The organism is Limnohabitans sp. T6-20, assembly GCF_003063505.1.
In the GTDB taxonomy this organism is placed as follows: Bacteria; Pseudomonadota; Gammaproteobacteria; order Burkholderiales; family Burkholderiaceae_C; genus Limnohabitans_A.
In genome coordinates, this window is sequence record NZ_NERW01000002.1 from 167,865 (window position 1) to 224,092 (window position 56,228).

52 protein-coding genes (2 of these 52 cut by a window edge) are annotated in these 56,228 nt (G+C 59.9%); 24 read left to right on the plus strand and 28 right to left on the minus strand.

Going from position 1 to position 56,228, the window contains the following annotated elements:
• Both B9Z33_RS07035 and B9Z33_RS07040 read left to right on the plus strand, forming a co-directional pair.
• On the plus strand, positions 1–2,274 hold the 3' portion of the coding sequence (locus tag B9Z33_RS07035; protein WP_108286330.1) for a UvrD-helicase domain-containing protein. Its footprint begins 129 nt before the window's first position; 2,274 of the gene's 2,403 nt are visible here — the last part of the coding sequence; the start codon falls outside the window, past its left edge; it ends in the stop codon at positions 2,272–2,274.
• 214 nt (positions 2,275–2,488) lie between these two features.
• Positions 2,489–2,965 (plus strand): peptidylprolyl isomerase, encoded by a 477-nt coding sequence (locus B9Z33_RS07040; RefSeq protein WP_108286331.1) that lies wholly within the window; start codon positions 2,489–2,491, stop codon positions 2,963–2,965.
• A gap of 142 nt (positions 2,966–3,107) precedes the next feature.
• On the opposite strand, the gene B9Z33_RS07045 is transcribed toward B9Z33_RS07040, so the two are convergent.
• The 6 genes from B9Z33_RS07045 to B9Z33_RS07070 all read right to left on the minus strand — a co-directional run bounded on the left by B9Z33_RS07045 (position 3,108) and on the right by B9Z33_RS07070 (position 10,011).
• A complete protein-coding gene (locus tag B9Z33_RS07045; RefSeq protein WP_108286332.1) occupies positions 3,108–3,830 on the minus strand; it encodes an ABC transporter ATP-binding protein in 723 nt (240 codons plus the stop codon).
• A gap of 22 nt (positions 3,831–3,852) precedes the next feature.
• Positions 3,853–5,778 (minus strand): ATP-binding cassette domain-containing protein, encoded by a 1,926-nt coding sequence (locus B9Z33_RS07050; protein WP_108287036.1) that lies wholly within the window; start codon positions 5,776–5,778, stop codon positions 3,853–3,855.
• Positions 5,779–5,780: 2 nt separating this feature from the next.
• Positions 5,781–6,659: a branched-chain amino acid ABC transporter permease gene (locus B9Z33_RS07055; protein ID WP_108286333.1), complete on the minus strand. Its 879-nt coding sequence runs from the start codon at positions 6,657–6,659 to the stop codon at positions 5,781–5,783.
• A gap of 93 nt (positions 6,660–6,752) precedes the next feature.
• The gene (locus B9Z33_RS07060) at positions 6,753–8,000 is read right to left on the minus strand and encodes an ABC transporter substrate-binding protein (protein WP_108286334.1); all 1,248 of its coding nucleotides are present in this window, start codon (positions 7,998–8,000) and stop codon (positions 6,753–6,755) included.
• A 240-nt stretch (positions 8,001–8,240) separates the two neighbouring features.
• A complete protein-coding gene (locus B9Z33_RS07065) occupies positions 8,241–9,044 on the minus strand; it encodes a BPSS1780 family membrane protein (protein ID WP_108286335.1) in 804 nt (267 codons plus the stop codon).
• 4 nt (positions 9,045–9,048) lie between these two features.
• Positions 9,049–10,011 (minus strand): homoserine kinase, encoded by a 963-nt coding sequence (locus B9Z33_RS07070; RefSeq protein WP_108286336.1) that lies wholly within the window; start codon positions 10,009–10,011, stop codon positions 9,049–9,051.
• A gap of 380 nt (positions 10,012–10,391) precedes the next feature.
• Here B9Z33_RS07070 and polA point away from each other — a divergent pair, with 380 nt between their 5' ends.
• Positions 10,392–13,232, plus strand: a complete 2,841-nt coding sequence (gene polA / locus B9Z33_RS07075) for a DNA polymerase I (protein ID WP_108286337.1) — start codon at positions 10,392–10,394, stop codon at positions 13,230–13,232.
• 3 nt (positions 13,233–13,235) lie between these two features.
• Here polA and B9Z33_RS07080 read toward each other — a convergent pair whose 3' ends face one another.
• The gene (locus tag B9Z33_RS07080) at positions 13,236–13,883 is read right to left on the minus strand and encodes a glutathione S-transferase (RefSeq protein ID WP_108286338.1); all 648 of its coding nucleotides are present in this window, start codon (positions 13,881–13,883) and stop codon (positions 13,236–13,238) included.
• A gap of 110 nt (positions 13,884–13,993) precedes the next feature.
• On the opposite strand from B9Z33_RS07080, the gene B9Z33_RS07085 reads away from it, so the two are divergent.
• Both B9Z33_RS07085 and B9Z33_RS07090 read left to right on the plus strand, forming a co-directional pair.
• Complete coding sequence (locus B9Z33_RS07085; RefSeq protein WP_108287037.1) at positions 13,994–14,896, plus strand: dienelactone hydrolase family protein; 903 nt, start codon at positions 13,994–13,996, stop codon at positions 14,894–14,896.
• A gap of 67 nt (positions 14,897–14,963) precedes the next feature.
• Complete coding sequence (locus B9Z33_RS07090; protein WP_108286339.1) at positions 14,964–15,830, plus strand: ZIP family metal transporter; 867 nt, start codon at positions 14,964–14,966, stop codon at positions 15,828–15,830.
• A 29-nt stretch (positions 15,831–15,859) separates the two neighbouring features.
• Here the strand turns inward: B9Z33_RS07090 and B9Z33_RS07095 are convergent, their stop codons facing one another.
• From B9Z33_RS07095 to B9Z33_RS07105, 3 genes are read right to left on the minus strand one after another with little or no spacing between them, the layout of a single operon-like run.
• A complete protein-coding gene (locus tag B9Z33_RS07095) occupies positions 15,860–16,717 on the minus strand; it encodes a sulfurtransferase (protein WP_108286340.1) in 858 nt (285 codons plus the stop codon).
• Positions 16,718–16,733: 16 nt separating this feature from the next.
• Positions 16,734–17,621 carry a DMT family transporter gene (locus tag B9Z33_RS07100; protein WP_108286341.1) on the minus strand — a complete coding sequence of 296 codons (888 nt, stop codon included), beginning with the start codon at positions 17,619–17,621 and terminating at the stop codon, positions 16,734–16,736.
• Positions 17,622–17,634: 13 nt separating this feature from the next.
• Positions 17,635–18,762, minus strand: a complete 1,128-nt coding sequence (locus tag B9Z33_RS07105; protein WP_108286342.1) for an aromatic ring-hydroxylating dioxygenase subunit alpha — start codon at positions 18,760–18,762, stop codon at positions 17,635–17,637.
• A gap of 261 nt (positions 18,763–19,023) precedes the next feature.
• Between B9Z33_RS07105 and xseB the strand changes: the two genes are divergently transcribed.
• The 4 genes from xseB (at position 19,024) to B9Z33_RS07125 (ending at position 23,240) form a co-directional block, all read left to right on the plus strand.
• Positions 19,024–19,278, plus strand: coding sequence for an exodeoxyribonuclease VII small subunit (xseB, locus tag B9Z33_RS07110; protein WP_108286343.1), 255 nt, complete (start codon positions 19,024–19,026; stop codon positions 19,276–19,278).
• Positions 19,275–20,180: a polyprenyl synthetase family protein gene (locus tag B9Z33_RS07115; protein WP_108286344.1), complete on the plus strand. Its 906-nt coding sequence runs from the start codon at positions 19,275–19,277 to the stop codon at positions 20,178–20,180. Before xseB ends, B9Z33_RS07115 begins: the two co-directional genes overlap by 4 nt.
• A gap of 3 nt (positions 20,181–20,183) precedes the next feature.
• Complete coding sequence (dxs, locus tag B9Z33_RS07120; protein WP_108286345.1) at positions 20,184–22,040, plus strand: 1-deoxy-D-xylulose-5-phosphate synthase; 1,857 nt, start codon at positions 20,184–20,186, stop codon at positions 22,038–22,040.
• Between the two features lie 120 nt (positions 22,041–22,160).
• Entirely contained in the window at positions 22,161–23,240 is a 1,080-nt protein-coding gene (locus B9Z33_RS07125; protein ID WP_108286346.1) for a TRAP transporter substrate-binding protein, read from the plus strand.
• 161 nt (positions 23,241–23,401) lie between these two features.
• Here B9Z33_RS07125 and B9Z33_RS07130 read toward each other — a convergent pair whose 3' ends face one another.
• From B9Z33_RS07130 to B9Z33_RS07140, 3 genes are all read right to left on the minus strand, one after another.
• The gene (locus tag B9Z33_RS07130) at positions 23,402–25,126 is read right to left on the minus strand and encodes a TRAP transporter large permease subunit (protein WP_108286347.1); all 1,725 of its coding nucleotides are present in this window, start codon (positions 25,124–25,126) and stop codon (positions 23,402–23,404) included.
• 17 nt (positions 25,127–25,143) lie between these two features.
• Positions 25,144–25,737, minus strand: coding sequence for a TRAP transporter small permease subunit (locus B9Z33_RS07135; protein WP_108286348.1), 594 nt, complete (start codon positions 25,735–25,737; stop codon positions 25,144–25,146).
• 152 nt (positions 25,738–25,889) lie between these two features.
• The gene (locus B9Z33_RS07140; protein ID WP_369916589.1) at positions 25,890–26,987 is read right to left on the minus strand and encodes a substrate-binding domain-containing protein; all 1,098 of its coding nucleotides are present in this window, start codon (positions 26,985–26,987) and stop codon (positions 25,890–25,892) included.
• Between the two features lie 128 nt (positions 26,988–27,115).
• Between B9Z33_RS07140 and B9Z33_RS07145 the strand changes: the two genes are divergently transcribed.
• The 3 genes from B9Z33_RS07145 to B9Z33_RS07155 are packed head-to-tail and all read left to right on the plus strand — an operon-like array spanning position 27,116 to position 29,408.
• Positions 27,116–27,853 (plus strand): ABC transporter permease, encoded by a 738-nt coding sequence (locus tag B9Z33_RS07145; RefSeq protein ID WP_108286349.1) that lies wholly within the window; start codon positions 27,116–27,118, stop codon positions 27,851–27,853.
• Positions 27,850–28,596, plus strand: a complete 747-nt coding sequence (locus B9Z33_RS07150; RefSeq protein WP_108286350.1) for an ATP-binding cassette domain-containing protein — start codon at positions 27,850–27,852, stop codon at positions 28,594–28,596. The genes B9Z33_RS07145 and B9Z33_RS07150 overlap by 4 nt, the downstream gene beginning before the upstream one ends.
• 14 nt (positions 28,597–28,610) lie before the next feature.
• Positions 28,611–29,408: a substrate-binding domain-containing protein gene (locus B9Z33_RS07155; protein ID WP_233252798.1), complete on the plus strand. Its 798-nt coding sequence runs from the start codon at positions 28,611–28,613 to the stop codon at positions 29,406–29,408.
• 3 nt (positions 29,409–29,411) lie between these two features.
• On the opposite strand, the gene B9Z33_RS07160 is transcribed toward B9Z33_RS07155, so the two are convergent.
• On the minus strand, positions 29,412–30,530 hold the full coding sequence (locus B9Z33_RS07160; RefSeq protein ID WP_108286352.1) for a helix-turn-helix domain-containing protein: 1,119 nt from the start codon (positions 30,528–30,530) through the stop codon (positions 29,412–29,414).
• 154 nt (positions 30,531–30,684) lie between these two features.
• Between B9Z33_RS07160 and B9Z33_RS07165 the strand changes: the two genes are divergently transcribed.
• From B9Z33_RS07165 to vapC, 7 genes are all read left to right on the plus strand, one after another.
• Complete coding sequence (locus B9Z33_RS07165) at positions 30,685–31,161, plus strand: 4Fe-4S dicluster domain-containing protein (RefSeq protein WP_053174099.1); 477 nt, start codon at positions 30,685–30,687, stop codon at positions 31,159–31,161.
• 29 nt (positions 31,162–31,190) lie between these two features.
• Positions 31,191–33,038: an aldehyde ferredoxin oxidoreductase family protein gene (locus B9Z33_RS07170; protein ID WP_108286353.1), complete on the plus strand. Its 1,848-nt coding sequence runs from the start codon at positions 31,191–31,193 to the stop codon at positions 33,036–33,038.
• Between the two features lie 113 nt (positions 33,039–33,151).
• Entirely contained in the window at positions 33,152–34,492 is a 1,341-nt protein-coding gene (locus tag B9Z33_RS07175) for an NAD(P)/FAD-dependent oxidoreductase (protein WP_108286354.1), read from the plus strand.
• A gap of 15 nt (positions 34,493–34,507) precedes the next feature.
• A complete protein-coding gene (locus tag B9Z33_RS07180) occupies positions 34,508–34,762 on the plus strand; it encodes a MoaD/ThiS family protein (RefSeq protein WP_108286355.1) in 255 nt (84 codons plus the stop codon).
• Positions 34,759–35,088 (plus strand): hypothetical protein, encoded by a 330-nt coding sequence (locus B9Z33_RS07185; protein WP_369916592.1) that lies wholly within the window; start codon positions 34,759–34,761, stop codon positions 35,086–35,088. Before B9Z33_RS07180 ends, B9Z33_RS07185 begins: the two co-directional genes overlap by 4 nt.
• A gap of 161 nt (positions 35,089–35,249) precedes the next feature.
• Positions 35,250–35,483, plus strand: coding sequence for a type II toxin-antitoxin system VapB family antitoxin (gene vapB / locus B9Z33_RS07190; RefSeq protein WP_108287039.1), 234 nt, complete (start codon positions 35,250–35,252; stop codon positions 35,481–35,483).
• A complete protein-coding gene (gene vapC, locus B9Z33_RS07195; RefSeq protein ID WP_108286357.1) occupies positions 35,483–35,893 on the plus strand; it encodes a tRNA(fMet)-specific endonuclease VapC in 411 nt (136 codons plus the stop codon). The genes vapB and vapC overlap by 1 nt, the downstream gene beginning before the upstream one ends.
• Before the next feature lie 356 nt (positions 35,894–36,249).
• Here the strand turns inward: vapC and B9Z33_RS07200 are convergent, their stop codons facing one another.
• The gene (locus B9Z33_RS07200; RefSeq protein ID WP_108286358.1) at positions 36,250–37,209 is read right to left on the minus strand and encodes a hypothetical protein; all 960 of its coding nucleotides are present in this window, start codon (positions 37,207–37,209) and stop codon (positions 36,250–36,252) included.
• Positions 37,210–37,238: 29 nt separating this feature from the next.
• Positions 37,239–37,649 carry a hypothetical protein gene (locus tag B9Z33_RS07205; RefSeq protein ID WP_146183837.1) on the minus strand — a complete coding sequence of 137 codons (411 nt, stop codon included), beginning with the start codon at positions 37,647–37,649 and terminating at the stop codon, positions 37,239–37,241.
• A 57-nt stretch (positions 37,650–37,706) separates the two neighbouring features.
• Between B9Z33_RS07205 and B9Z33_RS07210 the strand changes: the two genes are divergently transcribed.
• The 3 genes from B9Z33_RS07210 (at position 37,707) to B9Z33_RS07220 (ending at position 40,066) form a co-directional block, all read left to right on the plus strand.
• Entirely contained in the window at positions 37,707–38,108 is a 402-nt protein-coding gene (locus B9Z33_RS07210) for a transposase (RefSeq protein ID WP_108286235.1), read from the plus strand.
• Positions 38,105–38,440 (plus strand): IS66 family insertion sequence element accessory protein TnpB, encoded by a 336-nt coding sequence (gene tnpB, locus B9Z33_RS07215; RefSeq protein ID WP_146183834.1) that lies wholly within the window; start codon positions 38,105–38,107, stop codon positions 38,438–38,440. Before B9Z33_RS07210 ends, tnpB begins: the two co-directional genes overlap by 4 nt.
• Positions 38,441–38,521: 81 nt before the next feature.
• Positions 38,522–40,066 (plus strand): IS66 family transposase, encoded by a 1,545-nt coding sequence (locus tag B9Z33_RS07220; RefSeq protein WP_108287021.1) that lies wholly within the window; start codon positions 38,522–38,524, stop codon positions 40,064–40,066.
• 336 nt (positions 40,067–40,402) lie between these two features.
• On the opposite strand, the gene crcB is transcribed toward B9Z33_RS07220, so the two are convergent.
• From crcB to B9Z33_RS07245, 5 genes are all read right to left on the minus strand, one after another.
• A complete protein-coding gene (gene crcB, locus B9Z33_RS07225) occupies positions 40,403–40,792 on the minus strand; it encodes a fluoride efflux transporter CrcB (RefSeq protein ID WP_108286360.1) in 390 nt (129 codons plus the stop codon).
• Between the two features lie 49 nt (positions 40,793–40,841).
• Positions 40,842–41,852: a recombination-associated protein RdgC gene (locus B9Z33_RS07230; protein WP_255418204.1), complete on the minus strand. Its 1,011-nt coding sequence runs from the start codon at positions 41,850–41,852 to the stop codon at positions 40,842–40,844.
• A gap of 79 nt (positions 41,853–41,931) precedes the next feature.
• A complete protein-coding gene (locus B9Z33_RS07235; RefSeq protein ID WP_108286361.1) occupies positions 41,932–43,233 on the minus strand; it encodes a TRAP transporter large permease in 1,302 nt (433 codons plus the stop codon).
• Positions 43,234–43,239: 6 nt separating this feature from the next.
• Positions 43,240–43,749: a TRAP transporter small permease gene (locus tag B9Z33_RS07240; RefSeq protein WP_108287041.1), complete on the minus strand. Its 510-nt coding sequence runs from the start codon at positions 43,747–43,749 to the stop codon at positions 43,240–43,242.
• A 4-nt stretch (positions 43,750–43,753) separates the two neighbouring features.
• Entirely contained in the window at positions 43,754–44,731 is a 978-nt protein-coding gene (locus B9Z33_RS07245; protein ID WP_108286362.1) for a TRAP transporter substrate-binding protein, read from the minus strand.
• 216 nt (positions 44,732–44,947) lie between these two features.
• On the opposite strand from B9Z33_RS07245, the gene B9Z33_RS07250 reads away from it, so the two are divergent.
• Positions 44,948–45,481 (plus strand): winged helix DNA-binding protein, encoded by a 534-nt coding sequence (locus tag B9Z33_RS07250; RefSeq protein ID WP_108286363.1) that lies wholly within the window; start codon positions 44,948–44,950, stop codon positions 45,479–45,481.
• 33 nt (positions 45,482–45,514) lie between these two features.
• Positions 45,515–49,195, plus strand: coding sequence for a hydantoinase B/oxoprolinase family protein (locus B9Z33_RS07255; RefSeq protein ID WP_108286364.1), 3,681 nt, complete (start codon positions 45,515–45,517; stop codon positions 49,193–49,195).
• Between the two features lie 108 nt (positions 49,196–49,303).
• On the opposite strand, the gene B9Z33_RS07260 is transcribed toward B9Z33_RS07255, so the two are convergent.
• From B9Z33_RS07260 to B9Z33_RS07290, 7 genes are all read right to left on the minus strand, one after another.
• Positions 49,304–49,603 carry a helix-hairpin-helix domain-containing protein gene (locus B9Z33_RS07260; protein WP_108286365.1) on the minus strand — a complete coding sequence of 100 codons (300 nt, stop codon included), beginning with the start codon at positions 49,601–49,603 and terminating at the stop codon, positions 49,304–49,306.
• Positions 49,604–49,721: 118 nt separating this feature from the next.
• Positions 49,722–50,879, minus strand: coding sequence for a lipopolysaccharide assembly protein LapB (lapB, locus tag B9Z33_RS07265; protein WP_108286366.1), 1,158 nt, complete (start codon positions 50,877–50,879; stop codon positions 49,722–49,724).
• Positions 50,869–51,156, minus strand: a complete 288-nt coding sequence (locus B9Z33_RS07270) for a lipopolysaccharide assembly LapA domain-containing protein (RefSeq protein WP_108286367.1) — start codon at positions 51,154–51,156, stop codon at positions 50,869–50,871. Before B9Z33_RS07270 ends, lapB begins: the two co-directional genes overlap by 11 nt.
• 60 nt (positions 51,157–51,216) lie before the next feature.
• Positions 51,217–51,582, minus strand: coding sequence for an integration host factor subunit beta (locus B9Z33_RS07275; RefSeq protein ID WP_233252762.1), 366 nt, complete (start codon positions 51,580–51,582; stop codon positions 51,217–51,219).
• 114 nt (positions 51,583–51,696) lie between these two features.
• The gene (rpsA, locus tag B9Z33_RS07280; protein WP_108286368.1) at positions 51,697–53,376 is read right to left on the minus strand and encodes a 30S ribosomal protein S1; all 1,680 of its coding nucleotides are present in this window, start codon (positions 53,374–53,376) and stop codon (positions 51,697–51,699) included.
• 214 nt (positions 53,377–53,590) lie between these two features.
• A complete protein-coding gene (locus B9Z33_RS07285; protein WP_108286369.1) occupies positions 53,591–55,582 on the minus strand; it encodes a bifunctional 3-phosphoshikimate 1-carboxyvinyltransferase/cytidylate kinase in 1,992 nt (663 codons plus the stop codon).
• Positions 55,583–55,585: 3 nt separating this feature from the next.
• Positions 55,586–56,228, minus strand: the 3' portion of a protein-coding gene (locus B9Z33_RS07290; protein WP_108286370.1) for a prephenate dehydrogenase/arogenate dehydrogenase family protein. It continues 254 nt past the right edge of the window; only the last 643 of its 897 coding nucleotides appear in the window; the start codon falls outside the window, past its right edge; the stop codon is at positions 55,586–55,588.

A 56,228-nucleotide genomic window follows, 5' to 3' on the forward strand; every position in this document is an offset into this window, starting at 1 on the left:
CGGGTGTTGACCACGCGCATTGCTTGGTTGCTGCAAACCTCGCAGGTCTCGCCCGGCGGCATTTTGGCGGTGACCTTCACCAACAAAGCGGCCAAAGAGATGAAGCTGCGCTTGCAGTCCATGCTGCCGGTGAATGTGAACGCGATGTGGATCGGCACCTTTCACGGTCTGTGCAACCGGTTTTTGCGGGCGCATTACCAGCTGGCGGGTTTGCCGCAGACCTTTCAGATTTTGGACACGCAAGACCAGTTGTCGGCTGTCAAGCGGCTGTGCAAGCAGTTCAATGTGGACGAAGACCGCTTCCCGCCCAAGCAGTTGCAGTATTTCATTTCGGGCTGCAAAGAAGACGGGCAGCGCCCCGGCGATGTGACGGTGCGCGATGACGAGACCCGCCGCAAGGTGGAGCTGTACCAGCTGTACGAAGAGCAGTGTCAGCGTGAAGGCGTGGTGGACTTTGGCGAGCTGATGCTGCGCTCGTATGAGCTGCTGCGTGACCACTTGCATGTGCGCGAACATTACCGCCGCCGTTTTCGGCACATCCTGGTGGACGAGTTTCAGGACACCAACAAGCTGCAATACGCTTGGCTCAAGCAGCTGGCGGGTTTGCCGGGTGAGGGCGGTGAATGCGCCATCTTGGCCGTGGGCGACGATGACCAGAGCATCTATGCCTTTCGCGGTGCGCGGGTGGGCAACATGGCCGACTTTGTGCGCGAGTTCCAGGTGAAGCACCAGATCAAGCTGGAGCAAAACTACCGCAGTTTCAGCAACATCCTGGATTCGGCCAACCACCTGATCAGCCACAACAAGACCCGCTTGGGTAAAACCTTGCGCACAGACCAAGGCGCGGGCGAGCCGGTGCGGGTGGTGGAGTCGCCTTCTGACTTTGCCGAAGCGCAATGGCTGGTGGAAGAGTTGCGCCAGTTGGTCAAGCAAGACGGTTTTGAGCGCAAGGAAGTGGCGCTGCTGTACCGCAGCAACGCCCAAAGCCGGGTGCTGGAAACCGCGCTGTTCAACGCCGGGTTCCCTTACCGTGTGTATGGCGGTTTGCGCTTTTTTGAGCGCGCCGAGATCAAGCACGCGCTGGCCTATTTGCGCCTGATGGAGAACCCCAACGACGACACCAGCTTTTTGCGGGTGGTCAACTTTCCGCCACGCGGCATCGGGGCGCGCAGCGTGGAGCAATTACAAGACGCGGCCCGTGCCGCAGGCTGCTCGCTGCACGACGCGGTGAGCGCCACCACCGGCAAGGCCGGGGCCAATCTGGCGGCCTTTGTGGCCATGGTCGATGTGCTGCGCGAGCAGACCGAGGGCATGACGCTGCGCGAAATCATCGATCTGGTGCTTGACAAGACCGGTTTGGTCAACCACTACCGCGCCGAAAAAGAAGGCGCTGACCGGGTGGAGAACCTGGAAGAATTGGTCAACGCGGCCGAGAGCTTTGTCACCCAAGAAGGCTTTGGCCGCAGTGCTGTGGCCATGCCTCAGGGCTTGTCGCAAAGCCCGGCCAGCCAGGGGGTGAGCGCTGCGCCTGCATCAGACCTGGGTACGATCGACGAGTTCAGCGAAGACGGCGTGATCATGAGCCCGCTGGCGGCTTTCTTGACCCACGCTTCTCTGGAGGCGGGCGACAACCAGGCGCAGGCCGGGGAAGACGCGGTGCAGCTCATGACGGTGCACGCCAGCAAGGGCCTGGAGTTTGACGCGGTGTTCATCACCGGTCTGGAGGAAGGCCTGTTCCCGCACGAAAACGCGATGAACGACTTTGACGGTCTCGAAGAAGAGCGCCGCCTGATGTACGTGGCCATTACCCGCGCCCGCAAGCGTTTGTATTTGAGCCATTCGCAAACCCGCATGCTGCACGGCCAGACCCGCTACAACTTGAAAAGCCGCTTTCTGGACGAGCTGCCCGAAGAATGCCTGAAGTGGGTGACGCCCAAAAATGCCGGATTCTCGAATCTGGGCTCTGGCAGCAGCGGCTTTGGCCAGGGTGGCAGTGCCTGGACGCAGACCCCGGCACAAAACCGCCACGCCCGCCCGGCCTGGGGTCAGAGCAGCCTGAGCACCGAAACCTACAAAAGCCCGCCCGTGCCTGTGCAAAAAGCCGCGCCCGAGCATGGCATCACCGCTGGCAAAAATGTGTTCCACACCAAGTTTGGTGAGGGCAAAGTCCTGGCTGTGGAAGGCGTGGGCGCCGATGCCCGTGCCCAGGTCAACTTTCCGCGCCATGGCGTGAAATGGCTGGCGCTGAGCGTTGCCAAACTCACGGTGGTGTGAGGCTGATCCGCCACAAATTTTCTTTTGTGGGAGGCCGCCCCTGCGGCCGAAAGTGCAGGCCTTGTTTTTGTGGGAGGCTGCCCCTGCAGCCGAATGTGTGCAGTGGCTAAGCTGCCATTCGCGAGCAGTGGCTCGCTCCCACAAAGGCAAGCGACGCGTCAGGGGTCTGCGAGTTGAACGACAATCACCCCCATCGAAAACTAGGAAACGCCCCATGAAAATCACCAAAGACACCGTCGTTACCATGCACCACAAAGTGGTGAACGCCCAGGGCCAGTTGCTCGACAAGACGCAAGAGCCCACGGCTTACCTGCATGGTGGCTATGACAACACCTTCCCCAAAATCGAAGAAGCGCTGGAGGGCCAGGAAGTGGGCTTCACCACCACGCTCAAGCTGGCCCCGGCCGATGCCTTTGGCGAGCGCGACGAGGCGCTGGTGCAAACCATCTCCAAAAAGGATTTCCCACCTGGTGTGAAAGTCGGCGGTCAACTGCGCGGTCGCGCGGACGATGGTCAGGAGCAGGTGTTCACCGTGGTCAAGATCAAGGGCGATCAGGTCATTCTGGATGCCAACCATCCCTGGGCTGGGCAGCACCTGACCCTGACTTTGACGGTGCAGGAAGTGCGCGCTGCCTCGGCCGAAGAAATCACCCACCGCCATGCGCATGGCGCGCACGGTCACCACCATTGAGCCAGTCACGTCGACCTGAAAGTCCGACCTACGGGGGAAGAATATGCAGGTCGGCGGCTTCTGCCCCGACATCGAAACCCTAAACAAAAGGGGCAGTCCTTGCGGACTGCCCCTTTGTCGTTGGTGTGGTCTGAACGCTGGCTCAGTGACCGCCGCCCAGGTAGGCGGCTTTCACGGCCGGGTCGGTCTTCAGGCGCTCGGCGTCGCCGTGTACCGAGATGCGGCCGTTTTCCAGCACATAGCCGTAGTCGGCCACGTTCAGGGCAGCGGCAGCGAACTGCTCGACCAGCAGCATGGTCACGCCTTGCTCTTTCAGGCGGCTGATGATCTTGAAGACCTCTTCCACCAGAATCGGTGCCAAGCCCATGGAGGGCTCGTCCAGCAAGACCACTTCGGGGTTCAACATCACGGCGCGGGCCATGGCCAGCATTTGTTGCTCACCGCCCGACAAGGTGCCGGCCAGCTGGTTGCGGCGCTCTTTGAGGCGGGGGAACAGGTCCATCGCGCGGTCCAGGTCACCGGCCACATCGCCTTTGGGGCGGCTGCCGGTCAGGCGCGGAAAGGCGCCCAGCGTCAGGTTGTCGGTCACCGTCATGGTGGCGAACACGCGGCGGCCTTCGGGCGAGTGCGCCAAGCCCAGCTTGGCGATGTGGTACGACTCCATGCCGTCGATGCGCTTGCCGTTCAGCGTGATCTCGCCCGAGGTGGGCTGGATCATGCCGGAGATGGCGCGCATGGTGGTGGTCTTGCCAGCGCCGTTGGAGCCGATCAGGGTCACCACTTTGCCTTTCGGCACCTCGATGCTGATGCCATGCAGGACGTGCACTTTGCCGTAGCCTGCTTCCAGATTTTTGATACTCAACATGTCTTGATACTCCAGTCGGCCATCAGGTGGCCGTTCCGCCGAGGTAGGCTTCGATGACCTTCTCGTTGGCTTGAACTTCTGCGGGTTGGCCTTCGGCGATCTTCTGGCCGAAGTCCAGCACCGAGACGGTGTCACAGATGCTCATCACCACATCCATGTGGTGCTCGATCAGGATCACGGTGATGCCGTGGTCGCGGATCTTGCGGATGATTTGCACCAGCTCCTTGATGTCGGGGGCGGTCAGGCCCGCAGCAGGCTCGTCCAGCAACAACAGTTGAGGGTCGAGCGCCAGGGCGCGGGCAATCTCCAAGAGGCGCTGTTTGCCGTAAGGCAGGTTGCGCGCTTCTTCGTTGGCCAGCTGAGCCAAGCCCACAAAGTGCAAGAGGCTCATGCCGCGCTCGGTGGCGGCTTGCTCTTCTTTGCTGTAACGCGGGGTGTGCAGCGCCACATCGAGGAAGTTGCTCTTGAAGGTGTGGTGCAAGCCGACCTGCACGTTTTGCAGGGCGGTCATCTCGCCAAACAATTGCACGTTCTGGAAGGTGCGGGCAATGCCCGACAAAGCGATGTCAGACGATGTGCGTCCCACCACAGAGCGGCCAGCAAAAGCGATGTCACCGGCTGTGGGCACGTAAATGCCGGTCAGCACGTTCATCATGGTGCTCTTGCCCGAGCCGTTGGGTCCGATCAGGCCGTGGATGGTGCCGCGCTTGATCTTCAGGTCCACCTGGTTGATGGCTTTCAGACCGCCGAACTGCATCAGCACCTGGTTGGCCACCAGCAGGTCGCCGTCGCCGTTTTCGGTGGCACGCACCAAGGCGCCTTGCTGGTTTTGGCCAGCTGTCAGGTCGATCACGTTGTCGGAGTTGGCGGTTTTGCCCATCAGGCTGCGGGCAAAGCCCACGATGCCGTCTTGCAGGTAGTACACGACAAACAGGATCATCAAGCCGAAGATCGACAGACGCCAGTCGGTGATGTTGTCCAGCCAGAACGAGAAGGCCGTCAAAGCGGCGGTGCCGACCACGGGCACAAACATGGTTTGCCAGGTGGTGCGGTGGCGTGCGATGCCGATCACGGCACCCACCAGCATCAACACGGCCAGGCCGCTGGCGACCATGCGGAAGGCTTCCAGGTCATCGAGCAGCTTGGGCAGCAGCACGATGATGGTGGCACCCAGCATGGCACCCAGGCGGGTCTTGCGGCCGCCCATGATGATGGCCAACAAGAACATCACGGTCAGTTCGTTGTTGTAAGTGTTGGGCGAGATGTACTGCTCAGAATAGGCATACAGGCAACCGGCCAGACCGGCAAAGCCGGCGCTGATCACGAAGGCATACACCTTGTAGCGGTAGACCGAGACGCCCATGCAATCCGACGCCACGGGGCTGCCGCGCAGCGCTTCAAAGGCGCGGCCCAGCTGCGAGCGCAGCACGCGGTGCACCACCAGCAGCGACAGCGCCAGCATCACGCAAACGACCCAGTAGAACGATTCTTCGGTGAACTTGTAGCCGGCCACGGTGGGCTTGGGGATCTTCAAGCCCATGGGGCCTTCGGTCAGGAAGGTCATCTCGTTGATCAGGATTTGGATGATCGTGCCAAAGGCCATGGTCACCATGGCCAGATATGGGCCGGACACGCGCAAAGCAGGCAAGGCCAGGATCGCACCAAAAATGCCGGTCACCACGATGCTGGCAGGCAAGATGACCCAGAACGGCGCACCGACCTTGAGGAACAGCACACCCGCGGTGTAGGCGCCAATGCCAAACAAACCAGCGTGGCCCAAAGAGACCTGGCCGGTATAGCCCACCACGATGTCCAGGCCGAACAGCAAGATCGCGTAGATCATGATGGTCTCGACCAGGTGGATGTAATAGGGGTTGTGTGTGAAAACAGGCACCAGGCACAGGGCGATGAAGCCCAGTACGGAAGCAATGAAGTATTTGCGATTCATCATCAGACCTTCTTGATCGCAGATTTACCAAACAAGCCAGAGGGCTTGACAGCCAGCACCAGCAAAAGAAGAACCAGACCGGGCACATCTTTGTAGCCGGTGGACAGGTAAAAGCCCGTGGTGGTTTCGGCAATGCCCAAAATGATGCCGCCCACGATGATGCCCATACCGCTGGTCAAGCCGCCGATGATGGCGACCGCAAAGGCCTTGAGGCCCAATACCGCGCCCATGGTGGCACCTGTCAGTGTCAGGGGCGCAATCAACATGCCCGCAAAAGCAGCGGTCAGAGACGACAGTGCGTATGAGAAAGTGATCACCAGACCGGTATTGATGCCCATCAGTTTGGCGGCATCGCGGTCGTTGAAGGTGGCCACCACGGCTTTGCCATAAATGGTTTTGCGGTTGAAAAATTCCACCGCCAACATCATCAGCACTGCACCGCCGATGACCAGCAACTCCATGGGCAACACGTTGGCACCCATGATTTTCAGGGGCGATTCAGGCAGGGGCGATGGGAACTTCAGGTCGTCGCGGCCCCAGATGTTCTCGGCCACGTTTTTGAAGATGATGCCCAGCGCGATGGTGGACATGATCCAACCAAATTCACTTTTGATTTTGATGGCGGGGCGCACACCGATGCGCTCGACCAATGCGCCTTGGAACAAGCCAAAGACACCGACCAGCGGAATGGCCAGCCAGTAATTCATGCCAAGACGATCGACCAAAGTCAACGCCACCAAAGCGCCCAGCATCAAGGCCTCACCCTGACCGAAGTTCAGGGTGTCGGATGTGGCAAACGTCAGCTGGTAGCCAAAGGCAATGACCGCGTAGATCATGCCCAGCGCGATACCGCTGTAGACAAGTTGGAGAAGGATTTCCATAGGAGAACTCAGGAGGTAAGAAGTGAAAAGCGGAAATACATATAGAGAACGCCGTATTCGCTTGCGCGAATACGGCGTGTGGAAGTTCACAAATTACTTCTTGGCGGGCTGCTTGGCAGCTGCAGCGTCTTTCTTGACGGCCTTGGTGCGGATGTCAGCACCTTTTTGGCGGTCTTCTTCGTAGGCGTACACCACTTTGCTGCCCTTGACTTCACCGAACACAGGGATGTTGGCGGTGATGGCTTCGTGGTCGTCGTGGGTGAAAGGCTTGTCATAGGTGGTGACCACGCCTTCGACCTTGGTTTGCAGGTTTTCCAGGGCTTCGCGGATTTTCACGCCGTCGGTGCTGCCCGCTTGCTTGATGGCGGCTGCCAACAGGTAAACCGAGTCATAACCTTGCGCAGCCGAAACGGGCGAGTCGATGCGGTTGTTCTTGGGCTTGAAGGTCTTCAGGTAGCCCTCGATGAATGCCTTGCGCTTGACGGTGTTGGCTTCCTGAATGAAGGTCTGGGGCATGCGAGCGCCTTCGCCGCCAGGGCCAGCGTTGTCAATGAAGTTGGCCATGGACAAAGTCCAGCTGCCGACCATGGGGACTTTCCAGCCCAGCTTGGTCATGCCGTTGGCGATCTGTGCCAGCTCTGGGCCAATCGCGTAAGTCAGGATGGCTTCAGCGCCGGCTTCTTTGGCCTTGAGCAGCTGAGGGGTCATGTCCACGTCCTTGACGTTGAATTTTTCAACAGCCACGGCTTTCACGCCTTTGGCGGTCAGGGCTTTTTCCAGGTCTTCACGGCCCAGTTGGCCGTAGTTGGTGGAGTCGGCCAGGATGGCGACTTTCTTGAAACCACGGCGACCGATGGCTTCTTCCACGATCATGGGGGCCTGGATGCTGTCGTGCGCAGCGTTGCGGAAGATGTAGTTGTCAGGGAACTCAGGTGCCTTGAACTGCTGGGTCACGATGGAGCCCGTGGCCACGTTGTTGAAGACGGGGATCTTGGCTTCTTGGTAGAAACGCTGCGAAGCCAGGGCCACGCCGGTGTTGATGAAGCCCAAAGTGGCGACCACTTTTTCCTTGTTGATCAGTTCCTGGGCGATTTGCACGCCACGCTCGTTCTTGGCTTCGTCGTCACGTTCGACGGCTTGCAGCTGACGGCCCAGCACGCCGCCGGCCTTGTTGATTTCGCTGATGGCCAGTTTGACGCCATCGCGCATGCTCACGCCCATGGAGGACGAGCCGCCGGTGTAAGGGCCGGTCACGCCGACTTTGATGGGGTCTGCGGCAAAAGCCAGACCGGTGGTCAGCATCAGGGATGCGAGGAGGGTCAAGTGGGTGCGACGTTGCATGTAGAAATCTCCAGATGGATTGAGAAATCTGTCGCGACCAAGGGTTTTCAGAAATTCCTTGACCAGCAACAGAACTTGCGCTGGTCATTATGTTGGACGCCGGGGACGCTATTGGTTAGCGTGAACCCTTGGGTGGTGGGTTTTGGCGTGAATTTAATTGCGGGGGATGCTAAAAATAATTCACAGCGTGGGGCGGCGGCCTGCTGCCCACCTCGAAAGCCGCGCAACCAGCAGGGCCGATCAGTCCATTGGCTGGGCTGTGTCCGGACCGTCGTCGGGTTTGGCTGTGGGGGAGAAGCAGCTTTGCACGGTAAAGAGCATGGATGTGAAAAACATCGCTGTCACCATCAAGGCCATGGGCATGAGGATGGCCATCATCAGTTGAGGGTCGCCCAACAAGCTGGCGATGAGCAAAGCCAGGATGCCAGAGCCGGTAAAAATACCGATCCAGACCAGCACATAGACTGAAAAAGCTCTCAAATTTCGCCAGCAAGCCACTAGGCTGAAAAACAGGCTTTTGCCTGCGGGCAAGCCATGCCAATAGACCAATGCCGGGGCATGCCAAAACATCATGGACACCGGGATGTAAAGCACCATCGACAGCCACAAAGCCACCTGGAATGATTCGGCGTTGACCGTTTCCGGGGTGATGGCGGCACCGCCAAAATAGACTTTGGCAAAAGTGCCGCCGTCAGCCAGCACCGAGACCAGCATCACGCCCAAAAACAGCACGGCATACCAACCACCCAGGTGGAGCATGGTTTTGCGCTGGGGGCCAGCTTTCAGCGCAGAAAACAAAATGCCGGGCATTGGAAACTTGCCTTCCACGGCAGTTTGCGTCGCTGCCATCATGCCCAGCGTCAGCGCGGGCAAGGCCATCAAGGCAAAAGCCCCGCCAATAAAAGGCACCAAAGACAGCACCGACACGGTTGCCATGAACAGGAAGAACAAACCCGACATGGCCAATGGTTGGCGCCAGAACGTGCGCACGCCTTGAATGGCCCAATGGAGGCCGGTGCGTGCGGGAACGATTTGCAGGTTCATGGTGTCAGGTGAGGGCAGAGGCCAGGACAGGGTGGTCAACCCGACCACGAAGCACGCGTTCGAAGTGTGTGGGGTCGTGGGGCTTGAGCATGGAAGCTTCGCGGGGGAGATGGTAGTCCCAAAGCCGCGAAATCCAGAAACGCAAAGCCCCTGCGCGCAAAAGGGCAGGCAACAATTCGCGTTCGGCGGCACTCAAGGGGCGCACTAGGTTGTAGGCGTTCACCATGGCTTGGGCCCGTTCGGCGTCGTGTACACCGCTGGGCAAGTCGATGCACCAGTCGTTCAGGCACACCGCCAAGTCAAACAGCCAGGTGTCGATACCGGCAAAGTAAAAGTCAAAAAAGCCGGTCAGCTGCTCGCCGTCGAACATCACGTTGTCGCGGAACAAATCGGCATGCACCGGGCCACGCGGCAGCGCGGCGTAAGCGGCGCTGTTGGCGATGTGATTTTGGTAGGCCAGTTCGCTGCGCAGCAGGGCCGCTTGCGCATCATGGAGGTAGGGCAGCACCACGGGCACGGTCTCGTTCCACCATGGCAGGCCGCGCAGGTTGGGCTGACTGCGGTTGTAGTCGGCCCCGGCCAGGTGCATGCGCGCCAGCATGTCGCCCACGGCGGCGCAGTGCGCGGCCTGGGGTTGCAGCTGGCTTTTGCCCGTCAGCTTGTTGACCACGGCCGCCGGTTTGCCGCTCACGGTGTGGAGGATGTCGCCATCGCGGTTGGCCGCGGGGTCGGGCACCGGAATGCCGCAACCTGCCAAGTGCTTCATCAGGTAGAGGTAAAAGGGCAGTTGCTCTTGTGTAAGGCGCTCGAACAAGGTGAGCACGTACTCGCCTTGGGTCGTGGTGGCGAAATAGTTGGTGTTCTCAATCCCGCCTTCAATGCCGCGCAATTCGGTCATGGCCCCCAGGTTCAGGGACTGCATCAGGCTGTCGGCCTGCTCGGGAGTGACTTCGGTGAATACCGCCATGGGGGAGAAAACCGTCAAAGCGCCAGATGGGCCTGGCTTGGGTGAGCAAAACACGGATTGTAGAGGGCGAAAAGACCCAAATGACCCGCAAAGGGCTGACTGCGCTGGGCCGATGTGGCAAAGCGAAGCGCCTCTGAGGCCCAGCGCAGTCGGCCCTTTCCGGGTCTGCCTTTGTCGGAGGTGATGGTGTGTGGTGGCTGCGCCGAGGCTCAGAGGCGCTTCGCTTTGCCACATCGCCTCAGCGCAGCCCCCCCACACCATCTGGAGGTTCGTCTGTCGTCATAGCGCTTCGCTTTGCCACATCGCCCTGGCGCAGGCCCGGCCACCCGATCATGGGGTCGTTTGACAGTCAAGCCCTTAACCCGGTACACAATCGGGGGATGAGCGATAACACCCCCGAAACATCCCAGCCGACCCTTTTGCTGGTCGACGGCTCCAGCTACCTGTACCGCGCCTTTCACGCCATGCCTGACCTGCGGGCCGTGCCCGGCGACCCGACGAGCGCCGCTACAGGCGCCATTCGCGGCATGATCAACATGATGGAGCGGCTGCGCAAGGATGTGCCCGCCATGTACGCCGTGTGCGTTTTTGACGCCAAAGGCCCCACCTTCCGCGACGAGTTGTACCCCGAGTACAAGGCCAACCGCAGCCCCATGCCCGATGATTTGCGCACGCAGATCGAGCCGATCCACGAGCTGGTGCGCTTGATGGGCTGGACCGTGCTGGACGTGCCCGGTGTGGAGGCCGACGACGTGATCGCCACCCTGGCCCATGTGGCCGCGCAGCAAGGCATCACCGTGACGGTGTCCAGTGGCGACAAAGACTTGAGCCAGCTGGTCAACGAGCACATCACGATCATCGACACCATGAACGGCAAGGTGCGCGATGTGGCGGGCGTGACCGCCGAGTTTGGCGTGCCGCCATCGCTCATGATCGACTACCAGACCCTGGTGGGCGACACGGTGGACAACGTGCCCGGTGTGGCCAAGGTGGGACCCAAGACCGCCGCCAAATGGCTGATGGAATACGGCTCGCTCGACAAGCTCATGGAAAACGCCCACGACATCAAGGGCGTGGCGGGCGAGAACCTGCGCCAGGCGGTGGATTGGCTGCCCAAGGGCCGGGCGCTGGTGACCATGAAAACAGATTGCGACCTGAACGCTTGGGTGCCCGATTTGCCCTCACTGGCCAGCTTGCACCTGCACGAGTCGAACAAGGCCAAACTGCTCGATTTTTACCAGACCTATGGTTTCAAAGGGCTGGTGCAGTCGCTGGGTGGGACTGTGCCTGCGCCCGCCCCTAAAGCCAAAGCGGCTAAGCCCAAAGACACGGGCATGGGCGATTTGTTTGGATCGGCATCTGACGAGGAGCCAGTAGCAGCACCTGTGCTTGATACCGCTGCCAGCTCGGTGCAAGGCGCGTTGAAATACGACACCGTGCTCGACTGGGCCGCGTTTGACACCTGGCTGGCCCGCATCGAGCAAGCCCCGCTCACCGCCATCGACACCGAAACCACCTCTCTGGACGCCATGCGCGCCGAGATTGTGGGCATCTCGCTGAGCGTCACGCCCGGCGAGGCGGCTTACATCCCGCTGGCCCACAACGGGCCCGGTGCGCCCGAGCAGCTGCCGCTGGCCGAGGTGCTGGCCAAGCTCAAGCCTTGGTTGGAAAACCCCGTTCGCCACAAGCTGGGCCAAAACATCAAATACGACCGTCATGTGTTCGCCAACCACGGCATCGAGGTGCAGGGCTATGCGCACGACACCATGCTGGAGAGCTATGTGCTTGAAGTGCACAAGCCGCATGGCCTCTCCAGCCTGGCCGAGCGGCATGTGGGCCGCCGGGGCGTGACTTACGAAGACCTGTGCGGCAAGGGTGCGCACCAGATCCCGTTTGCGCAGGTGGACGTGGACAAGGCAGCGCATTATTCGTGCGAAGACTCGGACCAGTGCCTGGACGTGCACTTGGCGCTGTGGCCGCAGATCGAGGCGCATGCCGGTTTGAAGTACGTATATGACCTGGAAATCAAGACCAGCGAATCGCTCTACCGCATCGAGCGCAACGGCGTGCTGATCGACGCGCCGACCTTGGCCGCACAAAGCCAGGCGCTGGGCGAGCGTATTGTGCAGCTCGAAACCGAAGCCTACGAGATCGCGGGCCAGCCCTTCAACCTGGCCAGCCCCAAGCAGCTGGGCGAGATCTTTTTTGACAAGCTGGGTCTGCCCGTCATCAAAAAAACCGCCACCGGCGCGCGCAGCACCGACGAAGAGGTGCTCGAAAAACTGGCCGAAGACTACCCGCTGCCCGCCCGCATCCTGGAGCACCGCAGCCTGTCCAAACTCAAAGGCACTTACACCGACAAGCTGGCGCAGCTGGCGCTGCCGCGCACCGGCCGCGTGCACACGAATTACGCGCAAGCGGTGGCCGTCACAGGCCGCTTGTCGAGCAACGAGCCGAACCTGCAAAACATCCCGGTGCGCACCGCCGAGGGCCGCAAGGTGCGCGAAGCCTTTGTTGCCCCGGCAGGCTGCGTGATTGCGAGTGCCGACTACAGCCAGATCGAGCTGCGCATCATGGCGCACCTGAGCGACGACCCGGCTTTGCTCAAAGCCTTTCATGAAGGGCTGGACGTGCACAAGGCCACGGCAGCCGAGGTGTTTGGCGCCACGCCCGACACGGTGAGCAGCGAGCAGCGCCGCTATGCCAAGACCATCAACTTCGGCTTGATTTACGGCATGAGCGCGTTTGGTTTGGCCAAGGCCTTGGGCATCGACAACACCGCCGCCAAAAACTACATCACCCGCTACTTTGAGCGCTTTGCGGGCGTCAAACACTACATGGACGCCACACGCGAGCAGGCCAAGGCTCTGGGCTATGTCCAGACCGTGTTTGGTCGCCGCCTGGTGCTGCCCGAGATCAACAGCCCCAACGGCCCGCGCCGCGCCGGGGCCGAGCGCGCCGCCATCAACGCGCCCATGCAGGGCACGGCGGCCGACCTGATCAAGCTGAGCATGGTGGCGGTGCAAAAGGCGCTGGATGAGCAAGGCAAGGCCACCAAAGTCATCATGCAGGTGCACGACGAACTGGTGTTCGAGGTGCCCGAATCAGAGGTGGAGTGGGTGCGCACCGAGGTGCCGCGCATCATGGCGGGCGTGGCCGACTTGAAGGTGCCGCTGTTGGCCGAAGTGGGGTTTGGACCGAATTGGGAACAGGCGCACTGAGCGTCAAGTGCCCTCTTGCCATGGCACATGCTTGTGCATGATGACCTCAAACATTTCGGAAGCCTCAAATTCGGTCAACCATGCCAGCAGCCGAGGCCATGGCTGCGCCGCAAACCAGTGCGGGTCGGTGTGGGCAAATTGCCGTACAAAAGGGGCGATGGCCGCATCGGCCAGGCCCCAATGCTCACTGGCCAGAAACGGTTGAGCCTGCAAAAGTGCATCCAGCGAAAGCAGCCAGACCGCAGCCCCATCGCGGTCGGCATGGCCTCTCTCCAGCCCTGAGCGGTTGGGGTATTTGTAGCGGTCCAGTTGTTGTTTGAAGGGCCCGTCGTTGTGCGCGATCAGGGCCAGCGCATCGACCAGAGCCGCATCCGTGCTCGGCAGCCAGCCCAACGGGTCGTGCTGGCGCAGGGCCCACAGCATGATGTCCATGCTTTGTTCCAGCACCAGTTCTGCACCGGACCCGGGCAGCCACAAGACCGGCACCGTGCCTTTGGGCGACAGGGCCAGCATGTGGGCGGGTTTGTTTTTGAGCACCACTTCGCGGTGTTCGTGCGCCAGGCCGCTGGCGTGCAGGGCCAGACGCGCCCGCATGGCGTAGGGGCAGCGTCGAAACGAATACAAAACCGGCAAGGCGGACAAGCTGGGCATGGCCGGAGTCTAAAGGCCTGGCGTTGACCCTGACCGCCATGGCCCTGAACCGTGCAGCCTGCAGGGGCTTGTGCCAAGATAGCTATCCCTTTCATTCGATGATTTTGGAGATGGCCTTGAACAACGATCTGATTTCCGATGCCCAGGCTTTGCTGGGCGGCCGCATCGCCGATGCGGGCACCACGCGCCGTGTGGCTTTGAAAGCTGCTTTGGGCTTGGGTTATGCCGCAGCGGCCGCGCCACTCATGGCCCAGACGGCCATCCAGACCCCGGCGGACGGGCTGGTTTCGGGGCCGGTCACCATCGATGTGAATGGTTTCAAAATGCCCGCTTACCGCAGCGCGCCCGCTGGCAAAACCGGTTTGCCGGTGGTGTTGGTGATTTCGGAAATTTTCGGGGTGCACGAATACGTGGCCGATGTCACGCGCCGTCTGGCCCAAGCCGGTTACATGGCCATCGCGCCCGAGCTGTTTGTGCGCCAGGGCGACGCCCGGGCGTACACCGACATTGGCAAATTGCAGGCCGAGGTGATTGCCAAGGTGCCGGATGCGCAGGTCATGACCGATTTGGACGCCACCGTGGCCTGGGCGGCTGCCAATGGCGGCAACACCCAGAAGCTGGCCATCACCGGTTTTTGCTGGGGTGGGCGCATCACCTGGTTGTATGCCGCGCATCAGCCCAAGCTCAAGGCAGCGGTGGCTTGGTATGGACGACTGGTGGGCAACGCCACGGCGCAGACGCCTGTACACCCCTTGGCTTTGGTGGGCAGTCTGAAGGCCCCGGTGCTGGGTTTGTACGGCGGCGCCGACACCGGCATCCCTCTTGACACGGTTGATAAGATGAAGGCCGAATTGGCGCAAGGCCCTGCAGCGGCGAAAACCAGTGAGTTTGTGGTTTATCCTGAGGCCCCGCACGCTTTTCATGCCGATTACCGCCCGAGCTTCCGCAAGGCGGCCGCGGAAGATGGTTGGCAGCGTTTGCTGGCTTGGCTGAAAAGCCATGGCGTGGCCTGATTTTTGAATGCAACAACCGCCCTTTGGGGCGGTTTGTTTTGGGGTGCTCAGCACCCCGGGAACAACGATGACTTTATTGGCGATTTTGGTGGGGACCCTGGTGGCGGGCATTGGCAGTGTCTGGTTGGCCGCGTGGCTGAGCTTTGGTGTCCTGAGCCGTTACACCCAGCACATGCTCAGTCTGGCTGCTGGCGCATTGCTGGCCACCTCGTTTTTGCACCTGTTGCCCGAGGCCTTTGAGAGTGAGCTGGAGCCGCACACCTTGTTCATGACCTTGTTGTTGGGCTTGGTGTTTTTCTTTTTGCTCGACAAAGCCGAGCTGTGGCATCACGGGCACGAACACCACAACGGACATGGCCATGCCCACGGGGGTGGACATTCACATGGGCATGATCATGGGCACCTCAAAGCCCACGCCCACGCCGATGCCCACATGCACAGCCACCAAAGTGCTGACGACGCCGAGCCCGGCGAAGCCCCTAGAGGCCAATGGGCCGTTTTGGCCGGTGACAGTGTGCATTGTTTTGGCGACGGCATTTTGATCGCGTCGGCCTTCATGGCGGACATGCGCCTGGGGATGATGGCAGCCTTGGCCGTCATGGCGCACGAGGTGCCGCACCACATGGGCGATCTGGCGGTCTTGCGTCAGGGCAGCAACAGTCGCAAGGCGGCCATCGTCAAGGTGTCCATGGCGGGTGCCATCACGGCTTTTGGCGGTGCCGTTGGCTATGTGCTGGTGGACGCTTTGCACGACTGGTTGCCTTACTTTTTGGTGGTGGCCAGCAGCAGCTTCATGTACGTGGCGCTGGCCGACTTGATTCCCCAATTGCAAAAACGACTGTCAGCGCGTGAGACCGCGTCTCAGATCGTTTGGTTGGCCGTGGGCATGGGCATGGTGGTGCTGGTCAGCACCTTGGCAGGGCATCAGCACTGAGCTGGAAATTGCAGCGTGTGTCGGGTGGTTTAACCTTGAGCGCAGGGCATGCCGGGCGTGCTGCTCCACTCGCTCCAGCTGCCGGCATACAGTGCCGTGGGGCCGAACCCGGCTAACTCCATCGCCAGCACATTGGGCGTGGCGGTCACGCCGCTGCCGCAGTGGTGCACCACGCTACTGACGGCGCGGCCCGCCAGTACTTTGTCCCATTCGGCTTTGAGCATGGCGGCTGATTTGAAGAACCCGTCTTCGGTGAAATTTTCGGTGAATGGCCGGTTCAGTGCCCCCGGAATATGGCCTGCCACCGGGTCCAGCGGCTCCACCTCGCCTCGGTAACGTGCTCCGGCGCGGGCATCGACCACGGTTTGCGTGGGTTTACCCAATTCGGTGGACACCTGATCGGTCAACACCAGTTGGCGCAGCGGCGCTTTCAGTTCAAACTGAGCTGGCATCCCCGATGGGGCGGGCCCCGAAGCCAAGGCCCCGCCTGACGCTTCCCAGGCTTGCAGACCCCCATCGAGCACGGCCACGGCATCGTGGCCCAGCCATTTGAGCATCCACCACAGACGACCGCAGTAATGGCCTTTGTTCCGGTCATAGACCACGATTTGCATGCCGTTGTGGATGCCCAAGCGGCCCAACCATTGCGCCACGATCTCGCGCTTTGGCAGAGGGTGGCGTCCGCCGTTCACAGCCTGATCTGGGTCGTGGGTGCTCAGGTCTTTGTCCAGGCTGGCTGGCAAAGCGCCCGCAATGTGCGTCGCTTCAAATAAACCATCGGCCAGCTCCGGCTTCATCAAATCAAAACTGCAATCCAGTACGGCGCAGGGTGTGCCTTGTTGCTGCAGTTGTTGCAATTCGCGGGCGGTGATCAACAAGCTGTACATGGGGTGTCTCCGTAGGTCAGTGTTCTTCGGCCGGGGCCTGTGGCAGGGCGCGGTTGCGCAGCACGGTAGAGGCAATGCCGCTGGCGATGATGAGCGCCATGCCAGCCCAGCCAATCAGCGGAATCTGGTCGCCAAACAAAAACAGGCCATAAAGCGCAGCAAACACGATGCCCGAATATTGCAGGTTGGCCACCACCAAGGTGGCACCCCGGCTGTAGGCCTTGGTCATGCACAGTTGGCCCAGGGCGGCCAGCACACCGATGGGCAGCAGCCACAAGGCTTCTGGCCAGGTCCAGGCACTCGCGCCCGTGAAAAGGACGGCCATTCCCCCCACGACGGTGGTGCCAATCGAGAAGTAAAAAACGGTGCGGGACTCGGGCTCACCCACGCGACCCAAAGCCGCCACCTGCATGTAGGCCAGTGCGGCCCCCAAGCCGGACAACAAGCCGATGACGCCTGCAAACAGCTGGTTTTGCTCGATGGTGGGGCGCAAGATCATGACCACGCCGCTGAAGCCTGCAATCACGGTGAGGACGATCGGGCCTTGTTTGCCCGCGTCTTGCAAGCGGCCCATGACCAAGGTGCCACCGATCAAAAAGGCCGCCACCCACACCCCGCTCATGTAGTTCAGCGTCATGGCTGTGGCCAGTGGCAAATGGGCGATGGCATAAAACCATGCCGACAGCGAGGCCACGCCAATGATGGAGCGCCAGACATGCATCATGGGGATCGATGTGCGCAGTGACACGTTTTGCATCTTGCACAAGCCGGCCATGAAGGCCATGCCAATCAAGCCCCGATAAAAAACCAGCTCGAAAGTGTCAAAGTGTGTTGCTGCAAATTTGATGCAGACGCTCATGGTCGCAAAAAAAAGCGAGGCAAGAATCATCCAGGAGGCTTGCATCGGTTCTTTCTGCTCAGAGGGTCTTCATTTGACGTCGGTACCACTCATGGAAGTGCTGCATGCCGTCTTCCATGGGGCTTTGGTAGGGGCCGACTTCGTTGTCGCCCCGGGCCAGCAGGGCTTTGCGGCCCGCGTCCATGCGCTCGGCAATCTCGTCGTCCTCGATGCAGGTTTCCATGTAGGCGGCCTGCTGGGCTTCGACGAATTCGCGCTCAAACGCCACGATTTCTTCAGGGTAGTAAAACTCCACCATGTTCAGTGTCTTGTTGGCGCTGACCGGGTGCAGGGTCGACACCGTGAGCACATGCGGGTACCACTCGACCATGATGTGCGGGTAGTAGGTCAGCCAGATCGCGCCGCGCTCGGGCAGTTGGCCGTTGCGGTACTTCAGCAGCACCTCGTGCCACTTTTTGTAGGTGTCCGAGCCGGGTTTGCCAAAGCCGCCCGACACGCCCACGGTTTGCACCGAATAGTGTTCCTTGAACTCCCAACTCAGGTCGTCGCAGGTGACGAACTGACCCAAGCCCGGGTGGAAGGGGCCGACGTGGTAGTCCTCCAGATAGACCTCGATGAAGGTCTTCCAGTTGTAGTTGCACTCGTGCAGCTCGACGCGGTCGAGCGCATAGCCTTCAAAGTTCAGTTGCGATCTGGGCCCCATGCCGGCCAGATCGGCGGTGATGTCGCGGCCGTTGTCTTCAAAGAGGAGTCCGTTCCATTCCTGCAACTTGTAGTTGTTCAGGTTCAGGCAAGGGTCGTGCGAGAAATGCGGTGCGCCCAGCAGCTCGCCGCTGGGCGAATAGGTCCAGCGGTGCAGCGGGCAGACGATGTTGCCGCCTGCGCTGCCCTTTTGCTGGGTCTGCAGGTTGCCTCGGCCGTTCAGCATGACCGCCTGACGGTGGCGGCAGACGTTGGAGACGAGCTCGACCCCGCCCTGGGCGTTGCGCACCAGGGCGCGGCCTTGCGCCTCGTGGGGCAGGGCGTAGTAGTCGCCCGGGTTAGGCACGGCCAGCTGGTGGCCCACGTAGCGGGGGCCTTGCCGGAAGAGCGTGTTCAATTCGCGCTGGAACAGCGCTTCATCGAAATAAGTGGAAACTGGTAGTTGGCTTGCGGCCTGCTGCAGTTGAAGACTTAAATCAGACATGGGTGACCTGACCTAGAGACTCCCCCTATGAAGGGGCAGGGACAAAGCGCTGAATTCAGTGAAAACGGCGCAAAAAAATGACAGGAAATTTCCTGCCGATGAGCTTTGATTCTAACCCGGAGGCCCTTGGACAGCGGCCTGCTTGGTCACACAGCCGGAAAATGCGCTGAAATGACGCTTTGTGAAGGCGGGCTAAAGGCGCTTTCGTCAACTGGACCGAGGCTTAGCGCCTAAAATTGGCGCTTTTCCCCGGAACACTTTATGTCCAAGGCTGCCAAATCCGACCTCACTGACGCCCTTGTGCCCCCGCTGCCTGCCACGTATGAGGCCGCTTTGTCGGAGTTGGAGCTTTTGGTGGGGCAATTGGAGTCGGGTCAGATGCCCTTGGACCAGCTGCTCAGTGGCTACCAGCGCGGCGCGGCATTGTTGGCTTTTTGCCGCGACAAGCTCAAAGCGGTAGAAGACCAGATTCAGGTCTTGGACGGCGGTCAACTCAAACCCTGGAGCGGTGCATGAGCCTGGCTGAGTTGAAAGCCTGGATGCAGCCCCATCTGGACCGTGTTGAGGCTGTTTTGTCAGCGGGTATTCAGGCCGATTCACCGGCCCGTTTGGGCGAGGCCATGCGCTACGCCGTGCTCGATGGTGGCAAACGCCTGCGCCCTTTGCTGGTGCTGGCCGCGGCCGAGGCGGTGGGCGATGCCCCACAAAGCCCTGCGGCCTTGAATGCGGCCTGTGCGATCGAGCTGATCCATGCCTATTCGCTGGTGCACGATGACATGCCCTGCATGGACAACGATGTGCTGCGGCGCGGCAAACCTACGGTGCATGTGCAATTTGGCGAGGCACAAGCCTTGCTGGCGGGCGATGCCTTGCAAACCCTGGCTTTTGAAATGTTGACCCCCCAGGACGGCAGCGTGCCTGCTGCTGTTCAAGCGGCCTGTGTGGCTTTGTTGGCGCGTGCTTCGGGTTACCAAGGCATGGCTGGTGGTCAGGCGATTGACCTGGCCAGCGTGGGGCAGCGCCTGAGCGAAGACCAGTTGCGCCAGATGCACCGCCTCAAGACCGGTGCCCTGCTGTTGTGCAGTGTGCAAATGGGCGTGGCTTGCGTGCCAGGGGTGCCCGCCGCAGTGCAAACCGCCTTGGCTCATTTTGGGCAGGCCCTGGGCCTGGCTTTTCAGGTGGTGGACGACGTGCTGGACGTGACGGCCGATTCGGCTACGCTGGGCAAAACCGCTGGCAAAGATGTGGCAGACGACAAACCCACCTATGTGGCCCTGATGGGCTTGGAGGCTGCCAAGGCTTATGCCGATGCGCTGGCCGAACAGGCCATGCAAGCCCTGGCCGATACCGGTCTGCCTGACGGTCGCTTGGCCGCATTGCGTGCCTTGACCGCCATGGTGGTCCAAAGAAACAACTGATTTATGTCCGCTTTACTCCAAACCATCGCTTCGCCGGCAGACTTGCGCCGATTGCCGCGCACCGATTTGCCACGGTTGGCCGATGAGTTGCGCCATTGCGTGCTCGACAATGTGTCGAAAACGGGCGGTCATTTGAGCTCCAACTTGGGCACGGTCGAGTTGACGGTGGCCTTGCATTACGTGTTCAACACCCCGGAAGATCGCATCGTCTGGGATGTGGGTCATCAGACTTACCCGCACAAAATTTTGACGGGGCGGCGTGAGCGCATGCCGACCCTGCGCCAATTGCATGGGCTGTCCGGTTTTCCGCGTCGTGAAGAGAGCGAATACGACACCTTTGGCGTCGGGCATTCGTCCACCAGCATTTCAGCGGCCTTGGGCATGGCCTTGGCGGCACGCCAAAAAGACGAGTCACGCCATTCGATTGCGGTCATTGGCGATGGGGCCATGACCGCAGGCATGGCCTTTGAGGCGCTCAACAACGCGGGCGTTGAGGATTGCAAGCTGTTGGTCATCTTGAATGACAACGACATGTCGATCAGCCCGCCCGTGGGGGCTTTGAACCGGTACCTGGCCCAGTTGATGAGCGGGCGTTTTTATTCAGCCGCCAAAACGGTGGGCAAAAACGTGCTCAAAAACGCGCCGCCGCTGTTCGAGCTGGCCAAGCGCCTGGAAGAGCACGCCAAAGGCATGGTGGTGCCCGCCACCTTGTTTGAAAAGTTCGGTTTCAACTACATCGGCCCGATCGATGGGCACGATCTGGAATCCCTGATTCCAACGCTGGAAAACATCAAACACCTCGATGGCCCGCAGTTCCTGCATGTGGTCACCAAAAAAGGCCAAGGCTACAAACTGGCCGAGGCCGACCCGGTGGCCTACCATGGCCCCGGTAAATTTGATCCGAGTGTGGGCTTGCTGCCCCCGGTCACACCGCCCAAAACCACCTTCACACAGGTGTTTGGCCAGTGGCTGTGTGACATGGCCGAAAAAGATCAGAGGCTGGTGGGCATCACGCCCGCCATGCGCGAAGGCTCGGGCATGGTGGATTTTCACCGCCGTTTCCCGGACCGTTATTACGACGTGGGCATCGCCGAGCAGCATGCTGTGACCTTTGCTGCGGGCATGGCCTGCGAAGGCCTCAAACCGGTGGTGGCGATCTATTCCACCTTTTTGCAGCGAGCCTATGACCAGCTGATCCACGATGTGGCACTGCAAAACCTGCCGGTGGTGTTTGCCATTGACCGTGCAGGACTGGTCGGCGCCGACGGTGCGACCCACGCCGGGGCCTACGACATCGCCTACATCCGTTGCATCCCCAACATGAGCCTGGCCTGCCCGGCCGACGAGCGCGAATGCCGCCAGCTGCTCAGCACGGCGTTTGCGCAAAATCACCCGGTGGCCGTGCGTTACCCACGCGGTGCGGGTGTGGGCACGGTGCCCGAACGCGCTCTGGATGCCTTGCCCTTTGGCAAGGGGGAAGTGCGCAGAACGGGGCAAAAAATTGCCATCCTGGCTTTTGGCAGTTTGCTGTCAACTGCTTTGGTTGCGGCAGAAAAACTCAATGCCACCGTGGTGAACATGCGTTGGGTCAAACCACTGGACACCGTTTTGTTGGCTCAGGTGGCGCGGGACCATCAATGCCTGGTGACAGTCGAAGACGGTTGCATCATGGGCGGCGCAGGCAGCGCCGTGTCAGAAGCCCTGCAAGCGGCGGGTTTGCATCGTCCGTTGTTGCAGCTGGGCTTTGCCGACGAGTTCATTGAGCATGGTGATCCGGTCAAACTGCTGGCCATGCAGGGGCTCGACGCCACAGGCATTGAGCAATCCATCCGGCAGCGTTGGCCTGATGAATTGGCATGAAAGCCATCGAAGGGTAAACCCGAACCATCAGGTGCACTGCTGGTTTTTACAATAGTACCGGCGTAATTGTCAGCATTCGTTAAACTCGATTGTGTTTCTCATTTTTAAAGGAGTCAGTTCATGGATCGTCGTTCCATTTTGAAAAATGCAGGTATTGCGGGTGTTTTGGCCGCAGGTGCCGCACCTGCTGTGCAAGCACAGTCCGCCATTCGCTGGCGCCTGGCTTCGAGCTTCCCCAAATCTTTGGACACCCTTTTTGGGGGTTCCGAGATCTTCGCCAAGAAGGTCAAGGAAATGAGTGGCGGTAAGTTCGAGATCACCACCCATGCAGCCGGCGAGCTGATGCCCGCATTTGGCGTCTTGGACGGTGTGCAGAACGGCACAGTGGAGTGCGCCCACACGGCCCCTTATTACTTCTTTGGCAAGGACGAAACCTTCGCTCTGGATTGCGCCATTCCATTTGGCTTGAACAGCCGCCAGATGACGGCCTGGATGTACCAGGGCAACGGCATGAAACTGTTGCGCGAGTTCTACGCCAAGTACAACATCGTCAACTTCCCCATGGGCAATACCGGCACACAGATGGGTGGCTGGTTCCGCAAGGAAATCAAGTCGACCAAAGACCTCAAAGGTTTGAAGTTCCGCGTAGGTGGCTTTGCTGGCAAGGTGCTGGAACGCATGGGCGTGGTGCCTCAGAACATTCCCGCTGGCGAGATTTACCAGTCGCTGGAAAAGGGCACCATCGATGCCGCCGAGTGGATCGGGCCGCACGATGACCTGAAATTGGGTCTCAACAAAGTGGCGCCGTATTACTACTATCCCGGCTGGTGGGAAGGCGGTCCTCAGTTGACTTTGATGGTCAACCAAAAGGCCTATGACGCCCTGTCACCAGAGAACAAGGCCATCGTGGAAGCCGCTTCTACTTTCGCCCACGTTGAGATTCAGGCCCGCTACGACGCCATGAACCCCGGTGCCTTGAAGCAGCTGGCTGCCCAGAAGACCAAAGTCCTGCCTTTCCCGAAAGAGATGATGGACGTGGCTTTCAAGCATTCTCAGGATGTCTATGCCGAGCTGAGCGCCAAGAACCCGAACTGGAAGAAGGTGTACGACGACTATTCCAAGTTCCGTGCCGAGCAAAACTGGTGGTTCCGTTTCGGCGAAGCCCGTTTTGACAGCTTCATGCAGTCCCAGAAGCTCTGATCGTTTCAGGCTTCTACAACAAGCCCGTCGTGCGCAAGCCCGACGGGTTTTTTTATACCTGTTGGGAGGGGTGGCATCAGTCTTGGCCATGCTTGGAAAGGCTTGCCATGAAAAAAGCCCACCGAAAAGGTGGGCTTGATGGATTTCTGATCAGACTATGCTCACGGCTTCTTATTGTCCAGTTGCAGGTCTTTCATCGGGTCGTCAGCGTCCCGCATGGGATCGCTGGGTTCCTGTATATCGTCGGAGGGTGCCGCTTCCATCTGCACATTGCTGGTGTCAACAGGACCTGTTTTGTCCAGGCCACCTGAGACGATTTCGGGGAAGGCAATGATCAGGCCGACCATGATGATCTGGATCACCACGAAGGGCACCGCACCCCAGTAAATCTGCATGGTGGTGACGGGCTGGATTTCCTTCTTGGTGGTTTTGTCCAAGTAGGCCTTCACCGGTGCCACGCTGCGCAGGTAGAACAGGGCAAAGCCAAAAGGCGGGTGCATGAAAGAGGTTTGCATGTTCACACCCAGCAGCACGCCAAACCAGATGAGGTCAATGCCCAGCTTCTCGGCCACCGGGGCCAGCAGCGGCACCACGATGAAGGACAGCTCGAAGAAGTCCAGGAAGAAGGCCAGGAAGAAAATCATCACGTTGACTGCAATGAGGAAGCCCAATTGGCCGCCAGGCAGACCGCTCAACAGGTGCTCCACCCAGATCGGACCATCTACGCCCTGGAACACCAGGCTGAAGACAGTCGAGCCGATCAAGATGAAAACCACAAAACAAGACAGCTTGGTGGTCGAGTTCAGTGCTTGTTTGAGCAGGGCCATGTCCAGGCGTCCGCGCGACATGGCCATGATGAATGCGCCCAGTGCCCCCATGGCACCGCCCTCGGTCGGGGTTGCAATGCCAAGAAAGATGGTACCCAGCACCAAGAAAATCAGCAGCAGAGGCGGAATCAAGACGAAAGTCACGCGCTCGGCCATGCGCGACAGCAGGCCCAGGCGGGTGACTTTGTTGATGACGGCAATGACGAAGGCCAGCATCACCCCAGCGCACATGGACACCACAATGGTTTCATCCGTGGCCACTTGAGTCACTTCCTCGCCCTTCCACCAAGTCAGGACGTCGGCATAGTGCTGACCAAGGTAAACCGCCACCGTGGCGGAAACGATGGTCAGCAGCAGCAAGGACAGCAGGCCGCTTTTGCCGTTGTCTTCGCGGATGGTTCGTGCTTCGAGCGGCAGTGCCGGTACCCAGGTGGGCTTGAAGATGGCGACCAGAACAACGTAACCCACATACAGACCGGTCAAGGCAAAGCCCGGAATGAACGCGCCTTTGTACATTTCACCCACGCTGCGGCCCAATTGATCGGCCAGGATGATCAACACCAGCGATGGCGGAATGATCTGAGCCAGCGTGCCCGACGCGGCAATCACGCCCGAGGCAATGCGCCGGTCATATCCGTAACGCAACATGATGGGCAAAGAAATCAGACCCATCGAGATGACCGAAGCGGCCACGACGCCCGTTGTGGCGGCCAGCAAGGCCCCCACAAAAATCACGGCAAATGCCAGACCACCCCGAATAGGGCCAAACAATTGGCCGATCGTGTCCAGCAGGTCTTCCGCCATGCCGCTTCGTTCAAGAATCAGGCCCATGAGTGTGAAGAACGGAATGGCCAGCAAGGTGTCGTTTTGCATGATCCCGAAAATGCGCAGCGGCAGGGCCTGCATCAGGCTTTCGGGCAGTACGCCCAGCTCGATACCGACGAAACCAAAGAACAGGCCGCATGCGCCCAGGCTGAATGCCACGGGAAAGCCCAGAAGCAAAAAGGCGATCAGCCCCAAAAACATGATCGGGGCCAGGTTGTGTATGAAGAATTCCATGATGGTGGTGTCCTTGATCAGCGGGCTTTTGTTTCGGCCAATTTGCGAATGGCTTCAGCCAGTTCTTCTTCAGCGGTTTTGTCCACTTTTTTCACGGTAGGGTCTTCGATCAACCCTTTCAGAAAGGCCACGCGTTTGATCAATTCAGAGACGCCTTGCAGCAGCAGCAGGCCAAAACCCAGAGGAAGCATGGCGTACACAGGCCAGCGAATCAGGCCGCCGGCATTGGATGACACCTCACCGCTCATCAGCCCTTTGTAGAAGAACGGAATGCCGTACCACAAGATGGCCAGGCACAGCGGGAGCAAGAAGACCGCAAAACCGAAGATGTCGATTTTGATCTGCGTGGGTTTGCTGAAACGACTGTAAACAACGTCGATTTTGACGTGTTCGTTGTTCAGCAATGTATACCCCGCTGCGATCAAAAAAGAGGCAGCAAACAAATACCACTGGACTTCAAGGTAGGCGTTGGAGCCGGTGTTGAAGATCTTCCGGACCAGGGCATTGATGCTGCTGATGAGGGTCGAGGCCAAGATCAGCCAGATCACGTATTTCCCGATCCAGGTGCTGATGCGGTCCATCAGATTTGAGAATTTGAGCAAGGCTCCCATGAGGGGTCTCCAGAAAAAGGCAATGCTGGATTTTACGTTCCCCGACGTCAAGCGCTCTGTAGACGTGCATGTCCGAGGGGTGGGCTATTTTTGAAGCCACCTTGAACAGCTTTCACCATGGTGCCACGTGCCCCATGGTGTGAAGGGGGGCATCATGGCCACCAAGGCAACATCTTTTTCAGAGACTGCACATGGCCGCACTCGGGTAAGGCCTGATAACCGGTGACCTGATTCAGCCGGGTTTGCCAAATTTTGGATTGCAGAACCTGTGTCAATTCAAGCATTGCGGGTGTGTGTAAAGCGCTTTTCAGGCAAACCAGCCAGTAATGCTCTTGCTGAAGAGGTATGAAATCCAGCCCATGGCTTTGAGCGGCTGACGCGATGCCCAGACCCACATCGGCTTGACCCGATGCAATTTGTGCGGCCACGGCCGCGTGCGATGGTTCTTCTTGCTGGTAGCCCTGAATGGACTCTGGCTTGAAGCCGTTTTCACTCAACCAATGGTCCAGCAACAAGCGGGTGCCTGTACCTAGGCTGCGGTTGACCATGCGCACACCGGGACGACACAGGTCTGCCAAGGCTTTGATGTGCAATGGATTGCCGGCTTTGACCATGAGCCCTTGCTGGCGTGCTGCAAACCCGATCAGTTTGTGCTGTCCGGTTTTGAGCAGCGGGCGGTAGGTGCGTGCAATCAGCGATTCAGCAGCGGGCTGCGCCGGGGCATGAAACCCCGCCACGGTGCAGCGGCCTTCGTTGAGGGCCCGAATCGCATCCACGCTACCGCAAAAACGGATGTCCAAGTGCAATGCTTGTTGTGCTGCTTGCTGCTGTAACTGGACCAGCGCATCGTCGTGACTGGCGTACACCGTGAGCAGGTGGCTATCGGCGTCAAAGGCCACGGCAAAAGTTTTTTCCAGCTCGGCATGCAGGGCGCTGATCTGGGGGGCCAGCCGGGCCTGTGCCTGGCGTTCGGCCCACAGCAGCTTGTCGGCAAACTCACTCAAGCGCGCTGCCTGGCCTTTTTCCCAAAGGATCAGGGGCTGGCCCAGGGCTTGTTCCCAACGTTTGAGCTCTCCCCACACATGGCGGTAAGACAGTTTCAAAGATTTGGCGGCACTTGCAATCGAGCCCGCTTCGCGAACGGCTTGCAGCATGTCCATCAGCGGGTTGCGCAGGGGGCTGGTCTGGTGGCGAAGCGCGGCATCATCCTGATGCGGAGTCCAGCTGTAAGAGAGGTTGATGTGTTGCACAGGCAGGAGTTTGCCTCAACTCGGATGGGGCTCTTCAGAGCCACATGCGAGGCCTATGCAAATGGTTTCATAGCGGACATCCCTTACCTGTGCGGCCGCTTTCGTCCGGTAGCATCGCCCACAACTTTATGAACACCTTCTCCGACAGCATCGGCACAGCGCTGGCGCTCATCGCTTCTTGGGATCCTGCACTCTGGACGGTGGTGCTGCGGTCTTTGGCCGTCAGTGCCACGGCTTGTCTGTTTGCCTACGGTCTGGGCGTCGTGCTGGGGGCCTGGCTGGCCGTGACCCGTTTTGCGGGCCGAGGCCTTGTCCTGCTGGCACTCAACACCTTGCTGGCGTTGCCTTCGGTGGTGGTGGGGCTGGTGGTCTACTTGTTGTTGTCGCGCACAGGTCCATTGGGCTTTCTGGGCTGGTTGTTCAGCTTCAAGGCCATGGTGGTGGCGCAGGTCATTTTGGTGGTACCGGTGGTCACCGCGCTCACCCGGCAAGTGGTCGAAGACGTAGAGCGTCAGCATGGAGAGCAATGGGCGTCGCTGGGCGCGGGCCCTTGGTTGCGCGGGATTTTGCTGGCTTGGGACGAACGCTTGGCCTTGCTCACGATCGGGGTGGCGGCTTTCGGGCGGGCCATCTCCGAAGTGGGGGCGGTGATGATTGTGGGCGGCAACATCGACGGCTTCACCCGCGTCATGACCACGGCCATTGCGCTCGAAACCAGCAAAGGTGATTTACCGCTGGCACTGGCTTTGGGGCTGCTGCTTTTGGCGGTGGTGCTGTTGCTCAATGCGGCTGTGGCAGGCCTGCGTCGCTGGGGTGAAAAACGCCACAGCGTCAGCGTGGCCGCACCAAAAGGCTGGGTTGCATGATGGTCTCGCCTGTGCAATCCCGGGGTGTTCAGGTCGTTCGGCTTCATGACGTTTCGGTGCGTCTGGGGCAGCTTTGGGCCTTGCGAGACATTGAGCTCACGGTTCAAGCGGGTGAGCGCGTGGCTTTGGTGGGTGCCAATGGCTCCGGCAAAAGCACCTTGCTGCGCACGATGCACGGCCTGCTGATGCCTGTTCAAGGTCGCGTGGATCGGCATCCAGATGGGCGGCAAGCGATGCTGTTTCAGCGCCCGCACCTTTTGCGCATGTCGGCGCTGCACAACGTGGCGCTGGGCATTTGGCTGGACCGCAGTCAAGGCCTGAACTGGGCGCAGTCCAAAGCGCGTGCGCTTGAAGCTTTGCAGCGCGTGGGGTTGAGTGCAGTGGCCCACCAAGGCGGGCGTCAGTTGTCGGGCGGGCAGCAGCAGCGCCTGGCCTTGGCCCGCGCCTGGGGGCGTCAACCCGATGTGCTGCTGCTGGACGAGCCCACCGCCAGTCTGGACCCACACGCCAAACGCGAAGTTGAGGCCTTGATGGCCGATTTTGCGAACGGGCAAGAACACCCACTGACCTTGATCTGGGCCAGCCACAACCTCGGCCAAGTCAAGCGTCTGGCCACCCGCGTCGTTTACCTGGAGGGCGGCCATGTGTTGGCCGATCTGCCCGTGGCCGAGTTTTTCAACGCTGCCGTGCTGGCTTTGCACAGCCCTGCAGCCCATGCTTTTGTTCAAGGAGAACTTTTATGACCTTTCAAACTTCCATGACCCGTCGCGCTCTGGTGTGCGCGGTTTTGGCTACCACATCGGTGTGGGCGCAAGCGCAATCCATCGTGATGTCGTCCACGACATCGACCGAGCAATCGGGCTTGTTTGCGCACCTGTTGCCCGCCTTCAAAAAAGCCAGCGGGCTGGATGTGAAAGTGGTGGCGCTGGGCACGGGTCAGGCGTTGGACATGGCCCGCCGAGGCGATGCCGATGTGGTGTTTGTGCACGACCAGGCGGCCGAAGAAAAATTTGTGGCCGACGGTTTTGGCCTCAAGCGTTTGCCCGTGATGTACAACGACTTTGTGTTGATCGGCCCCAAGGCCGACCCCGCTGGCACCAAAGGCAAGGACATTGTGGCGGCTTTGGCCAAGCTGTCTGCCAGCAACACAGGGTTCATCTCGCGTGGTGACAAAAGTGGCACCCACGCAGCCGAATTGCGCTTCTGGAAAATGGCCAATTTGGCCGAGAAAAAAGGCAGCGGCTACAAAGAGTGTGGGTGCGGCATGGGGCCGGCGTTGAACATTGCCGCGTCTTCTGGGGCTTATGTGCTGGCCGACCGCGCCACCTGGCTCAACTTCAAGAACCGCGCCGATCTGGCTGTTCTGGTCGAGGGCGATCAGCGCCTTTTCAATCAATACGGCGTGATGGTGGTCAACCCTGCCAAGCATGCGCATGTCAAGCAAGCCGATGCACAGAGGTTTGTGGATTGGGTGACTTCGGCTGCAGGTCAGGCCCATATTGCCGATTACAAAATTGGCGGCGAGCAGCTGTTCTTCCCGAACGCTGGCAAGTGAGGCTCAGGACCTGGGCGCGCCGAGCTTGCGGTAGACCGTTGCTCGGCTGATGCCCAAGGCGCGTGCGGCTTCGGCCACGTTGCCCCGTGCCTGGGTCACGGCCTCGCGGATCATGTCGGTTTGCACGTCTTTCAGGGGTTTGGCCTGGGGACTGATCTGGGCCTTGGCCTGAGCCGCTGGGTGCGCTGGCGCTCCTGGCTGCAAAGCCTGCGTCTGCAGCCGCAGGCCTGACCACAGCGGCAGCTCCCGTGTGTTGTCCTGGCGTCCGGCCGCATCGAACAAGCTTTCCCAGTGCGATGCAAACACATCGCTGGCGTGCATGGGTTGGCCAGGCGTGGCTGGCGACAAAGACAGCATTTGCCGCGCAGTCGGGTTGGCACCGACGATGTGGCCATCCTGATCCAGCGTGAGCAGACCGTCGCTGTCGTCACCGGGCTGGTTGCCGGGCCAGTTCAGGCGCAGCACCAGCGCGTGCGATGTTGACAGCAGCCAGCTGTTTTCGATGCTGCGGGCTGATCTGCGCACCAAGTGTTTCAGGGCAGGGCGCTCCATGGTTTCGATGCCGGTCAGGTCCAACATGCCTGCGCACAGGCCATCTGGGCCAAAGACAGGGGCCCCAGCGCAGCTGTAAACGCCTGTGTCATTGAAGAAGTGCTCACCCCGGTGCAGCCAGACCGGTTGCAATTCGGTCAGCGCTGCGCTGATGGCGGTCGTGCCCACCGCCTTTTCAGACAAATCCACGCCCACGCGGGCAATCATTTCGGCGCGGCGGTCTTGTCGGTCCACCGGCCCGTGCACATCCACCACGATGCCGTCTGCATTGGTCAGGATGGCGAAGTAACGGATGTCGGCAATCGCCCGAGCCAATTCGACCAGCACCGGTTGAGCCGCCTGCACCAGTGGGCGGCAGGCCTCTTGCACCCGGCGCATCTGCTGGGTTGATACGGCATCAAAATCGACAGCTTGGGTCGGTTGCAAACCCATGTCCAGGCATCGTTGCCAGGATTGGGTGATCCAAGGGGAGACACCTGAGTCCACTGCGATAGAACGCCCCTGAAACACCAGGTCACGGGCTTGCTCAATGCGGACCAGGCGGTTGCTGGCGGGGGCAGTAAGTGGCATGTCAGGTGTGTATCAAGCTGAGAATTTGTGAGGCAACCCCGTGAATCCTAGGGTTAATACGAGTCATGAAGCGTCGCGCACGCTACAACAATGCCTATGCATTCTGATTCATAAGCGCGGGCTTGAACAGTCCGCCACCTCACAGGAGACACACATGCAGAAAGTCCTGCACATCAACCCGGACAAATGTACCGGCTGCTTGCAGTGCGAAATGGCCTGTTCTTTCGAGAACTACGGCACATACGCCACTTCCAAATCGCGCATCAAGGTGTTCGACTTCCACCACACGGGCAAAAAAGTGCCTTACACCTGCACCCAGTGCGACGAAGCCTGGTGCCTGCATGCCTGCCCTGTGGAAGCCATCACGGTTGACAAAGCCACGGGTGCCAAAGTGGTCAACGAGTCCACCTGTGTGGGCTGCAAGGTTTGCACCATCGCCTGCCCGTTCGGCACCATCAACTATGTGCAAGAGACCGGCAAGGTGCAAAAGTGCGACCTGTGCGGCGGCGACCCGGCCTGTGCCGATGCCTGCCCGACCGGTGCCATCACATTCGTGGATGCCAACTGGACCGGCATCGACAAGATGAAGCAGTGGGCCGACAAGCTGGGCAACCAGCCCAGCGCCGCCTGATCCCCCCAACCCACTGAAGGAGCACACATATGTCTTGGGCTGGAAAAATTCTCCGCGTCGACCTCACGGCTGGCACCGTCAAATCTGAACCGCTGAACATGGAATGGGCCAAGGCCTATCTGGGTTCACGCGGTCTGGGCAGCAAATACCTCATCAGCGAAGTCGACCCCAAAGTCGATCCGCTCTCGGCCGACAACAAAATCATCTGGGCCACTGGCCCGCTGACCGGCACCATGGCCTCCACCGGCGGCCGCTATACCGTCATCACCAAAGGCCCGCTGACGGGTGCCATTGCTTGCTCCAACTCGGGCGGCTACTGGGGTGCCGAGCTGAAAATGGCCGGTTGGGACATGATCATTTTTGAAGGCGCATCGGCCAAGCCGGTGTACCTCTACATCAACGACAACGAAGCTGAGCTGCGTGACGCAGGTCACCTTTGGGGCCAAAGCGTCTGGAAGACCGAGGAAATCCTCAAATCCAGCCTGCAAGACCCGCTGCTGCGCGTGTCCAGCATTGGCAAGGCCGGTGAAAACGGCGTGCTGTATGCCGCCGTGGTGAACGACCTGCACCGTGCGGCTGGCCGTTCGGGCGTGGGCACCGTCATGGGCAGCAAAAACCTCAAGGCCATTGCCGTGCGCGGCACCATTGGTGTGGGCAACGTGCAAAACCCCAAGGCCTTCATGGCTGCGACCAAGGCCGCCAAAAAGGTGTTGGCCGACAACGCCGTCACTGGTCAGGGCTTGCCCGCTTACGGCACCCAGGTGCTCATGAACGTGATCAACGAAGTGGGTGCCTTGCCCACCCGCAACCACCGCGATGTGCAGTTCGAAAGCGCCAAGGACATCTCGGCTGAAGCCATGGTCACGCCCCGCGAGACCGACGGCAAAAAGCACCTGGTGACCAACCAGGCTTGCTTTGGTTGCACCATCGCCTGCGGTCGCATCAGCAAGATGGACGAGGGCCATTTTTCTGTCAAGAACAAGCCTGAGTATTGGGGCGCCAATGGCGGTCTTGAATACGAAGCGGCTTGGGCGCTGGGTGCGGCCAACGGTGTCAAGGACCTCGAAGCCCTGCAATACGCCAACATGATTTGCAACGAAGAAGGCTTTGACCCGATCAGCTTCGGCGCCACCATCGGCGCCGTCATGGAGCTGTACGAAATGGGCGTGCTGACCAAAGAGCAAATCGGTGTTGAAGCGCCATTCGGTTCGGCACAAGCCCTGTGCGAGTTTGTCGACATGACCGCCAAAGGCGTTGGCTTTGGCAAGGAAATCGGCTTGGGCTCCAAGCGCCTGACCGCCAAGTACGGCCACCCCGATCTGTCCATGAGCGTCAAGGGCCAAGAATTCCCCGCCTACGACGGCCGTGTGATTCAGGGCATTGGCCTGGCCTATGCCACCTCCAACCGCGGTGCCTGCCACCTGCGCGGCTACACCATCGCGTCTGAAGTGCTGGGCATCCCGGTCAAGACCGAACCCACCGAGCACGAAGGCAAGCCCGAGTTGGTCAAGGCCTTCCAGGACGCCACAGCGGCGTTTGACTCGGCAGGCATTTGCATCTTCACCAGTTTTGCCTGGACCCTGGCCGATGTGGCGCCCCAGGTGCAAGCCGCTTGCGGCGAAGAGTTCACCATGGAGCACTTGGCCCACATTGGCGAACGCATCTGGAACATGGAGCGCGAGTTCAACAACGCCGCAGGCTTCACCAAGGCCGACGACAACCTGCCCAAGCGCCTGATGACCGAAGCCGCCAAAACCGGCCCCGGCAAAGGCATGGTCAGCAAGTTGAACGAGATGCTGCCCAAGTACTACGACGCACGCGGCTGGGATGGCGAAGGCCGCCCCACATCGGCCACCAAGGAACGCTTGGGCCTGTGACCTTGCCCCTGTAGGAGCGAGCCCTGCTCGCGAAGCCTTCGCAGCAGGCAGCGCGCTTCTACAGGAACCACAGCGGCCCCGAGGGGCCGCTGTCTGTTTCTGGAGAACACACCATGACCCACCACGTGATTTTGGGCGCAGGCCCTGCCGGCGTGATCGCCGTCGAAACCATCCGCAAGCACGCGCCCGCCGACACCATCACCTTGATTGGCGACGAGCCCGATGCGCCTTACTCGCGCATGGCCATTCCCTACCTCTTGATTGGCAACATCGATGAGCGCGGTACTTATTTGCGCAAAAGCCCGAGCCACTTTGACGATGTGCGCATCACGCAAATCAAGGCCAAGGTCAGCCAAGTGGACAGCCGTGGCCGCACGGTGCATCTGGACAACGGCCAGTCGCTGGGTTTTGACAAGCTGCTGATCGCCACCGGTTCTCACCCCGTGCGCCCACCGATTGCGGGCATGGACTTGCCCGGCGTGCACCCTTGCTGGACTCTGGCTGATGCGCGTGCCATTGCCGCACTGGCCAAGCCCGGTGCACGCGTGCTGCAAATGGGCGCGGGCTTCATTGGCTGCATCATCATGGAGGCGCTGGCGTCCCGTGGTGTCAAGCTCAGCGTGGTCGAGATGGGCGACCGCATGGTGCCGCGCATGATGGGCCCGGTGGCTGGCGGCATGATCCGCGACTGGTGCGAGGCCAAAGGCGTGCAGGTGTTCACCGGTGCCAAGGTCGAGGCCATTGAGCAGGGCTCAGAAAAAGGCGTGCTGGGCAAGCTGGCCGCTGCCGTGGGCTTGTCTTCGTCCGATGGTGGAGGGGCCTTGCGGGTGCGGCTGTCCAACGGCCAGACCATCGAAGCCGATCTGGTGATCAGTGCCACCGGTGTGCGCCCGGCGATTGGCTATTTGAAGGACAGCGGCATCACTTGCCTGCAAGGCGTGTTGACCGATGCCTGCATGCAAACCAATGTGCCCGGCATTTATGCCGCAGGCGATTGTGCCGAAGCTTTTGACCAGGTCAGCGGCAAAACCATCGTCAGCGCCATTCAGCCCAATGCGGCCGAGCAGGCCCGGGTGGCTGCGCTCAACATGGTGGGGCAAAAGACCGACCTCAAGGGCGTCACGCAAATCAACGTGCTCGATACGCTGGGCCTGATCTCCACCAGCTTTGGCAACTGGGAAGGCGTGGCCGGTGGCGAGCACGCCGTGCTGACCGATACCAGCGCAGGCCGCCACCTGAGCTTGCAGTTCAAGGACGATGTGCTGATCGGCTGCAACAGCGTGGGCTGGACCGAGCATGTCGGCGTGATGCGCGGCCTGGTGGAAGGCCAGGTGCGCCTGGGCGAATGGAAAGACCGCTTGCTGCACGACCCCACTCAGCTGATGGCCGCTTACTTGGCCTGTGCCCAGGGGCAAGGGCTTTGGAGCGGGGCCGCCGATGCGCGTCGCCGGTAAAGCGAAAATGCCCGCATGAACATCACTTTCAAACTGTTCGCCACGCTGACCGACTATTTGCCTGCCGATGCCCGGCGCAGCAACCAGATCATGTTGGATGTTGCGCAGGATGCCAGCATCGCGCAGATCATCGAGCCCTTTGGCATGCCGCCCAAGCTGGTGCATCTGGTGCTGGTCAACGGCAAATACATCGCCCCTGAAGTGCGCGGCACCACTACCTTGGTGGAGGGCGATGTGCTGGCGATCTGGCCTCCTGTGGCCGGTGGTTGAGCACAGCACACGCGGCGACCCGACCCATGCAGGCCTACTACCCCGAGCGCTTCGAGCGCGACATGGGCACCAGCGAAACCGAATGGCTGACCGCCTTGCCCCGCGCACTGGGCGAGCATGCCGTTGAGCTGGTCACCGGCATGGCACGCGTGCAAATCGGTGACGGCCACCTGCAACTGCAATGGCACATCCTGCCCCCACGCGTGATCGCGCTCTTGCGCATGCAGCGGCTGGCGGTGAGCTTTGCCTTTGAGGGGGTGGAAGAGGATGCCCGTCAGCGCTTCATGAAGCGTTTTGATTTGACGATGCAAAGGGGTGGGGGATAAGGGTGGGGGTGAGTGGCTTGCATTGGGAAGCGCGAATTGTCCCTGCGCTGGAGCTCGTAAAGCGTGTGCCCTGGCGGAACCGAGATCTTTGTAAACCGCCCAATTGACGACCTCGGAGGGGCTATATACAATTGCTATATACATTTCCCTGGGAGATCATCATGTCCATCGGCACTGTTTTCGTCAATAACCGTACCCAAGCCGTTCGTCTGCCTTTGGACGTGCGTCTACCCGAGGGCGTCCAAAAGGTAGAGATACGCGTCAAAGGTAATGAGCGCGTCATCTCCCCTCTAGGCCAAACCTGGGACAGCTTCTTTCTGGGTGGCCCCACAGTGAGCGACGACTTCCTGCCCGAGCGCGCTACCCAGCACCAGCCGGAGCGGGAGGCGCTCTGATGCTGCGTTACCTGCTGGACACCAACATCGTCATCTACGTGTTGAAGCGACGACCTGCCGAGGTGCTGCCTACTTTCAACGCCAATGCCAGCCGCATGGCCATTTCCTCCATCACCCTCGCCGAACTCTTGCACGGGGCGGAGAAAAGCAGCCGCGTGAGCGAGAACCTGGCCGCTATCGAGGACTTTTGCAGTCGCTTGGAAGTTCTGCCCTATGGCCCCAAGGCCGCGCAGCATTACGGCGCCATTCGCGCCGCCTTGGAAAAACTCGGCCAGCCTATCGGTGTGAACGACATGCACATTGCAGCGCACGCTCGCAGCGAAGGCCTGGTGCTGGTGACGAACAACATGGGGGAGTTCGCACGGGTGCCTGCGCTGGAATCAGAGAACTGGGTCCACACAGCGCAGTAATTGACGAGTTGTCGTGCATCAGTCGAACAAAAGCGCGTCGACTGCCACGCCAAGTTTGCCGCGATAGCTCAGGCGCGGCAGCAGCTGACCTTTGAAGTCATTACCACACCGACGGCTTTAGGCAGTGAACGGGCGGTCTTCAGTGGCCGCTTTGAGCGACAACCGTGTGGAAGTCCATTCAGCAACTCACGGCTGTTCGAGGATTCCGGGTTGATTTACAGGATCTTTTTTACACCGTGTTCGTTGCGGGTGGATGATCTTGATCTCCGTCTGAGTGGTTGGCACTCTTAGGCGGTCTCCTTTAATGAGCATGACGACCTCTTAGGTCGCCAAGCCCATCCACACCTTCATTTGGGTTACTCGTACGCGTAAACATTGCGGAAATAGCCTTGCCTGCTCCACTTGCCTGGCTGGCCTATAGGATCCCAGCAAGACGTCCTTATACGCCGTCCCTTGAGGGATTTGGCCTTGCTGGTGACCTCGCCAGATGGATCGAAGGTCGAGGTCTTCATGTGGCGAGTAGAGCCATCTGCAAACAGCAGAATGGTGCAGCTTGAGCCGCGATACATCTGCTTCTCTCGTACATCCACCAAAGTATCCGGAGATGAAAGAGTCACCTCGCTTCTTTCTCTGGCCGCTTCCGCCTGCTCAGCCTTGTACCGTTCGACTTCGGCCTCCAGTTCGTCCACGCGACCGGACAATACGCCATTTTGGGACTCAAGGTCGTCGACGATATAGGATGCTTCTAGCGCCACGTTTTCGGCGTTCTCCGCACGCTTGTAGGCGGCTTCTAGCACTGCCAATGCTTGATCAGCCTTCTCGTTTGCAGCCATGACTTCAGTTGACATGGCACTCAGCTTCTCAGCACTCAGCTGTCTTGTCAGCTGTTCAATCAGGTCGGCTGACGTACTGACTTTCCCCGCCACATACAAAGGATGCAGTCCCAACAATGTTTGCGGAGTGATGAATCCGCGCTTGCGCAAGGCAATCATGACCTCGGAGAGACGCATTTCCGTCGACACATCGCCTCGCCATACAGTGATCACCACTGGCTCCGCAAAGTCTCGCTTGCTGCCAATGACAAAGTGTCCAACAGTTAATTGACCACCTTCATCCTGAAAACGTGCCTCAATGTGGTGCCGATCTGGATACTGGTAGTCGGCATATAGGTAGCGGGCCTGCGTCAAATCTATGAGCGTATCGTGTTCAAAGTGCAGTCCATAACGCAGAGGCAAAGAGTCGCAATTCGCATGGTCCTGCGCGATAACCAGTACCTGAAAATTATTGAGTGACTTGAGTTGTGACTCCAATACCATGAGGCCTCTCCTTTGCTTGAGGGATTTTCTTAGTTTGTTTCTTGTGCCATCTGCAAGGCATCACGATGCGCTTCCTTGTAGGTGGATTCAAAATTCGACCAAGCCCATTGAGCAACGTTATCCCGACTCTTCTTCTGATTTTCGACCATGGTCAAGATGAAGTCTGAAATATGACTGCAGTAGGCAATGACGGTCGTATTTCTGATTTTTTCCTCCCCCAAATACAAGTCAGGCATTGGCAGGCCAGCCGGCTTTCTTGTGGAGAAATTGAAGTTCATGATCCAGTCCGTCAAAGCATCAATTTCCGACTCATCCAATCGGACCACAACGGCTTGCTTAGAGTCGTCAAGGTAGTAAGCACTCTTCTTTACTCCAAGAACTTCAGAGAGAAAAAACAAGTAATCTGACGCCACATCTACGTAAGCGTCCGGCCATCCCATCTGGCAATGACGTCTCCAATCTAAGAGCATTGTGTCCACGTAAAAGATCGTGGACACATGTACACCAACAACCAACTCACCCAGACTGGCCGCAGCCGTCGCACTTATAGCCCCGAATTCAAGGCCCAACTGGTGGCCGCCTGCCGCATCCCCGGCATGTCGGTCGCCTCCGTGGCCCGAAACCACGGCATCAATCACAACATCCTGCACCGCTGGTTGCGTGAGCTGTCTGACTGTGGCCAGCCTCGTATGCATTCGGCCGTTGAATTGGCGCCACCTGGCTTCATCGAGTTACCCATGCCAGCGTCCTTGCCTGTTCCCTCACCATCCATCACACCCCTCATCACAGAAGGATGCGTTCACCTCGAACTACAACGTGGTGAACTGTCTCTCAAGCTGTCTTGGCCTGCATCCAGTGCCGCCGAATGCGCAGCGTGGCTTCGTGAGCTTTTGCGTTGATTCGCATCGACGCAGTCTGGATGTCCACCGAGCCGCTGGACATGCGTGCCGGTGCCGACACCGCCTTGGCCCGCGTGGTGCAAGTCTTTGGGTCAGCCCACCCGCATCACGCCTATTTGTTTGCCAATGCCCGCGCCAACCGGATGAAGGTGCTGGTGCATGACGGCGTTGGCGTGTGGCTGGCCGCCCGCAGGTTGAACACGGGCAAGTTTGTCTGGGGCGATGCCCGGCTGTCGCCCCGACTGCCGATGAACGCCGCCCAGCTGAGCGCTTTGGTGCTGGGCTTGCCTTGGCAGCGCATGGGCGATGCGGGCGTGATCACGGTGCTGTGAGTGTGGGTGATGCGCTAGCTGCAATTCAATTGGGGCATCTGCCAATAGGCTGACGGCGTTGCTTCGGTGATGATTACGGCCATGAGTGAAGTCGTTGATCTGCAAGCCATGGACGAAGGGCAAGTGCGCCAGATGTTGGCCAGCATGCTCACGCAGATCAGCGCCCGAGACGCCACCATCCGTTTCAAGCAAGCCCTGATCGACAAACTCACGCACGAGAACGCGGTTCTCAAACGCCTTAAGTTTGGCCTCAAGAGCGAGAAGATGAACGCCGAGCAGCGCAGCTTGCTCGACGAAACCCTGGACGCAGACTTGGCTGCTGTGTCCGACGAGATCGCACTGGCTGTGCCCGAATCAGCCGCGGCCAAAGACAAACAAACGCCCAAGCGCCAGCCCTTGCCCGCCGAGCTGCCCCGCCAGACCTTTGCCCACGAGCCCGAGTCCACCGTGTGCACGGCTCCCGGCTGTGGCGCCCAGATGAAGCGCATGGGTGAGGACGTGTCTGAGAAGCTGGACTACGTGCCAGGCGTCTTCAGCGTGCACCGCCATGTGCGTGGCAAATGGGCTTGTGCCTGCTGCCAAACCTTGGTGCAGGCGCCGGTGGAGCCTCACGTCATCGACAAAGGCATCCCCACACCGGGACTGCTCGCCCAGGTGCTGGTGAACAAGTTTGCCGACCACTTGCCGCTGTACCGCCAGGAAGCCATCTTTGGCCGCGCTGGTGTGGCGATCCCCAGATCAACGTTAGCCCAATGGGTGGGCAGCTGCGGGGTTGAGCTGCAACCGCTGGTGGACGCTTTGAAGCGAGACATTCTGAGCCGCAGCGTGATCCACGCCGACGAAACCCCGGTACAGATGCTCAAGCCGGGGCACGGCAAAACACACAGAGCGTATTTGTGGGCCTATGCGGCAGGAGCGCATGAAGACATCAAGGCTGTGGTGTACGACTTCTGCGAAAGCCGAGCGGGGGCAAACGCCAAAGCGTTCTTGGATGAATGGCGAGGCTCGCTGGTGGTCGATGACTTCAGTGGCTACAAACAACTCATGGGCGATTCGTCGGATCAGATCACCGAGGTCGGCTGTTGGGCGCACGCTCGGCGCAAGTTCCACGATTTGCAGTTGGCCAACCAAAGCCAGATTGCCGAACAAGCGGTCAGGCAAATGGCGCAGATCTATGCGGTCGAGCGCGAGGTCAAAGAACTCAGCGCCGAAGAACGCTTGGCGATACGGCAAGACAAAAGCCAGCCGCTGGTGCAGACCTTGTACGAGTGGCTGGTGCTCAATCGGCAAAAGGTACCCGAAGGCTCGGCCACGGCCAAAGCCATTGACTACAGCCTTCGGCGCTGGAGGGCTTTGACACGGTTCTTAGAAGACGGCCAAGTGCCAGTGGACAACAACTGGATCGAGAACCAAATCAGGCCAATTGCGATTGGCAGGAACAACTGGTTGTTTGCGGGCTCGCTGCGCGGCGGACAAAGAGCGGCGGCGGCCATGAGTCTGATTCAGTCGGCCAAACTGAATGGTCACGACCCGCATGAGTACTTGAAAGATGTGCTGACGAGGTTGCCGACGCACATGAACAGCCGGATTGAAGAGCTGCTGCCGCACCGCTGGAGTCCGGTTTAGTGTCTACGTGTCCACGATCTTTAGGTGGACACGTATCTGCTAAGCGAGCGTGTTTATCGGAAATCTAGATGGGATGGCCGGACGCTTACACATCTACAGGTACATTGAAGGCGTCATTTTCTGTGTCGTATTGATGGATGGTCATGATGTAGTCAGACCATAGGGTGCACCAAATTACATTAAAACTATCCACTTTATTCCTCGTTGCATTTGGGAGGGGTGACCTCAAATCAGGCTATTGGAATTTATAAGTATGACATCACAATAGACCGGTTGCAGGCAACGAGATCAGCCAGTAGATGAACCTCTTCCGCTGCAAACCCGACCCTTGCGTGATCAACGCACCCACAACATCGCCACAGTTTTGAGCCCTAGCACAGTGAGCGCCAGCGAGCCGAACAGGTGAACACAGGCGGTACCTGCCGCAAAAGCGTAGCGGCCTTGCTGAAGCATGGCGACCACTTCGGCCGAGAAGCTGGAGAAGGTGGTCAGTGCACCTAAAAAGCCGGTGACCAGTGCCAGTCGCCAAACCGGGTCCAACTCAGGCAGTTGCTGGAACACGCCCACGCACACGCCCACCAAATAACCGCCGATCAGGTTGGCGGCCAGCGTGCCCCAGGGCATGAGCCCAGCGCTGGCGCTGCCTGGGTTGAGCCACAAGCCCAGTTGCCAGCGTGACAAGGCCCCCACGCAAGCGCCAAGGCAAATCGCGATCACCGTGAGCATGGGTCGGGTCCTTTCGGTTGAGGATTAACGGGGATGGAAACCGCGGCTTTTAAAACGGCGGGTCTTCGTCGTCTGCCGCAGCTGCGCCTGCCGCGATGGTCGAGTTCACCACGGTGCGAGTCGGGTTGGGAATGGCTGTGTCCGCCGCAGCCGCGCCCAACTCCATCTCGCCGCCCAAGGCTTCGATCAGGCTGTCGATCAGCGGCCCCAGCAAGCCGGTGGACAGCGCCACATCGGCGTCAAACCGGTCTTCATTCTTGTCTGTGCCCGATTCGTCCATGACGCCGTCGAGGTATTGCACTTTTTTCAGTTGCAGCGTCTCGGTCAGCACAAAGGCCACACGGCCGTCCCAGCTGAGCGCCAGTTGGGTGGGCAGCTTGCCTTCCAGCACATGCTTGCGCACGTCGTCGTTGGCCAGGTGGTGGCGGGTAAAGCGCACGCTGGCCGCGTCTTCGCCTGTGGACTTGAGCACGGTTTCGCGCTCGACCGTCAAATCAGACGGCCATTCGTCGGGCGTAGGGGCCAAAAGCCACTGCGTCATGGCCGCTTGCGGCGAGGTCACGGTCTGGATCAGCGAGACCGACAAGCCACCCATCACGTTCATGAGCGCGGACATGACTTCGTCGGCCTTGCCTTGGCTGCCTGCATTCAGCACCAAGCGGCGGTTTTCCAAGTCCATCCACACCAGCACGGTGGATTGACGCGCAAACGCCTGGGGCAGCAGCGACAGCAGCACGTCGTCCATCAGGTCGCGTTTTTCTTTTTTGCCGGGCTTTCGGCCCGTGGCCGCTTCGATTTCGGCGATGCGCTCATCGGCCTTGCGTCGCACCACGTTGCCGGGCACCGCCTTGGACTCGATCATGAGTTTCATGATCCACTGCCCGGCCACCGACTCGACCAGCGGCCCATGGGCCTCGCCGCGTGGCGGCACCCAGCCGATCGACTTTTCTTGGCTGGCGCCACATTCCACAAATTGCACTGGCTCCAGCGCCGCCTGCACATCGGCCAGCGTGGGGGCAAAGCCCTCGCCGATGCGGTAAACCATCACATTTTTAAACACAAACAATCCTTACTGCCCAAATGAACAACCCGTCCTTTGGGGACGGGTTGAATCATAGGGGATGAATCGATGGCAACCGTCAGAGTTTCATCTGGGTGGGGAGCCAGGTCACGATGCCAGGTACAAAATAAATCAGCAACACCGCGCCGACCATCAGGAAGAACATGGGCATGGAGACGCGGGCGATGTAGGGCAGCTGTTTGCCCGTCATGCCTTGCAGCACAAACAGGTTAAAGCCCACCGGCGGCGTGATCTGCGCCATTTCGACGACAAACACAATGAAGATGCCAAACCAGATCGGGTCAATGCCTGCTTTTTGCACGGTGGGCATGAGCACGCCCATGGTCAGCACCACCATCGATATGCCGTCGAGGAAACACCCCAGCACGATGAAAAACACCATCAAGGCCATGATCAAGGCCAGTGGGCTGAGCCCCAAGCCACCGATCCACTCTGCCAAATGGCGCGGCAGGCCGATGTAGCCCATGGACAAGGTCAAAAACGCAGCGCCAGCCAAGATCAGCGCGATCATGCAGTAAAGACGGGTGGCACCCATCAAAGCGTCTTTGAACACGGCCCAGCTCATGGAACCCTGTAGGGTGGACAGCACCAAGGAGCCGACCACCCCCACAGCCGCCGCCTCGGTGGCGGTTGCAAACCCGGTGTAAATCGAACCCAAAACGGCAGCAATCAGCAAAATCACGGGGATCAAACTGCTCGACGCTTGCAGCTTCTGCATGAAGCTCATGGGGGCGTCACGCGGTGGAATCTGGTCTGGATGGCGCAATGACCAGACAACGATATAGCCTGAAAACAACCCGGCCAGCAACAAGCCTGGCAAAACCCCGGCAATGAAAAGCTGGGCAATCGACACATCGGCCGCCACGCCATACACGATCATGATGATGGACGGTGGAATCAACAGGCCCAGGGTGCCCGAACCGGACAGTGTGCCGATGACCATGTCGTCCGGGTAGCCGCGTTTTTGCAACTCAGGCAAGGTCATCTTGCCAATCGTGGCGCAGGTGGCTGCACTGGAGCCCGACACGGCGGCAAAGATCGCGCAGCCCACCACGTTGGTGTGCAGCAAACGACCAGGCAAGGCCTGCATCCAGGGTGCCAGCCCCTTGAACATGTCCTGGCTCAGGCGTGTGCGAAACAAAATTTCGCCCATCCAGATGAACAAGGGCAAGGCCGTCAGTGTCCAGCTCGAAGATGACCCCCAAACGGTCACGGCCATGGCATCACCCGCTGGCCGTGCTGAGAACATTTGCATGCCGATCCAAGCCACCCCTGAAAGCGTGAGGCCAATCCACACACCGCTGCCCAAAATCAAAAAGAGGGTCAGGACCAGCAATCCTGTGATCATCAAATCATTCATGGCAGGTCATTCGTTGCGCAGCATTTCGCCACTTTCGGGGGTTACACGCTGGCCGAGAATTTCCAGCACCAGTTCATCGATAAAAGCGAGTGCAAAAATGGCCGTGCCCAAGGCCATGGCCAATTGCGGAATCCACAAAGGCGTGGCGTCGTTACCGGTAGAGATGTCGTGAAATTCGATGGATTGCCACACCAGGCGGCAACTGTAAAAGGCGAACAACAGGGCCAGCAAGCTGGCCACACCCAGGCTCCACAATTCCAGCGCCCGACGCCCAGCGCCCCGCAAGGCACTCAGGAGCAGGGTCACACGAATGTGTTCACCCCGCTTGAGCGTATGGGCCAGCGCCAGAAAACTGGCACCTGCCATCAGATAGCCTGCATAGGCATCGGTGCCGTTGACGTGAAAGTGCAGTTGTCGGCTCACGATGGACAGCAACACCATGGCCAACATGCCCACCATGAACAGTGCTGCCAACGCGGCAGCACTGTCGTAAATGCCATTGAGTAGCTTGCGCATGGTGTCAACGTTTTTGGTAGGCATCAACAATGGTTTTGCCTTCAGATCCGGATTTTTCAAGCCATTCCTTGAGCATCACATCTCCTACCTTTTTCATGTCGGTTTTCAGTTGTGGTGAAGGCGGGGTGACGGTCATGCCATTGGCTTTGAGCGTTTCCAGTGTGGAGGTGTTCACCTTGCGAGACTCAGTCCACCCGCGGGTTTCGGCTTCAGCGGCGGCTTTGAGCAAGGCGTCCTGTGTGGGCTTGTCCAGCGCGTCAAAGGCTTTTTTGTTGGCGATCACCGCATTTTTGGGCAGCCAGGCTTGCACGTCGTAGTAGTACTTGAGGTGTTCATAGAGCTTGCTGTCTACACCGGTGGCACCCGAAGTCATCGTGGACTCGACCACGCCAGTGGCCAGGGCTTGTGAGAACTCAGCGGCTTGTACTGTGACAGGTTGCGCACCCACCAATTCAGCGATGCGGGAAGTGGATGGGCTGTAGGCACGCCATTTGATGCCCTTGAGATCGGCCGCGCTGTTGATGGGTTTTTTGCTGTAGATGCCTTGGGGTGGCCAAGCCACCGAGTACAGCAGCATCATGCCTTGCTCGGCCAGTTTTTTCTCCAGCACAGGTTTTTGTGCTTTGTAAAGCTTCATTGATTCATCAAAGCTGTCGGCCAAGAAAGGCAGACCGTCGGTGCCAAACGGCTGCCACTCATTTTGGAAGGCAGTCAGCAAAATTTCACCCGCCTGGGCTTGGCCGCCTTGAACCGCGCGTTTGATCTCTGGGGCCTTGAAAAGCGAGGCATTGGCGTGCACCGTGATCTTGAGTTTGCCCGCTGTGGCTTTGTCCACGTCGGCCGCGAACTGGGTCAGGTTGACCGAGTGGAAGTTGGTTGCGGGGTAGGCGGCAGGCAAGTCCCATTTGGTTTGGGCCGAGACGAAACCGGAGACGGTGAGCATGCCAGCCAACAGGCTGAGGTGGAGAAAGCGACGTTGCATGAGAACTCCTGAAAAGATATGGAACAGACGGTCAACTGAACTGAGCAAGAGCTGTACCCGCTTTGTGCGCGAATCTGGTGCATCTGGCTGCACCTTCACTGTAGGCAAGTTGACGAGGTCTTGGGATCGGTGATTTCCCTTAATGTCAACAAATTGTTGGCAAATTGTTGGTATCGAGGCTAGACTTTCGCATCGTTTTTGAAAATCGTTGCACACATGCCCCGCAAAAATTCACATGCAGCTTCAGCCGCCAGTCCGATCGTGTCTTCGGCCCATCTGGTCTCGCCCGACAGCGCCGAGATGAGCGAGTTCGAGTTTGGTCTGATCGTGGCGGGCAACGCGTTTCACCGCTGGATCATCCACTGCATGGCAGCAGCCGGACTGAAGGACCTGACGCCGCTGGATGTGCTGGTGCTGCACCATGTCACGCACCGGGCGCGTGACAAACGCTTGGCCGACATCTGTTTCATCATGAACATCGAAGACACCCATTTGGTGAATTACGCCCTGAAGAAGTTGCAAGGCCTGGGCGTGGTGGTGTCGCAAAAGCATGGCAAGGAAGTGACCTATGCGGCCACCGATGAAGGGCGCGCTTACGTGCAGCGCTACCGCGAAATCCGTGAGAGCTGCCTGATCGACGCGCTCAAGGCCGACGATGGCTTGAACCGTGACATCGGCGAGCTGGCCCGATTGCTGCGTGTGCTCTCGGGCATGTACGACCAAGCGGCGCGTGCGGCGGCCTCTTTGTGAAGCTGGTTTTTGAATTTGAATTTTGAGCAACATATGACCGAATCCCACATCTCACCCGCTGGCAAAAACCGTTGGCAATTCTGGATCGACCGGGGCGGCACTTTCACCGACGTGGTGGGCAAGCGGCCTGACGGCACTTTGGTCACCCACAAGCTGCTGAGCGAAAACCCCGAGCAATACCGCGATGCGGCGGTGGCGGGCATTCGCCATTTGCTGGGCTTGAAGCCCGATGAACCCGTCACACCGGAACAAGTCGAGTGCGTGAAGATGGGCACCACCGTGGCCACCAATGCGCTGCTGGAGCGCAAGGGCGAGGCCACCTTGTTGGTGACCACGCAGGGTTTTGGTGACGCGCTGCGCATCGCGTACCAAAACCGCCCGCGTTTGTTTGACCGCCAGATAGTGTTGCCCGAGCTGCTCTACAGCGCGGTGGTCGAGGCGCAAGAGCGTGTGACGGTGGATGGCGAGGTCTTGTTGCCGCTCGACGAGGTGCATTTGCGCACCCAATTGATGCACTGGCACACCCAAGGGGTGCGTTCGGTGGCGGTGGTCTTCATGCACGGCTGGCGCCACACAGCGCATGAATTGGCAGCCGCTCGGCTGGCGCTTGAAGTGGGTTTCACCCAAGTCAGCACTTCCCACCAAACCAGTCCCATGATGAAGCTGGTCAGCCGGGGTGACACCACGGTGGTCGATGCCTATTTGTCGCCCATCCTCCGCCGCTATGTGGACCAAGTGGCCAGCGAGATGCCGGGTGTCAAGCTGATGTTCATGCAGTCATCGGGCGGCTTGACAGACGCGCAGGTGTTTGCGGGCAAGGACGCGATTTTGAGTGGCCCGGCGGGCGGCATTGTGGGCATGGCCCGCACGGCCCAGTTGGCAGGGCATGACAAGGTGATTGGTTTTGACATGGGTGGCACCTCCACCGACGTGTCGCACTTTGCTGGGCAGTTTGAGCGCGAATTTGAAACCCAGGTGGCGGGTGTGCGCATGCGCGCGCCGATGATGAGCATCCACACCGTGGCGGCGGGTGGTGGCTCGCTCTTGGCCTATGACGGTGCGCGTTTTAGGGTGGGCCCGCAAAGCGCGGGGGCCAACCCCGGCCCGGCCAGTTACCGCCGGGGTGGCCCGCTGGCCGTGACCGATGCCAACGTGATGGTGGGCAAGGTGCAGCCGCGGTTTTTCCCCTCGGTGTTCGGGCCAGAAGCCAGCCAGCCACTGGACGCCGAGGTGGTGCGCGCGCACTTCGAAAAGCTCGCGACACAGACCGGACGTGCAGCCGAAGACGTGGCGCATGGCTTCATCCAGATCGCGGTGCAGCAGATGGCCAACGCGATCAAGAAAATTTCGGTGGCGCGGGGCTACGACGTGACGCGCTACACCTTGCAGTGCTTTGGTGGTGCGGGCGGGCAGCACGCCTGTCTGGTGGCGGATGCTTTGGGCATGTCGCAGGTGTTGGTGCACCCGCTGGCGGGCGTGCTGTCTGCTTATGGCATGGGCCTGGCCGACCAGAACGTGATGCGCGAAGAATCGATTGAGCGGCGCTTGGATGATGCCGCCATGCCCTTCATGGCCGAGCGCTTGCAGGCTTTGGGCGAATCCACCCGCTTGGTCTTGCTGGCGCAAATGGGCGGGGACGCAACCCATGTCGACCGCATCGAGCTGCGCCAGCGCGTGCATTTGCGCTACGAAGGCACCGACTCGGCGCTGGTCGTGCCTTGGGGTGATCAGGCGCAGTTGGTGGAGGGCTTTGAGGCGGCTTATCGCCAGCGTTTTGCCTTCTTGATGCAGGGCAAGGCCCTGGTGGTCGAAGCCGTGTCGGTCGAGGCCGTGCTGCCCGGCGATGCGCCCGAAGAGGCCGTCCACACTTTGCACCCCGAACGCGAGGTGCCGCGACGCGACACGGTGCGTGTGTACGCCGCCAACGCGCAAGGCGTGGCCCAGTGGCAAGACGCTGCGCTGGTGGTGCGCGAAGACATGCGCCCGGGCGATGTGATCGACGGCCCGGTCATCATTGCCGAGAAGAATGCCACCACGGTGGTCGAGCCCGGTTGGCAAGCGCGTCTGACGGCGCTGGACCACCTGCTACTGGTGCGTGTGCAGGCGCGGGCCGTGCAGCACGCGGCGGGCACGCAGGCCGATCCTGTGCTGCTGGAGGTGTTCAACAACCTGTTCATGAACATCGCCGAGCAAATGGGGCTGCAGCTGCAAAACACGGCCTATTCGGTCAACATCAAGGAGCGCTTGGACTTTTCGTGTGCGCTGTTCAGCGCCGAAGGTCACTTGATCGCCAACGCACCGCACATGCCCGTGCATCTGGGCTCCATGGGGGAGAGCATTCAAACTGTGATTCAAGAGAACAAGGGACGCATGCAGCCAGGCGATGTGTTTGTGTTGAACGACCCCTACCACGGCGGCACGCATTTGCCGGACATCACGGTCATCACCCCGGTGTACCTGGAAGGCCACGCAGACCCCGTTTTTTATGTCGGCTCACGCGGCCACCACGCCGATGTGGGCGGTTTGACGCCCGGCTCCATGCCCCCGTTTTCCACGCGCATCGAAGAAGAGGGCGTGCAGATCAACAACTTCAAATTGGTCGCTGCGGGCCGCTTGCGCGAAGCCGAGATGGTGGCGCTGCTGCAAAGCGGCGAATACCCCTCGCGCAACCCGGCGCAAAACATGGCCGACCTGAAGGCGCAGATCGCCGCCAACGAAAAAGGCGTTCAGGAGCTGCGCCGCATGGTGGCGCAGTTTGGCCTGGACGTGGTGCAGGCCTACATGCGTCATGTGCAGGACAACGCCGAAGAGTCGGTGCGCCGCGTCATCACGCGCCTGAAAGACGGCGCCTTCACCTTGCCGCTGGACAACGGTGCGCAGATTCAGGTGGCGGTGCGCGTGAATGCGGGTGAGCGCACGGCTGAGATCAACTTCACCGGCACCAGTGCCCAGCTGCCGAACAACTTCAACGCCCCTCGGGCGGTGTGCATGGCGGCGGTGCTGTACGTGTTCCGCAGCCTGGTGGATGACGACATCCCTTTGAACGCAGGTTGCTTGAAGCCGCTCAAAGTCATCATTCCCCAGGGCTCCATGCTCAACCCGAATCCGCCGGCTTCGGTGGTGGCGGGCAATGTGGAAACCTCGACCTGCATCACCAACGCGTTGTTCGGTGCTTTGGGTGTGATGGCGGGCAGCCAGCCGACCATGAACAACTTCACCTTCGGCAATGCACGGGTGCAGTACTACGAAACGATTTCGGGTGGCAGCGGGGCGGGTGGGCGCTATGACGCGCAAGGCGATTTGGTGGGCGGTTTTGACGGCACTTCGGTGGTGCAAACCCACATGACCAATTCACGCCTCACGGACCCCGAGGTGCTGGAGTTCCGCTTTCCGGTGCGCTTGGAAGGCTACGCGATCCGCCAGGGTTCGGGCGGCGCGGGGCGCTGGCATGGCGGCGATGGCGGTGTGCGCCGGGTGCGTTTTCTGGAGCCGATGACGGCAGGCATTTTGTCCAATGGGCGCATCCATCCGGCTTTTGGTATGGCGGGTGGTCACAGCGGCCAGCCCGGCATCAACCGTGTGGTGCGCACCGATGGCAGCGTGCAAGAGCTGGCGCACATTGGTCAGGTCGAGATGCAGGCGGGCGATGTGTTTGAGATTCATACGCCAGGCGGTGGCGGTTTTGGAGATCCTGCGCCGGGCGCGTCTCGCTGACGTCTGTGCATCGCGTGTGGCTTGCAGCAGGTCCTTCGGTTTGCCTTGAGACTGGCTTGGCGACTGTCCTTGCAAGGATGGCCGCCCGCTTGGGTTTTGGGCCAAGTGTCAGGGTTTTTGAGGGGGATGGGCCGCTGCTTGGGCATAACCCAAGCCTTGCACCCGAACCCCTTGCTCTGACAGGCTCGCGGCTTTTTTGGGGCCAATGCCTTTGACCCGCTGCAACACGTCTGGCCAATCACGGAAGGGGGCTTTTTGGCGTTCGGTCATGACTTCTCGCGTCATGGTCGGGCCCAAGCCTTTCAAGCCATCGAGTTCTATTTCAGTGGCCTTGTTCAAATCCACTTGTGCCCAAGCGACGCCTGCCAGCAAGGCGGTGGCGATGGCGGTTGCAATATTTTTGATCATCTGAGGCGCTCCCTGCGGTGTGTGGCTGCAGCACACCTGCAGCTCAGACCATTGTGGCCATCAGGGACAAACGCTGCAAGGGCGGGATCATTTGACAGCGCAGATTTTGAGTTGATCCTCAAAGTTCCTCAATGCGCCTGGGCGGGTAGCTGTCCCAAGCTTGGCAGCCAGGGCAATGCCAGAAATGTTCTTTGGCCTCAAATCCACAAGCGGCACAACGGTAGCGGGCCAAGGGCCTGATGGCTTGTTCCAGCGCTTTTTGAACCGGTGCAGGCAAAGGACGTGCTTCGCTGCTGTCATCGGTCAACCAGCGGGTGGCCGCCATCAAGGAAGCTTGTTTTTCCAAATGAACGAGGTAGCGCTGGTGCGATGCGGCCGCGCCCTCTGGCGTATGGGATTCCAGCGCCGTGATGGCTTCCAGCACATCGATGCAAGGCTGCTTGGCGTAATGTGTTTCGAGCAGTTGCATGGCGGGCTTGGACAAGGCGGCTGCTTGGGCGGCTTTGGCCAAGCTGGCGGCCGCCAGTGGCGCAGCCAGGTCCGAGCGTGCAAACAGCGCAGACAAGGTCTCAAACGCTTGCTCGGCTTGGCCTTGTGACAGCTGCAGCTGCCCAAGCAAGATGCGTGGCCGGGCGGCATCGGGTGTGGCTTCAAGCGCTGCCGTCAAGATCTTCAGAGCTTGGACAGCGTCGCCTTGTTGAACGGCTTCGCGGGCTTGTTCGCATTGGTAGTGAGCCATGCGGATCGCAAAGTTGGCTTCTCCCGAGTTTTCAAGCAGGCGTGCTACGCGTGCGGCTTCGGGCCACTCCTGTGAGCGCTCGTAAATCGCCAGTCGCGCCAAGCGTGCCTGGCCTTCGTAAGACGTGCCTTCCAGTTTGCGCAGCGCTTCTTCAGCACGGTCCAGCAGACCCGCTTTCAAGAAGTCGAGTGCCAGGCCATGCTGTGCACGTTGGCGGTCAGCGCCACTCAAATCCGCACGCGACAACAGGTGTTCGTGCACACGCACGGCACGGTCGTATTCGCCTCTGCGGCGAAACAGGTTGCCCAAGGCAAAGTGCAACTCGGATGTGTCGGGGTCGTTTTGGACCGCTTCAATGAAGGCGTCAATGGCTTTGTCTTGCTGTTCGTTGAGCAAGTAGTTCAGGCCCTTGAAATATGCGCGTGGGGCTTGCCGGTTGGCGATGCGCATCTGGCGCAGGTCCAGGCGAGAAGCGATCCAGCCCAATGCAAAAGCGGCGGGCAGACCCAACAAAATCCAGGTCAGATCAAGTTCCATGTGGGGCTTCAGGTGCAGGTGTGGCTTCGGTTTTGGGCGCTTGATTCTGGCGAGCGGCCTGACGATGACGCCACCAGCGAGGGACCATGCCCAGCACGCCGACCATCACACCCAGACTGAATGCTGAAAGCACCACCAACACGGTTGGGGCTTGCCAAAATGTGCCGAAAAAGAAATTGACGCGCGTTTCTTGCTGGTTATTCAGCGCAAAAGCGAACAGGGTGAAAAAGACAGCGGCTTTCAGTAGCCACTGAAGCAGCCGAAGCAGACGTTTCATGGAAGACCTCGGAATCTGGCTTCATTCTAACGGGGGGCGGCCCCGCAATGGGGTCATGACTCAAGACTCAGCGCGTGGCACAGTGGCGTTTTGAGTGAACAGGTCAACAGAGCCTGTTTTGGCCAGACCACGGGTCTGAGTGGGTGTGCCCGCATCGACGGCTTCGCGCAAGGCTTTGCCAGGTTTGAAATGGGGGACTCGTTTTTCCGGAATTTGAACGCTCTCACCCGAGCGCGGGTTGCGTCCCACACGCGGTGGGCGACGGTTGATCGAAAAGCTGCCAAAGCCGCGGATTTCGATGCGGTGACCTTTGACCAGCGCATCACTCATGGCGTCCAGCACCGTTTTGACGGCCAGTTCGGCGTCACGGTGGGTCAGCTGCGCAAAGCGGGCGGCGAGTTCTTCAACCAGATCGGAGCGGGTCATGTTGTCACTTCGTTATTCATGCCACTTGCAGGTGCTTGGCACCGGCCTGAAAAAAGCCTGCCCCCATGACGGGGGCAGGCTTTTCAGACAGCAAGCGTCTTCAGATCAAAGAGATCAGTTGTTGTCCAACTTGGCACGCAACAAAGCGCCCAGGCTGGTTGTGCCGGCGTTTTCACGCGAAGACTGCTGCGACAAGGAAGCCATGGCTTCTTGTTGGTCCACAGCGTCTTTGGCTTTGATCGACAACTGGATGTTGCGGGTCTTGCGATCCACGTTCACCACCACAGCAGTCACTTCGTCGCCGACTTTCAGCACGTGGCTGGCGTCTTCCACGCGGTCGCGTGAAATTTCGCTGACGCGCAAGTAGCCCACGATGTCTTCGCCCAGATCGATTTCAGCGCCCTTGGCATCCACGGTCTTGACCTTACCGGTGACGGTCTGGCCTTTGTCGTTGATGGATGTGAAGGTGGTGAAAGGATCGGAGTCGAGCTGTTTGATGCCCAAGCTGATGCGCTCGCGGTCCACGTCCACAGCCAAGACCAAAGCCTCGACTTCTTGACCCTTCTTGAATTCGCGCACGGCGTTTTCGCCGGACTCGTTCCAGGACAGGTCGGACAGGTGCACCAGGCCGTCGATACCGGCAGCCAGACCCACGAACACGCCGAAGTCGGTGATCGACTTGATCGGGCCCTTCACGCGGTCGCCTCGCTTGGTGTTTTGAGCAAATTCTTGCCATGGGTTGGCACGGCACTGCTTCATGCCCAAGCTGATGCGGCGCTTGTCTTCGTCGATCTCGAGGACCATGACTTCGACTTCATCACCCAAAGCAACGATCTTGGAAGGCGCAACGTTCTTGTTGGTCCAGTCCATTTCAGACACGTGCACCAGGCCTTCGATGCCGGGTTCCAGTTCCACAAACGCGCCGTAGTCGGCGATGTTGGTGATCTTGCCGAACATGCGGGTGCCCTGTGGGTAGCGGCGGTTCACGCCCATCCATGGGTCGTCGCCCATTTGCTTGAGGCCCAAGGACACGCGGTTTTTCTCGGTGTCGAACTTGAGGATCTTGGCGGTGATTTCCTGACCAGCAGTGACCACTTCGGAAGGATGACGGACACGGCGCCATGCCATGTCGGTGATGTGCAGCAAACCGTCGATGCCGCCCAAGTCCACGAATGCACCGTATTCGGTGATGTTCTTGACGACACCGTGAACGATGGAGCCTTCGCGCAGGGTTTCCATCAGTTTGGCGCGCTCTTCGCCCATCGAGGCTTCCACCACAGCACGGCGTGACAGCACGACGTTGTTGCGCTTGCGGTCGAGCTTGATGACCTTGAATTCCAGGGTCTTGTTCTCATAGGGTGACAGGTCTTTGGTGGGACGTGTGTCGACCAAAGAGCCGGGCAAGAAAGCGCGGATGCCATTGACCAACACGGTCAGGCCGCCTTTGACTTTACCGCTGGTCACGCCAGTGACGAATTCGCCGGATTCCAGGGCTTTTTCCAAAGACATCCAGGAAGCCAGACGCTTGGCTGTGTCGCGGGACAAGATGGTGTCGCCGTAGCCGTTTTCGATGGAGCCAATGGCCACGGAGACAAAGTCGCCGACCTGGACTTCGACTTCACCCTGGTCGTTCTTGAACTCTTCGAGGGGCACGTAGGACTCGGACTTGAGGCCAGCGTTGACCACAACGAAGTTGTGCTCGATGCGCACGACTTCAGCGGTGATGACTTCACCTGGGCGCATTTCCGTGCGCGTCAGGGATTCTTCGAATAGGGCGGCAAATGATTCAGACATTAAATTTCCTCATCCACAAACAGGACTGACGAACGCGGAATGCGTCGTTTCCAGGAGCTGACTGTGGCGGTTGCTTGTGCGGTGTGAACCGCGGTTGGTTTTAAAAATCCACGCTGCCGGTGTGCAAGCTGCACGAAGGGAGCGGCGTGGAAGCTTCATTCAGCCCGCACAGGGCGGGCTGGGTGGCCGTGTTCGGTGTTTTGACTTGCGTCGATCAACCGAAAACCTGCCGACTTTGCCACCAGACCATCACCTGTTCCACCGAGGCTTCGATGGTCAAGGACGAGTTGTCCAGTTGCAAGGCATCTTGTGCGGGCTTGAGGGGCGCAACGCTGCGGGACATGTCCCGTGCATCGCGCGCTTCCAAGTCAGCGCGAAGACTGTCGATATTAGCCGAAAAACCCTTAGAAATCAATTGCTTATGCCGTCTTTCAGCGCGTTGGGCGGCACTGGCGGTCAAAAACACCTTCAGGGGGGCGTTCGGGAAGATCACCGTGCCCATGTCGCGGCCATCGGCCAGCAGGCCGGGCAGGCGGCGAAAGCTGTGCTGCAGCTGCACCAAAGCTTCGCGCACAGCGGGTAGCACCGAGACTTTGGAGGCGTTCATGCCGCCTTGTTCGCTGCGGATGGCATCGGTCACGTCCATGCCGCCCAGCAGCACCTGCTCGCCTTCAAAGTGCACGGGCAGTTGGCGGGCCAGATCGGCAATCTTGCGTTCGTCGGCAGCTTCCAGCGTCAGGCCCGCTTGCAGGGCTGCATGGGCGGTCACGCGGTAAAGCGCGCCCGAATCGAGGTAGTGGTAGCCCAACTGGGTGGCGACCCGGCTGGCCAGCGTGCCTTTGCCCGAGGCCGTGGGGCCGTCAATGCAAATCACTGGGATGTGCGTGGCTTCGGTTGTGGCCACTGAAAACAGGGCCTCGAAGTAGTCCGGAAAGGTTTTGGCCACGCACTTGGGGTCTTCGATGCGCACCGGCACCTGATCGGCGTTGAAGGCGGCCAGCGAGAAGCACATGGCCACGCGGTGGTCGTCGTAGGTGTGGATGCTGGCGCGCTGCCATTTTCCGGTGGGCAAGGGGTGGATCGTGATCCAGTCCGGGCCTTCTTCGACGGTCGCGCCGAGCTTGCGGCTTTCGATGGCCATGGCCGCGATGCGGTCGGTTTCCTTCACGCGCCAGCTGGCGATGTTGCGCAGCGTGGTCGGGCCGTCGGCGTACAGCGCCATCACGGCCAGCGTCATGGCGGCGTCCGGGATGTGGTTGCAGTCCAGCGTGACGCCCTTGAGCGGCCAGGCGCCGCGCTGAATTTCGAGCCAGTTGGGGCCGCTGGTGATCTTTGCGCCCATTTGGGCGGCGGCGTCCATGAAACGGATGTCGCCCTGGATCGAGTCTGCGCCCACGCCATGGATGCGGATGCCGTCACCTTGCGCGATGGCGCCTAAAGCGATGAAATAGCTGGCCGACGAGGCATCGGCCTCAACGTGGATGCTGCCCGGTGATTGGTAGCGGCTGCCTGCGGGAATGACAAAGCGTTTCCAGCCGTGGCGTTCGACGGCAATGCCGTAGCGTGCGAGCAGGTTGAGTGTGATCTCGATGTAGGGCTTGCTGATGAGTTCGCCCACCACCTCGATGTTGATGGCACGGTCCTGCGCTGCCAGCGGCAGGGCCATCAGCAAGGCGGTCAGGAATTGGCTGGACACATCACCGCGCACGGGGATGGGCTTGTCGAGTCGGAGTGTGGGTTGGCGTACCCGCAGGGGCGGGTAGCCCTCGTTGCCCAGGTAGTCGATGGCGCAGCCGAGTTCGCGCAGCGCATCCACCAGATCGCCAATCGGGCGCTCGTGCATTCGGGGCACGCCCTTGAGCGTGAAGTCGCCACCCTGCACAGCCAGCGCCGCCGTGAGTGGGCGCATGGCGGTGCCCGCATTGCCCATGAAGAATTCAATCGCCTCCGCAGGCCAAGCGCGACCGCCCAGGCCGGTGATGGTCACCGTTGTGCCCGCCACATCCACGCCGCAGCCCAGCTGGCGCAGCGCCGCCAACATCACGCGGGTGTCGTCTGAGTCGAGCAAGTCATGGACCACGGTCGTGCCCTCGCACAGGGCCGAGAGCAGCAGCACGCGGTTGGAAATGCTTTTGGAGCCGGGCAGGGTGACGGTGCCGGAGGCACCTTGCAGCGCAGGAAGGTCGAGGAAAGCGGTGGAGAACATGGTTTAGTCTTCAGAAGCTTGGTTGCAAGCGTTACCCGCTTGCAGTGTCCAGGCCGAGCGCACATCGCTGGCTTGTTGAATCAGGTGTTGCAGCGCGGCGGTATCGCCCTGGCGCAAGGCATTTTCAAATTGGCCCAAGGCCTCACGGAAGTGCGCCACTTGCGTGAGCACCTCAGCGTGGTTGGCGCTCAGGATGTCGCGCCACACCGATGCATCGGAGGCTGCGATGCGCGAAAAATCTCGGAAGCCCGGGCCAGCCATCTCCAAAAATGCAGCGCCTTGTGATTGCGCTGTCAAAGCGTTCACCGCAGCAAAGGCCAGCATGTGAGGCAGGTGGCTGACGGCAGCAAAGGTGGCGTCGTGCGCCTCAGGGGTCATGGTGCTCACATGGCTGCCGATGGCGGTCCACACGTCATGCGCAGCTTGCATTCTGTGGATGCTGGTTTTGGGCAGGGGCGTCAGGATGGTGCGGCGCTCTGTGTAGAGCGCGGCCTCTGCATGCTCGATGCCAGCGACTTCCTTGCCCGCAATCGGGTGGGCAGGCACGAAGCAACTCAGGCGATCCCCCAGGGTGGCTTGCGCGGCTGCAATCACATCGCATTTGGTGGAGCCCACGTCCATCAGCAAGGCACTGGGCAGCAGCGCA

What these genes read in the sequence shown, in the direction of transcription:
- B9Z33_RS07245 (WP_108286362.1), bottom strand. Translation starts at nt 44,731, where the DNA reads ATGCAACGTCGCTTTCTCCACCTCAGCCTGTTGGCTGGCATGCTCACC.
- B9Z33_RS07170 (WP_108286353.1), top strand. Translation starts at nt 31,191, where the DNA reads ATGTCTTGGGCTGGAAAAATTCTCCGCGTCGACCTCACGGCTGGCACC.
- B9Z33_RS07045 (WP_108286332.1), bottom strand. Translation starts at nt 3,830, where the DNA reads ATGTTGAGTATCAAAAATCTGGAAGCAGGCTACGGCAAAGTGCACGTC.
- B9Z33_RS07155 (WP_233252798.1), top strand. Translation starts at nt 28,611, where the DNA reads ATGACCCGTCGCGCTCTGGTGTGCGCGGTTTTGGCTACCACATCGGTG.
- B9Z33_RS07090 (WP_108286339.1), top strand. Translation starts at nt 14,964, where the DNA reads ATGACTTTATTGGCGATTTTGGTGGGGACCCTGGTGGCGGGCATTGGC.
- B9Z33_RS07255 (WP_108286364.1), top strand. Translation starts at nt 45,515, where the DNA reads ATGACCGAATCCCACATCTCACCCGCTGGCAAAAACCGTTGGCAATTC.
- B9Z33_RS07250 (WP_108286363.1), top strand. Translation starts at nt 44,948, where the DNA reads ATGCCCCGCAAAAATTCACATGCAGCTTCAGCCGCCAGTCCGATCGTG.
- B9Z33_RS07100 (WP_108286341.1), bottom strand. Translation starts at nt 17,621, where the DNA reads ATGCAAGCCTCCTGGATGATTCTTGCCTCGCTTTTTTTTGCGACCATG.
- B9Z33_RS07060 (WP_108286334.1), bottom strand. Translation starts at nt 8,000, where the DNA reads ATGCAACGTCGCACCCACTTGACCCTCCTCGCATCCCTGATGCTGACC.
- B9Z33_RS07240 (WP_108287041.1), bottom strand. Translation starts at nt 43,749, where the DNA reads ATGCGCAAGCTACTCAATGGCATTTACGACAGTGCTGCCGCGTTGGCA.
- B9Z33_RS07220 (WP_108287021.1), top strand. Translation starts at nt 38,522, where the DNA reads ATGAGTGAAGTCGTTGATCTGCAAGCCATGGACGAAGGGCAAGTGCGC.
- B9Z33_RS07275 (WP_233252762.1), bottom strand. Translation starts at nt 51,582, where the DNA reads ATGACCCGCTCCGATCTGGTTGAAGAACTCGCCGCCCGCTTTGCGCAG.
- B9Z33_RS07055 (WP_108286333.1), bottom strand. Translation starts at nt 6,659, where the DNA reads ATGGAAATCCTTCTCCAACTTGTCTACAGCGGTATCGCGCTGGGCATG.
- B9Z33_RS07040 (WP_108286331.1), top strand. Translation starts at nt 2,489, where the DNA reads ATGAAAATCACCAAAGACACCGTCGTTACCATGCACCACAAAGTGGTG.
- dxs (WP_108286345.1), top strand. Translation starts at nt 20,184, where the DNA reads ATGTCCGCTTTACTCCAAACCATCGCTTCGCCGGCAGACTTGCGCCGA.
- vapB (WP_108287039.1), top strand. Translation starts at nt 35,250, where the DNA reads ATGTCCATCGGCACTGTTTTCGTCAATAACCGTACCCAAGCCGTTCGT.
- B9Z33_RS07125 (WP_108286346.1), top strand. Translation starts at nt 22,161, where the DNA reads ATGGATCGTCGTTCCATTTTGAAAAATGCAGGTATTGCGGGTGTTTTG.
- vapC (WP_108286357.1), top strand. Translation starts at nt 35,483, where the DNA reads ATGCTGCGTTACCTGCTGGACACCAACATCGTCATCTACGTGTTGAAG.
- B9Z33_RS07105 (WP_108286342.1), bottom strand. Translation starts at nt 18,762, where the DNA reads ATGTCTGATTTAAGTCTTCAACTGCAGCAGGCCGCAAGCCAACTACCA.
- lapB (WP_108286366.1), bottom strand. Translation starts at nt 50,879, where the DNA reads ATGGAACTTGATCTGACCTGGATTTTGTTGGGTCTGCCCGCCGCTTTT.
- B9Z33_RS07200 (WP_108286358.1), bottom strand. Translation starts at nt 37,209, where the DNA reads ATGGTATTGGAGTCACAACTCAAGTCACTCAATAATTTTCAGGTACTG.
- B9Z33_RS07070 (WP_108286336.1), bottom strand. Translation starts at nt 10,011, where the DNA reads ATGGCGGTATTCACCGAAGTCACTCCCGAGCAGGCCGACAGCCTGATG.
- B9Z33_RS07205 (WP_146183837.1), bottom strand. Translation starts at nt 37,649, where the DNA reads ATGGGATGGCCGGACGCTTACGTAGATGTGGCGTCAGATTACTTGTTT.
- B9Z33_RS07270 (WP_108286367.1), bottom strand. Translation starts at nt 51,156, where the DNA reads ATGAAACGTCTGCTTCGGCTGCTTCAGTGGCTACTGAAAGCCGCTGTC.
- B9Z33_RS07175 (WP_108286354.1), top strand. Translation starts at nt 33,152, where the DNA reads ATGACCCACCACGTGATTTTGGGCGCAGGCCCTGCCGGCGTGATCGCC.
- B9Z33_RS07130 (WP_108286347.1), bottom strand. Translation starts at nt 25,126, where the DNA reads ATGGAATTCTTCATACACAACCTGGCCCCGATCATGTTTTTGGGGCTG.
- B9Z33_RS07135 (WP_108286348.1), bottom strand. Translation starts at nt 25,737, where the DNA reads ATGGGAGCCTTGCTCAAATTCTCAAATCTGATGGACCGCATCAGCACC.
- B9Z33_RS07065 (WP_108286335.1), bottom strand. Translation starts at nt 9,044, where the DNA reads ATGAACCTGCAAATCGTTCCCGCACGCACCGGCCTCCATTGGGCCATT.
- B9Z33_RS07210 (WP_108286235.1), top strand. Translation starts at nt 37,707, where the DNA reads ATGTACACCAACAACCAACTCACCCAGACTGGCCGCAGCCGTCGCACT.
- B9Z33_RS07150 (WP_108286350.1), top strand. Translation starts at nt 27,850, where the DNA reads ATGATGGTCTCGCCTGTGCAATCCCGGGGTGTTCAGGTCGTTCGGCTT.
- B9Z33_RS07180 (WP_108286355.1), top strand. Translation starts at nt 34,508, where the DNA reads ATGAACATCACTTTCAAACTGTTCGCCACGCTGACCGACTATTTGCCT.
- xseB (WP_108286343.1), top strand. Translation starts at nt 19,024, where the DNA reads ATGTCCAAGGCTGCCAAATCCGACCTCACTGACGCCCTTGTGCCCCCG.
- B9Z33_RS07115 (WP_108286344.1), top strand. Translation starts at nt 19,275, where the DNA reads ATGAGCCTGGCTGAGTTGAAAGCCTGGATGCAGCCCCATCTGGACCGT.
- rpsA (WP_108286368.1), bottom strand. Translation starts at nt 53,376, where the DNA reads ATGTCTGAATCATTTGCCGCCCTATTCGAAGAATCCCTGACGCGCACG.
- B9Z33_RS07080 (WP_108286338.1), bottom strand. Translation starts at nt 13,883, where the DNA reads ATGCCCAGCTTGTCCGCCTTGCCGGTTTTGTATTCGTTTCGACGCTGC.
- polA (WP_108286337.1), top strand. Translation starts at nt 10,392, where the DNA reads ATGAGCGATAACACCCCCGAAACATCCCAGCCGACCCTTTTGCTGGTC.
- B9Z33_RS07165 (WP_053174099.1), top strand. Translation starts at nt 30,685, where the DNA reads ATGCAGAAAGTCCTGCACATCAACCCGGACAAATGTACCGGCTGCTTG.
- B9Z33_RS07235 (WP_108286361.1), bottom strand. Translation starts at nt 43,233, where the DNA reads ATGAATGATTTGATGATCACAGGATTGCTGGTCCTGACCCTCTTTTTG.
- B9Z33_RS07160 (WP_108286352.1), bottom strand. Translation starts at nt 30,530, where the DNA reads ATGCCACTTACTGCCCCCGCCAGCAACCGCCTGGTCCGCATTGAGCAA.
- B9Z33_RS07050 (WP_108287036.1), bottom strand. Translation starts at nt 5,778, where the DNA reads ATGAATCGCAAATACTTCATTGCTTCCGTACTGGGCTTCATCGCCCTG.
- B9Z33_RS07085 (WP_108287037.1), top strand. Translation starts at nt 13,994, where the DNA reads ATGGCCTTGAACAACGATCTGATTTCCGATGCCCAGGCTTTGCTGGGC.
- B9Z33_RS07285 (WP_108286369.1), bottom strand. Translation starts at nt 55,582, where the DNA reads ATGTTCTCCACCGCTTTCCTCGACCTTCCTGCGCTGCAAGGTGCCTCC.
- B9Z33_RS07260 (WP_108286365.1), bottom strand. Translation starts at nt 49,603, where the DNA reads ATGATCAAAAATATTGCAACCGCCATCGCCACCGCCTTGCTGGCAGGC.
- B9Z33_RS07095 (WP_108286340.1), bottom strand. Translation starts at nt 16,717, where the DNA reads ATGTACAGCTTGTTGATCACCGCCCGCGAATTGCAACAACTGCAGCAA.
- B9Z33_RS07145 (WP_108286349.1), top strand. Translation starts at nt 27,116, where the DNA reads ATGAACACCTTCTCCGACAGCATCGGCACAGCGCTGGCGCTCATCGCT.
- crcB (WP_108286360.1), bottom strand. Translation starts at nt 40,792, where the DNA reads ATGCTCACGGTGATCGCGATTTGCCTTGGCGCTTGCGTGGGGGCCTTG.